Origin of the sequence: Pseudomonas fluorescens, assembly GCF_001648775.1 — a bacterium.
Taxonomy (GTDB): domain Bacteria; phylum Pseudomonadota; class Gammaproteobacteria; order Pseudomonadales; family Pseudomonadaceae; genus Aquipseudomonas; species Aquipseudomonas fluorescens_M.
In genome coordinates this window covers 1-56,739 of the sequence record NZ_LVEJ01000003.1, presented here as the reverse complement: position 1 = coordinate 56,739, position 56,739 = coordinate 1, and the positions used below count along the sequence as shown (strand labels likewise).

The window sequence follows — 56,739 nt, the reverse complement described above, 5'->3', positions numbered from 1 at the left end:
GCAGAAAGTTGCGGAAACGTTCGTTCTTCAGACGCTCCACAGAGACCATCAGAATCTTCAACTCACCTGAGCGAGCGCGGGCCATCACGTCATTGGCATCGTCGCGGCTCTGTGCCGAATCGATGCTGCCGGCGGAAATACCGTGGCGTTGCAGGAACGCCAACTGATCCTGCATCAGTGCCAGCAAGGGTGAGACCACCAGCGTCAGGTTCGGCAGCATCACCGCCGGCAGTTGGTAGCAAAGTGATTTGCCGGAGCCGGTGGGGAAAATGGCCGCGGCCGAGCGCCCGGCCAGCACGGCGCTGATAGCCGCCTCCTGACCGAGTCGAAACTGTGGATAACCAAAAACCTGTTCCAGGGTGTTGTGCATTCGCTGTCACTCCTTTGACCGCTGACATGCCAACAGCCTAGCGGGCGATGGCAGCGAGTCGAGAAAAGGTCGGGGGCAAATCGATACGGGATGATACAGCCCCGAACACGCAGCCACAGACTGAAACAGACGACACGATTTGTTTATCGCGGTGTTTTGCACCATCGCGCTAACGTGCCTGCTCCACCCGCATCACGCCAGGACGGCTGATGCACGCACAACCTCACAAAGGAATGAACATGTCGAACACACTGAAGCTGCCCCTCGCCCTCATCATCGCGAACCTGTTGCTGGGCGGATGCATGCCGCTTCCCGGTGAGATACCGGATCTGGCCAGCTATCTGACGACGGTGCCAGCAGCAGTGGCCTGATCATCAGGGCAGCAACACCGCCACGCGCAACTGCTCATTGAGTATCTGCTCATGCACACTTTGGCTTTTGTTCGCCCAGAGTGCATGGGCAGGACTGATGTCGCCGGTAAACGCTGCCGCCAATTGGCGCAAGTCCGCGACACTGCGTACCCGCGGGCAGAACACCTGCTCGTCGCAGCCCTGGCTGGCATTGCGATAGGTGCTCAACAGTTGGCCCCACAAGCCGTCGCGCACCTGCCTGATCGATTTGAGCTGCACCTGCGGCACGCCCAGCCGTTGCTTGAGCGCGGACTCATCCAGTGCCTCACTGGCGAGCAACGCTTTGCCAAACATCAGCACTTCGGCGCGAGAAGCGGTATCCACGTTTGCCTGACTGCTGAGGGCGTCCGGCCAACCGGTTCGATCCAGTTGATTAAACAACAGCGAATTGCCCAACTCGGCTGCCATTGCCAAACGGCAACCACTGGCCCACAGCAATACAATCGAGGCCATTCGTAGCCACTGCATACCTAATTCCCTTTAAGTGCGTATCAGACATTTGGAAACGTCCGACAAATTCTGGCGCGCACCTTACAGCGGTTTCTAACGAAGCGCCTGAGAAACCCGTAGGAAATTTCTGGTCTAAGGGTTTCACCTTGAAAAACCCATGAAAACGCGTAGGGCAAATGCCCGAGGCCCGGAAAAACCCCTACAAAACCCGTCCATTTTTCCTGTCTTGTTCCGCTGCTCGGCGCGCTTCTATAGTGATTGGCGCGGTGGACAAATCGTATTCGCCGCCGAGCGCCTTCGAAGGACACGCCTCACCATGATCACCCGCTATCGCCCACTCAAAACTTGCTACAGCGAAAACTCTGTTCTGCTCATCGACACCCACTCCAGTCATGACGAACTGCTCAATGCTGCCGACCAGCGATTGCGCGCCGCCAGCGACCTGTTGGAAACACTTTACTGTTTGTGTTTCAAACAATCCGACGTGAAAGATATCCCCAACATCGTCAATGCTCTTTATTTGCTTGTTCAAGATGGCTGCGACCTGCTCGAAGTTGCAAAACAGAAACCCCAACAATAACAAACAGCACAAACCCGGAAACAACAGAACGCTTTATTTATATTCAACTTCAACCTTAACGTGTTTGCTCTTACATTTAGCCAAGGGCAACACCATGACAGTTCTAACTATCTTTTTTTGCGGCACCGGCTCTAACAAATTCGATGTTACCCATGAAAACTTCTGGAACGGCGAATTGATTTCCACGTTGGCAGCAAACCACTCCGGTCGCGAATTTGCCGAGTGGATCGTGGTCGACGGCCCAGGCTCCGGTAACCTGCAGGCCGACGACCTGTTCACCAAGACCAAAGAATACGGCCTTACTGGTACGTTGTTCGGCAAGGGTTGGGAAGAAAACGTGCAGCACGCGGTCAATGTCATCAAGGGCAAATGCGACTGGCAGCGCGAGCAACTCACCGAAGCCGAATACAACCGCCTCAAAGCCGCCGGCATTCCCATTGAAGATGTAAAAGCAGAAGGTTCGTGGTTCTGGCGCAAATATAACTACGGTGATCGCAGTGTGACTCAGCAGAAGTTGCAAGAGCAGATTATCAAGACCTTCCGCAAGGACGGTGTTATTCCAACACACGTCAACCTGGTGGGCTGGAGCCGGGGCGGTATAAGTTGCCATATGCTGGCTAACGCAATGTTAGAAGTTCCAGAACTAAAAAACATCCCGGTAAATATATTCGCACTTGATCCTGTTCCAGGCATTGGTAACTTCCAGGACGAACGGGTCAAAGTCGGCGCCAATGTCAAAGAGTACGTCGCTTTCTACGCCCGCGACGAACGCTCCAAAGGCTTCAGCTGCGTGATCCCGCAAACCGCCCCCGGCACCAAAACCTGCGTCTATCCCATGGCCGGCCGCCACGCGACCATGGCGGGCAACGCCACGTCCAGCGGCGGCGTACCCAATAACAGCAACGATCTGAAAGTACTGGTCGAACCTGGGCGCATCGTCCGCCATCTGGCCGAAACCTGCCTCAAGCGCTGGGGCGTGCGCCTGAACAAAACCCTCAACCTGAGCGAGGCAGATCTCCTGCGCCTGACCGGTGCCATCGTCAGCGATGAAGCGCAGTACCAACTGATGCACAAGATGTCCTACACCTACTTCAGCGAAATGGACAAAGGCGAACGCTATGTTTCGCTGGGCAGCAAGGGGGTGCCGTTTTCGACTGTGACGGGGACGATCTATCAGCCGGCGACGGGGCTGACGACGAGTCTTCTGGATATTTCGGCGTATAAAAATCTACGTTGAAAAACGTTGAAAATTGCGAGGGAACGTCTGATGAAATCTTCGTCCCGTTCCTACGCACTCAGACTCTTTGTCGCCTATCACGACTTGAGGGCGCACACCTATAGTCGTGGCTGTCGCTAAGCAATCAGCGGCTCAGGTTTGGTCACCTGAAAACAGAGATAACTGATGCATGCCCTTGTATGCTGCCAGCACATTCTGTCGGCACGCTTTATGGCGGCTGTGTTTGGGACGCTTCGGCGTACCGGGTTATCTCTGCCGGTTTGACCAACTTGAACACAGCCCGCCTCCACCGCTTGGTCACGGTAGCAGCGGTTTTTCGATACCTTCAGAGATATCTAAAATGAAAACATGGAATCAGTTTCTTACCGAACGCTACCGCCCACTCGAATCCAATCTCACAGACACCAAGCCTCTGCTCATCGACACCGAGGCCAACCCGCAAGACATCCTCGAATGCGCCGTCCAGCGCCTGCGCGCTTCAAGCGACCTGCTACGCACCCTCTACTGCCTCAACTTCAAACAAGCCGACGTCGAAGACATCCCCCACATCACCCACGCCCTCTATCTGCTGACGCAAGATGGCTGCGACCTGCTGCAGATTGCGCAGCAGCGAATGCTCAATTGGAAGGCGCCGGCCTAAGGCTGCGTGGACAGATCGCTCTCATTCTTAAGTGAGAGCGATCAGAAACCAGTCATCCTTTTCAAACACTTCAGCATTGCCTCGAAGTAAGTCACTGGCGTACATTGACGATGATTTTTATTGAGACTTCAGTCTTCACCCGCCGAGTAATCGAGCTTCTGGACGACGACACCTATGCCGCCTTCCAAAAACAGCTAGTTGTGAACCCGTCTATCGGCGATGTAATCGAAGGGGCAGGAGGGGTTCGTAAAGCTCGAGTCGCCTCCAAGGGTCACGGCAAACGCGGCGGCGCCCGGGTGATCTACTACCACTTCGTCTCGGCGTCACAGATCGCTTTGTTGATGATTTACCCAAAAAATGAACAACACGATCTGACCCATGATGAACGGAAAGCTATGAAAGCCATGATCGGAAACTGGAGACAACCATGAGCAAGTTTTTTGATGAGCTGATGGAAAGCGTGCAGGAGATGGATGAAATTCTGCGGGGTGAACGAAAACCCTCCCGCGAATTTTATGTTGATGCATTACAGGTCAAAGAAATTCGTAAAGCCACCGGCATGACACAAGCAAAGTTCGCGGCGTTGATCGATGTCCAACTCGGAACTTTGCGTAATTGGGAGCAAGGTCGTCGGGTACCAACCGGGCCAGCTAAAGCACTACTCAAGGCCATCCATAATGATCCAGTTCATGTACTGAATGCGTTGGCTGATTGAGCAGCATTCTGCGGGAATAATGGCAGTCAAGCCTTTGCCTTAGGATCGGTTACCCACAAAAAAGCCGCCCCAAAGGGCGGCTTTTTCATTCACAACAAACCAGTCTTACAACTTCGGCCCTGCAGCCTTGATCGCGTCGCTCACTTCGAACTTCTTGAAGTTCTCGATGAACAGACCGGCCAGCGCCTTGGCAGCCTCGTCGTACGCAGCCTTGTCAGCCCAGGTGTTGCGTGGGTTGAGCAGGTTGGTTTCAACGCCCGGTACGGCCAGTGGCACGTCGAGGTTGATGGTGTCGAGGTGTTCGGTGGCTGCACCGATCAGCGCGCCGCTCTGGATCGCTGCGATCACTGCGCGGGTGGTCGGGATGTTGAAGCGTTTGCCGACGCCGTAGCCGCCGCCGGTCCAGCCGGTGTTGACCAGGTAAACCTTGGAGCCGAAGCCGCGGATGCGCTTGATCAGCAGCTCAGCGTATTCGCCAGCCGGACGCGGGAAGAACGGCGCGCCGAAGCAGGTGGAAAAGGTCGACTTGATGCCGCTGCCCGAACCCATTTCAGTCGAGCCCACCAGCGCGGTGTAGCCGGACAGGAAGTGATAGGCCGCTTGTTCTTCGTTGAGGATCGACACTGGCGGCAGTACGCCGGTCAGGTCGCAAGTCAGGAAGATCACTGCATTTGGCTCGCCGCCGAGGTTGTGCTCGGAACGCTTGGCAACGTGCTCCAGCGGGTACGCAGCGCGGCTGTTCTGGGTCAGGCTGACATCGGCGTAGTCGGCGTGCTTGGCGTCGTCGATGACAACGTTTTCCAGCACAGCGCCGTGCTTGATGGCTTTCCAGATAACCGGCTCGTTCTTCTCGGAGAGGTCGATGCACTTGGCATAGCAACCGCCTTCGATGTTGAACACCACGCCTTCGCCCCAGCCGTGTTCGTCGTCACCGATCAGGTAACGGCTTTCGTCGGCCGACAGAGTGGTTTTACCGGTGCCCGACAGACCGAAGAACAGGGTCACGTCGCCTTCTTCACCGATGTTGGCAGCGCAGTGCATTGGCAGCACGTCAGCGGCCGGCAGCAGGAAGTTCTGCACGGAGAACATGGCTTTCTTCATCTCACCGGCGTAACGCATGCCAGCGATCAGGACTTTCTTCTGTGCGAAGTTGAGGATCACGCAACCGTCGGAGTTGGTGCCGTCACGCTCAGGCACGCACTCGAAGTTGGCGACGTTGAGCACTTGCCATTCTTCACGACCGGCCGGGTTGTACTGGGCCGGGTTGATGAACAGGCAACGACCGAACAGGTTCTGCCAGGCAGTCTGAGTGGTCATTTTCACGGCCAGGTAGTGATCTTCGGCCGCGCCTACATGTACGTGGGAAACGAAGTGCTCTTGCGCGTTGTTGAACGCCTCGACGCGAGCCCACAGGGCATCGAACTTGTCGGCCGGGAACTTGCGGTTGATCGGGCCCCAGGCGATAGCGGCCTGAGTGGAAGGCTCTTCAACGATGAAACGGTCAACAGGCGAACGACCGGTGCGGTGACCAGTGCGAACAACCAGAGCGCCGGTATCGGCAAGCTCGCCCTCACCGCGGTTCAGGGCTTCTTTTACCAGATCATCAACACTCAGATCGGTGTACACGGCGTTATTGGCTTGCGTCATGAGGTTCCCCGTCGGCCAGTGGCCGAGTGTGCTCCAAACGTTTTGTAGTAGAAAGTCGTGCACTACTACCGCGAAAAAAGTGGGCCGGATTATGCCAGAAAAGCCCAAAAAGAGTAGGGCCCTCCCGTCGTAACGGCGTAATTCCGTCGTTGAGCAGTGAATTTACCTGCGCTGAACCGTTTTAGTGCCGGGTATCTGACGGCGTGTCGACGCCCGCGCCAGCGAACAATTGAGCGATATCGGCCGCATCGAACAGGTAACGCTGGTTGCAGAACTGGCAATCGATCTCGACCTGGCCACCTTGTTCGGCCACCAACGCCTGAGCATCTTCCAGACCCAGACTCACCAGCGCATTGCCCGAGCGTTCCCGCGAGCAACTGCAACGGAAGCGCAGGTTCTGCACATCGAACAAACGCACTTGCTCTTCATGGTAGAGGCGATGCAGCACGGTTTCGTTGTCCAGGCTCAATAACTCATCAGCGGTCAGGGTGCTCGCCAATGCGGTGATGTGCTGCCAACTGGCGGCGCGTTCTTCTTCGTCTTTCAGGCGATCGGCCGGCAGTTGTTGCAACAACAGACCACGAGCGCGACGGCCATCGGCGAAGAGCTTGAAGCGCGTGCCGACCTGTTGCGACATGACGAAATAGTTGGTGAAGCAATCAGACAGGGTTTCGCCGTCGAGATCGACGATGCCCTGATAACGCTGGCCCACAGTCGGGTCTACGGTCAGCGCCAGAACGCCGTTCGGCATCAGGTCGGCCAGGGTCGCGTCCGCCGCGATCTGCTCGGCGTGGTAACGCGCCAGACCACGGATGTCGCGCTCGCTGGAGCATTCGATCATCAGCAGCGGGATCGGCCCTTCGGAACGTGCCTGCAAAATCAACAAGCCGTCGAACTTCAACGTGCCGACCAGCAGCGAGGCGGCCGCCATCAGTTCGCCTAGCAATTGCGCCACGGGTTCCGGGTACGGGTGCTTGGCGAGAACCTCGGCGTAGCTGCGTTCAAGCGCAACCAGCTCGCCGCGCGTATCGCTGTCATCGAAGATGAAACGTTGGGTGAAATCGGTATCCGCTAGGTCGGTCATAATTTTGGGTATCTGAATGTGGTGACAAAATGGTTACAAGGCGTGAAAATTTACGCTTCTTGGCACTCTTTTTGGTGCCGACTGCTCTGCCATGGGAGGCATTTTATGAACAATCCGGGTTTGTTCCAATCAAGGTGGAACCTCGGCCGGCTGGTTCTGTGCAACGTAGTGCCGTTGGCGCTACTGGCTTTCTGGTTATGGCCTACGGGCAACGCGCTGTGTGTGATTTTCGACGAGTGGCTGTTCCGCTCGCTGAATGCACCGCTGGCCAGCAACCCGATATGGCTCCACACCTGGGCAATTGCAAGTCTGCGCCCGTTCGACATCGTTGTCGGGCTGATTCTGCTGGCATTGCTGATCAAGGGCGACTGGGTGTTCAAGGCGATTGATGTACGTCGCGCATTCTTCGGCTTTTTCTCGATACTGCTATTGATGGTGGTGATTCGCGCGCTGTTTTCCAAGTTCGCCGACCACATGGACTGGCAGCACAGCAGCCCGTCGATGGTGCTGGAAGGTGCAGTGCACATCAGCGATTACTTCCCGCACCTGGAAAAAACCTGGGAGCTGAAAGACCGCTCGAGCCAGAGCTTCCCGGGCGACCATGCCTCGGTGCTGCTGATCTGGGCGCTGTTCATGGGCGTGTTCAGCCGCACGGTTGGGCAGTTCGTGATCATCTGGGGGCTGGCATTGCTGTTCATGCTGCCGCGCCTGGTGGCCGGCGCGCATTGGGGTCAGGACGATTACATCGGTGGTGTATTGCTGGCGGTGTGGGCGTTGGGTTGGGGTTACTACACACCGTTTGCCTACCATGCGGCGAACTTCTGGCTGAAGGTGACGGCGCCGATCTTTGCGTTGCTGGGCAAGTTGCCGCTGGTTTCGCGGATGAGTGTGGTGCGTAGCGCCTGAAACCGAGCTGTCTTCGGCGAGGGCTGCGCCCTCGAATCGCTAGCAGGCTAGCTCCCACATTGAAATGCAATCTCCTGTGGGAGCGAGCCTGCTCGCGAAGAGGCCAGCACCAACAACGCAATTATTCGTCGTTACTGCTACCGCGAAACTTGAACAAATCCCGCCGCTGCTTCTTGCTCGGTTTGCCGTCGGTGCTCACGCCTAACGCACCCGCCTTGCGCATCGCCGCTGCGGCTTCACGCTTGGCGATACTCGCCTCGGTCTCTGCATACAACGTCTGCGCTTCGGGCGCCCCGCGTCGCACAATCGACAACGCCTCGACCTTCACCGTCCGCACTTCAAACCCGGTACGGATCTCGAACTCATCGCCAATGCGTGGCTCTTTGCCAGGCTTGCAGCGTTCGCCGCGACAATGCACCTTGCCGCTCTCGATCGCCGCTTTGGCCAAGGCGCGGGTCTTATAAAAACGCGCAGCCCACAGCCACTTGTCGAGACGGACCTTGTCGTCCTCTTCGCTTTTTTGTGCCATTTGAATTCCTCGTTCGGCCAGTAGTCGGAACTGTACTACCGTTTCTGTCGGGCGCAAGAACTCGGCCCTCCAGATAGACTGTGATCTTGGCCGGTTCATCGGCATGGAGTGATCGAGTGACTAAATTTCCGTCTTCATTAACTTCACCCAAGGCCGGTTGCCAAGGGTGTCAGCAGAGCGAATCACTGGGCTTCGATTTTTCCTTCGCCTATCAACCCATCGTCGATCTGCGCGACCAGTCGGTTTTCGCCCACGAAGCGCTGGTTCGTGGGGTGGCTGGTGAAGGCGCACTCACCGTGTTGAATCAGGTTACAGAAGATAACCGCTACCGCTTCGACCAACTCTGCCGGACCCGCGCCATCGAAGGCGCGGCCGATCTTAATATGCAGACACACTTGTCGATCAACTTCATGCCCAACGCCGTCTATCGTCCAGAGCTATGCATTCGCAGCACTCTGGAGGCGGCAAAAAAACACCGTTTCCCTCTCGACCGACTGATTTTCGAAACACTGGAAAGCGAGCATGTAGATAACTATCGCCATTTGACCAATATTCTGCGTGAATACCGCGAATTCGGCTTCAAGACCGCCATTGATGATTTCGGTGCCGGTTATTCGGGGCTCAATCTGCTGGCTGATTTCCAACCGGACCTGATCAAACTCGACATGGCGCTGATCCGCGATGTCGATCAAGACCGTGTTCGTCAGGCGATCGTCCGGGGGATTGTCACAATCTGTGCGGAGTTGGACGTTACAGTCATTGCCGAAGGCATTGAGAGCGCCGGTGAACGGGATTTCCTGGCGGACTGTGGAATATTTCTGATGCAGGGCTACTGGTTCGCCAAACCTGCATTCAAAGCGCTCGCCCGGGTTTCGCCTGAGGCATGGGCGCGTTAATCGTTGGTTTTTTCTATTGAAGACATTTGACCATTTGACCGTTGTCGGTCTGCGCGAGTGGGTGGCGCTCCCGGATTTGGGAGTCGCGGGCCTGCGGGCGAAGATCGACACCGGTGCCAGTACCTCCAGCCTGCATGCCACCGACATCGAACCGTTTGAACGCGACGGCGAGAAGTGGGTGCGCTTCACCGCGCACCTGGGCACGGTGGTGCAGCTGCGTCACCGCCGCTGCGAAGCGCCGCTGGTGACGCGCAAAACCATTAAAAGCTCCAACGGCCATGCACAGGTGCGCTACGTGATCAGCACCACCCTGGCCCTGGGTGATCGGGTCTGGTCAGTCGAGTTCACCCTCGCCTGCCGCAAGTCCATGCGTTATCGCCTGTTGCTCGGTTCCAAAGCCCTGATCGATGGCCAGTTGGTGGTCAATCCGGGCATCAAATATGTACAAGACAAGCCGGTGTTCCCGGTATCTACCTCCTCCACAGGTGTTGCATGAAGATCGCTGTGCTGTCGCGGAATCCGCGTCTGTATTCCACCCGCCGTCTGGTCGAAGCCGGAACCGAGCGCGGGCATGAAATGGTAGTGATCGACACCCTGCGCGCCTACATGAACATCGCCAGCCACAAGCCGCAGATCCACTATCGCGGCAAACCGCTGGAAGGTTTCGACGCGGTGATTCCGCGGATCGGTGCGTCGGTGACGTTTTATGGCTGCGCGGTGTTGCGCCAGTTCGAAATGATGGGGGTGTTCCCGCTCAACGAATCGGTGGCGATTGCTCGCTCGCGGGACAAGTTGCGCTCGCTGCAGTTGCTGTCGCGGCGCGGCATCGGTTTGCCGGTGACTGGTTTTGCTCACTCGCCGGATGACATTCCCGACCTGATCGACATGGTCAACGGTGCGCCATTGGTGATCAAAGTGCTGGAAGGCACCCAAGGCATCGGCGTGGTGCTGTGCGAAACCGCCACGGCGGCAGAGTCGGTGATCGAGGCGTTCATGGGCCTGAAACAGAACATCATGGTTCAGGAGTACATCAAGGAAGCCGGCGGTGCCGACATTCGTTGCTTCGTGGTCGGCGACAAGGTGATCGCGGCGATGAAGCGGCAGGCCAAGCCGGGTGAATTCCGCTCCAACCTGCATCGCGGCGGCAGCGCCAGCCTGATCAAGATCACCCCGGAAGAACGCATGACGGCGTTGCGCGCGGCGAAGGTGATGGGACTGGCGGTGGCGGGTGTGGACATCCTGCGCTCCAATCACGGGCCGCTGGTGATGGAAGTGAACTCGTCGCCGGGGCTGGAAGGGATCGAGACCACCACCGGCAAGAACGTGGCGGGAATCATCATTGAGCACCTTGAGAAGAATGGTGGGCCGAATATGACGCGCACCAAAGGCAAGGGCTAGAGCAAAGAGCAAGAGCCCCTCACCCTAACCCTCTCCCGAAGGGAGAGGGGACTGATTGGGGGATATTGAAGAAGTACACCGACGTGAACGAGTACCGCTGAATCCATAATCGACCTGATTTTGCAGGTCGATGTATGACGCCAGACACCTCGGTCAGCTCCCTCTCCCTCCGGGAGAGGGCTGGGGTGAGGGGGCTCTGATTCAGACCGCATCCCGCGGCAACATCAACCCCAACGGCAACCTGACTCGCGCTTCCAATCCCCCCCCGGACCGATTGCGCAGTTCAACATTGCCGCCGTGCATCGAAGCAATCCGCTTCACGATCGCCAGACCCAACCCCGTACCCTTCCCGCCCCGCGCACGATCGCCTCGGGTGAACGGGTTGAAAATCGCCTCCAGCTCCGAAGGATCAATCCCCGCGCCACGGTCCATCACGCTCAACACCACATACGGCGCACTGACGTCACCGGACACATACGCCGCGACTTCAACGCTACCGCCCGCATGGTTCAAAGCGTTGCCGATCAGGTTGTTCAGCAAGCGCTTCATCGACACCCGACGCAGCGGAAACGGCTGGATCGGCTCCAGACGCAAACGCACTTTCTCTTCGTTCTGGTTGTACGGCGCCGCGACTTCTCGCACCAGATCGCTGAGGTCGACCTCTTCTACCGACTCGTCACGACCGTCGCGGATAAACGCGAGGAACTGGTCGAGAATCGCGTCCATGTCTTCGATGTCGCGGACCATGTCGTCAGTCAGGTCGTTACGGTCACCCATCAATTCCAGCGACAGACGCAAACGCGTCAACGGTGTGCGCAAGTCATGGGAGACGCCGGCCAGCATCAGTTCGCGTTCACGCCCGGCCTGCTCGACATCTTCGGCCATCTGGTTGAAGGCGCGATAGACCTCGGTCATTTCGCTCGGCGTGTCGCTGATCGGCAACCGCACGCTGCGGCCCTGACCAAGCTGCCGGGCGGCATAGACCAAGCGTTTCAACGGTTGATTGAGCTGACTGACGAAAATCCACGCCGACGCCGTCGACAGCAAGCCAATGGCGAGGAACCAGCCGAGCACGTTCCAGATTTTCTGGCCGCGCAACGGGTGCGGATACAACGGTACTTTCAGCCAACCATCACCGAGGCTCGGCGCGCGCACCCACAGCGCTGGCGGCGAATGCATGCGCAAGCGCACCTCGGTGTCGGCACCCAGTTCGGCCTGCATTTGTCGCTGGTAGATTTCGCTGTACGGCCAGTGCTGTTCGCCTTCCGGCACACCGGCGCCCACCACCCGGATCAGGGTTGCGGCGTCAGCGATCTTCGCGCGGTTTTCTTCATCGGCAGCCCAGTAGGCGCGCAGCGTCAGGGCGACGCCGTGGCTGTATTGGCGATCCACCAGCACGTCCTCGTTCATCAACAGATAAACCAGGGTCAGCGCCTTGGAAAACAGCACGACGATGAGCACCAGCCAAAGGGTGCGGGAGAAAAAACTTTGGGGGAACCAGACAGGGGTCTTCATCAATAACCGCTACACACTTGCAGGAGCGAGCAATGCTCGCATATTGCGGATTGCGAGTCTGCGGGCCGGGTCATTCAACCCGGGCCCGACAGACCCGCTCCTACAAATCGCCGATCACTTGGTGGCGGCGCCATCCGGTACGAACACGTAGCCCACGCCCCAGACAGTCTGGATGTAGCGCGGCTTGGATGGATCGGGTTCGATCATCCGGCGCAGACGGGAAATCTGCACGTCGATGGAACGCTCGAGGGCATCCCACTCGCGGCCACGGGCCAGGTTCATCAGCTTGTCGCGGGTCAGTGGCTGACGCGCGTTCATCACCAATGCCTTGAGTACCGCAAACTCACCGGTGGTGAGCATGTGCACTTCGTCACCGCGCTTCAATTCGCGGGTGGCCAGCGACAGGACGTAATCACCAAAAGTGACATTTTCGTCTTCACTGCCCGGTGCGCCCGGCACCGGTGCGGCCTGGCGGCGCAGGACCGCTTTGACACGCGCCATCAGCTCGTCCGGGTTGAACGGCTTGGCCAGGTAATCGTCGGCGCCCAGTTCCAGACCCTTGATGCGGCTGATCTCATCGCCCTTGGCGGTGAGCATGATGATCGGGATCTGGTTGTTCGCGGCCCGCAGACGGCGGCACGCGGTCAGACCGTCTTCGCCAGGCAACATCAGGTCGAGGACGACCAGATTGAAGACTTCACGCGACAGCAGACGATCCATCTGCTCGGTATTCGGTACGGTACGGGCGCGATAGCCCTTGCTGACGAAAAAACGTTCCAGCAGGCTGCTTAGGCCCGGATCGTCGTCAACGATGAGAATTTTTTCGCCTTCAGCAGTTTGTGCAGTGCTGCTCATTGGATGCTCCTTTTAGCTCGGCGCGCATTATGGCGTAGCTGCCGTTATACGCACCGTGTGCATTGTTAGCAGATTTTTCCTTCACTGCCAGAAAACCGGGGTTTATGCCTACAGACTGCGACGCCCCCGAATGACAGAACGCTGGTTATAATGCGCGGCGTTTTGTGCCAGGCAACGTCTGAATCGTTACCGCAGGTGGCAGGCTTTTTTTCCTGCCGAGCGCAGTAATTGTTCGATTTCACGGGTCAATGGGCTGCCTTTTGACCCAGGCAGCGGCCATCTTCACGCCGCTCAACCAGACTCCGGGCCTTTATTTCCGTGCCTGCGAGCCTGCTTTCACAATATGTCAGGTGGTTTTATGGACAGCATCAACAGCCGCATCGCCGAGGAACTCGGTGTACGCCCACAACAGGTCGAAGCGGCCGTCGCGCTACTCGATGAAGGCTCTACCGTTCCCTTCATCGCCCGTTACCGGAAAGAAGTCACCGGCAGCCTCGATGACACCCAGTTGCGTCATCTGGAAGAGCGTCTGCGCTACCTGCGAGAACTCGACGAACGGCGCATCAGCATCCTCGCCAGCATCGAAGAGCAAGGCAAACTCACCCCTGCCCTCGAGCGCGACATCAAACTCGCCGACACCAAGACCCGCCTCGAAGACTTGTACCTGCCGTACAAGCAGAAGCGCCGCACCAAGGGCCAGATCGCCCTGGAAGCCGGCCTCGGCGACTTGGCCGACGGCCTGTTCAACGACCCGAACCTGGCGCCGGAAACCGAAGCCGCACGCTTCGTCGATGCCGAAAAAGGCGTGGCCGATGTGAAAGCCGCGCTGGAAGGCGCCAAGTACATCCTCATGGAACGCTTCGCCGAAGACGCCAGCCTTCTGGAAAAACTGCGTAACTACCTGAAACAGGAAGCCACCCTGAGTGCCCGCGTTATCGCCGGCAAGGAAGAGGAAGGCGCCAAGTTCCGCGATTACTTCGAACACGATGAGCCGCTGAAAAGCATGCCGTCGCACCGCGCGCTCGCCATTTTCCGTGGCCGCAACGAAGGCATCCTCAGCTCCGCGCTGAAAGTCGGCGACGAATTGCCAGGCACCATGCACCCGTGCGAAGGCATGATCGGCCAGCAATTCAACATCCAGAACCAGAACCGTCCGGCCGACAAATGGCTCGGCGAAGTGGTGCGCTGGACGTGGAAGGTCAAGCTCTACACGCACCTGGAAACCGACCTGCTCGGCGAGCTGCGTGACGGTGCCGAAACCGAGGCGATCAACGTGTTCGCGCACAACCTGCACGACCTGCTGCTGGCCGCCCCGGCCGGCCCGCGCGCAACCCTTGGTCTCGACCCGGGCCTGCGGACCGGCTGCAAGGTTGCCGTGGTCGACTCGACCGGCAAGATGCTCGATCACGCCACGGTTTACCCGCACGTGCCGCACAACAAGTGGGATCAGACCATCGCCATTCTGGCCGCCCTGTGCGCCAAGCACTCGGTTGACCTGATCGCCATCGGCAACGGCACCGCCAGCCGCGAGACCGACAAACTGGCGATCGAACTGATCAAAAAATATCCAGCGATGAAGATGACCAAAGTCATGGTTTCCGAAGCCGGCGCATCGGTGTACTCGGCATCGGAACTGGCGGCCAAGGAATTCCCGGATCTCGACGTGTCGATCCGTGGCGCGGTATCGATTGCCCGCCGCTTGCAGGATCCGCTGGCCGAGCTGGTGAAAATCGATCCGAAATCCATCGGTGTCGGCCAGTACCAGCACGACGTTTCGCAACTGAAACTGGCGCGCGGTCTGGACGCCGTGGTTGAAGATTGCGTAAACGCCGTCGGCGTAGATGTGAACACCGCATCCGTAGCGCTGCTGGCCCGCATCTCCGGCCTCAACGCGACGCTGGCGCAGAACATCGTCGCTCACCGCGACGAGCACGGCGCGTTCAAAACCCGTGCAGCCCTGAAGAAAGTCGCGCGTCTGGGGGAAAAAACCTTCGAACAGGCGGCCGGTTTCTTGCGCGTGATGAACGGCGACAACCCGCTGGATTCCTCGGCCGTTCACCCGGAAGCCTATCCGCTGGTGCAGCGTATTGCCGCTGAAACCGACCGTGATATCCGCTCGCTGATCGGCGATGCCAGTTTCCTCAAGCGTCTGGATCCGAAGAAATTCACCGACGAGACGTTCGGTCTGCCAACCGTCACCGACATCCTCCAGGAACTGGAAAAACCGGGCCGTGACCCGCGTCCGGAGTTCAAGACTGCCGAGTTCCAAGAAGGCGTCGAAGATCTGAAAGACCTGCAACTGGGGATGATCCTCGAAGGCGTCGTCACCAACGTGACCGCGTTCGGTGCGTTCGTCGACATCGGCGTGCATCAGGACGGTCTGGTGCACATCTCGGCGCTGTCGGAGAAGTTCATCAAAGATCCGCGTGAAGCGGTGAAAGCCGGTGACGTGGTGAAAGTGAAGGTCATGGAAGTCGACATCCCGCGCAAACGCGTTGGCCTGTCGATGCGCATGGGCGACACCCCGGGCGAGAAAATCGACGGTGCCCGTGGCTCGCGTCCTGGCTCGGCCCAGCGCCAGCCTTCGAACAATGCGCCACGCAAGGAAACCGCCACCGCCGCGCCGGTGAACAACGCGATGGCCTCGCTGTTCGCCAATGCCAAGCAGTTGAAGAAACGCTAATGGAAATTCCGGCCGGGCTCGTCGAGAGCGCGTTTTTCAAGCTGTTGGGCTGCCGCCTGCACAGCCTGGAAACCGGGGTGGCGCAAGTCGCCCTGGTGCTGGAACCGGAACTGCGCAATCGCGGCGGCAAATTGCACGGTGGCGCGCTGTTCAGTCTGGTCGACATCGCCATGGGGCTGGCCTGTTCCAGCACTCATGGTTTCGATCAGCAGAGCGCGACCATCGAGTGCAAGATCAACTATATCCGCGCCGTTTCCGACGGTGAGGTGATGTGCACGGCGCGGGTTATCCACCCGGGCCGGCGCACGCTGGTGGTCGAAGCCGACGTGATGCAGGGCGACAAACTGGTCGCAAAAGCGCAAGGCACGTTCGCTGTCCTGTAGCTACCGGTCATCATTTTGAGTTAATTTCGGCGCAACGAACCTTGTGGGAGCGAGCTTGCTCGCGAAGGCGGTGTGTCAGGCAACCGAAATGTTGGCTGATAAACCCTCTTCGCGAGCAAGCTCGCTCCCACAGGGATTGTGCAGTTCCTGACTGACCGGCAAATGGCCTGCCGCTACAAAACCAGGCGAAAACGCCAGTTTCAACTTCACCCTTGTAGACCGTCCTGCCCACCCCCATATTGGGGCGACTGACGCGTGAAGGAATCCAAATTGAGCGAACTTCTCAACCGCCGCCTGGCTCTGCTCGGCGAGCGCGCTAACCTCTCTCTGCTCGAGCAGTGCCTGCACGGTATCGAACGTGAATGCCTGCGCGTGACCAGCGAAGGTCGCCTGGCGCAAACGCCGCACCCCGAAGCCTTGGGTTCCGCGCTGACCAACGAACAGATCACCACCGACTACTCCGAGTCGCTGCTGGAATTCATCACGCCCGCCCTGCCGGATCCGGCTGATACCCTGGCGAGCCTGGACAAGATTCACCGTTTTGCCTACAGCAAACTCGGCAACGAGTACCTGTGGAGTCCATCGATGCCGTGCCCGTTGCCGGCCGAGGAAGACATCCCGATCGCCTATTACGGCACCTCCAACATCGGTCAGCTCAAGTACGTCTACCGCAAGGGCCTGGCCCTGCGTTACGGCAAGACCATGCAGTGCATCGCCGGGATTCACTACAACTTCTCGCTGCCGGAAAAGCTCTGGCCGCTGCTGCGCGAAACCGAAGGTTTTGTCGGCACGGATCGCGACTTTCAGTCGTTCTCCTACATCGCGCTGATCCGTAATTTCCGCCGCTACAGCTGGCTGCTGATGTACCTGTTCGGTGCGTCGCCAGCGCTGGACGCCGGATTCCTGCGTGGTCGTTCGCATCAGCTGGAACAACTCGATCCAGACACTTTGTACCTGCCGTACGCGACCAGCCTGCGCATGAGCGACCTCGGTTACCAGAGCAACGCCCAGGCCGGTCTGACGCCGTGCTACAACGATCTGGCGAGCTACACCGACAGCCTGCGCAAAGCCGTGGCCACACCGTACGCGCCGTACGTTGAAGTCGGCACGCACAAGGATGGTGAGTGGGTGCAGCTCAACACCAACATCCTGCAGATCGAAAACGAGTACTACTCCAACATCCGCCCGAAACGCGTGACCTATACCGGTGAGCGGCCGATTCAGGCGCTGGTCGCCCGTGGCATTCAGTACGTTGAAGTACGTTGTCTGGACATCAACCCGTTCCTGCCAATGGGCATCGACCTCACAGAGTCGCGCTTCCTCGACGCGTTCCTGCTGTTCTGCGCGCTGAACGACAGCCCGCTGCTGACCAACACGTCGTGCGGCAACGCCACGTCGAACTTCCTCAGCGTGGTCAAGGAAGGCCGCCGTCCGGGGCTGCAATTGCAGCGTGACGGTGAGTCGGTCGAGATGAAGACTTGGGCCGCCGAGCTGCTCGAGCAAATCGCTCCGCTGGCGGCGTTGCTGGATCAGAGCCATGGCGGCGACGCGCACAGCAAGGCGCTGGACGGGCAACTAGCCAAGGTCAGCGATCCGTCCCTGACACCGTCCGCGCAGGTGCTGGCGGCGATGGCTGAGCACAAGGAAAGCTTTGCGCAGTTCTCGTTGCGTCAGAGCCAGGCGCATGCGGAGTTTTTCCGTAGCGAGCCTTTGGCGGCGGATGAGCAGGCTAGGTTTGAGGAGTTGGCGCGTACTTCGCTGGCCGCGCAGGCTGAGCTGGAGCAGAACGAGGTGGGCGATTTTGATGTGTTTGTCGGGTCGTATCAGGCGAGTATTTTGGCGATCAGCAACTAAACGTCGCTTGAAGAGCCCCTCACCCTAGCCCTCTCCCAGAGGGAGAGGGGACTGACCGCGGTGTTGATGCGAAGTACACCGACCTGCAATACCGCGCCGAACTCAGGCCCTGAAAAGCACAGAGATCGGCCCCCTTTCCCCCTCGCCCCCCTGGGGGAGAGGGCTGGGGTGAGGGGGCAAAGATCTAACGTCGAACGAATAAATCAGAAACGCCCACAAACTCCCCCGCTCTTAGATTTTTCCGCTCATAAGCTCATTCGAAAAAGTTATTTATTTACTAATTCTTAGATCATTTAGTCTCCTTTCACGCCGACGCTCGGTCGCCTGATATGGAGCTTTTCAATGAAACTGAATTTCCCGCTTCGCCTGCTCGCCGTAGCCTCTCTGGCCGCCGCGAGTTTTCTGGCTCAGGCCGCCGACCTCACCGTCGCCTACCAAACCACCGTTGACCCGGCGAAAGTCGCCCAGGCCGACGGCGCTTACGAAAAAGCCACCAAAGCCGATATCGCCTGGCGCAAGTTCGACAACGGCGCCGACATCATCGCCGCCATCGCCTCCGGTGACGTGCAGATCGGCTACCTCGGCTCGAGCCCGCTGACCGCCGCGATCACCCGCAAAGTCCCGGTCGAAACCTTCCTCATCGCTACCCAGATCGGCGCCGCCGAAGCACTGGTCGCGCGCGACGGTGCCGGGATCAAGACCCCGCAAGATCTGATCGGCAAGAAAATCGCCGTGCCGTTCGTGTCCACCGGTCACTACAGCCTGCTCGCGGCGCTGAAGCACTGGAACATCGATCCGTCGAAAGTCACCGTGCTCAACCTCGCGCCGCCAGCCATCGTTGCCGCGTGGAAACGCGGTGACATCGACGCCACTTACGTTTGGGATCCGGCACTCGGCGTGGCCAAGGAAAACGGCAAAGTGCTGATCACCTCCGGCGAGCTGGCCAAGTTCGGCGCGCCGACCTTCGATGCGTGGATCGTGCGCAAGGACTTCGCCGAGAAGCACCCGGAAATCGTCACCGCGTTCGCCAAGGTCACCCTCGACGCCTACGCCGATTACCGCAAAGACCCGAAAGCCTGGCTCGCCGATCAATCCAACGTCGACAAACTGGTGAAACTCTCCGGCGCCAAGGCCAGCGATATTCCGCTGCTGCTGCAAGGCAACGTCTACCCGCTCGCGGCTGATCAGGTCGTCACCCTCGGCGCACCGACCACCAAAGCCATCACCGACACCGCTGCGTTCCTCAAGGAGCAAGGCAAGGTCGAAGCCGTTCTGCCGGACTACGCGCCGTACGTCAGCGCCAAATTCATCACCAACTGATCGGGAGTTAACCGCGATGGCCTTGCTACAGCTGGAGCGCATCAGCGCACAGTACCCGGGCAGCCCGACACCGGTGCTGGCGGATATTTCTCTGACCCTGGGGCCTCAGCAATTGCTGGTCGCGCTCGGCCCGTCCGGCAGTGGCAAGACTTCGCTGTTGAACCTGATTGCCGGCTTCGTTGAACCGAGCGCCGGGCGCATCACCCTCGACGGCGTGCCGGTCAAAGGCCCAAGCGCAGAACGTGGCGTGGTGTTCCAGGACGACGCGCTGCTGCCTTGGCAGGACGTGTTGGCCAACGTTGCGTTCGGTCTCGAACTGGCCGGCGTCGCCAAAGACAAACGCGAAAAAATCGCCCGTGAGATGCTCGCACTGGTTGATCTCTCCGGTTTCGAAAGCCGCCGAATCTGGCAGCTTTCCGGTGGGCAGAAACAGCGTGTCGGCCTCGCCCGCGCCCTCGCCGCTGACCCGCGTGTGTTGCTGATGGACGAGCCCTTCGGCGCCCTCGACGCGTTCACCCGCGAACAGATGCAGGAGTTGTTGCTGCAAGTCTGGCAGCGCACCGCCAAGCCGGTTTTCCTGATTACCCACGACATTGAAGAAGCAGTGTTCCTCGCCACTGACCTGATTCTGCTCGCGCCGAATCCGGGGCAGATCGTTGAGCGTCTGCACCTGGATTTCGGTCAGCGTTACGCCGCTGGCGAGTCCGCCCGCGCGATCAAATCCGATCCGCGTTTTATCGAAACCCGCGAACACGTGCTGAGCAAAGTGTTCTCGCAACGCAGCGCCGGGCAACGGCAGGAGCGCGCATGAGCAGTTACGACGTTTCCTCGGCTGCGGTAAAACCGGTCAGCGCTTCGGTGGCGATTGCGGTGCGCCGCAGCCTCAGCACGCGCTGGATCAGCTTGCTGACGCTGTTCGCTTTGTTGGCGATCTGGTGGGCGGTGACTGCCACTGGTTTGATCGAACCATTGTTCTTGCCGCCACCGTCTGCCGTGCTGCAAAAAGGCTGGCTGCTAGCGACCACGGGCTATATGGATTCGACGTTGTGGCAGCACTTGGGCGCGAGCCTGAGCCGCATCGGTCTGGGCCTCGGTTTCGCGATTCTGACCGCCGTGCCAGTGGGTATCGCCATTGGTGCCAACCGCATCGCCCGTGGCGTGCTCGATCCGCTGATCGAGTTCTACCGCCCTATCCCACCGCTGGCCTATTTGCCGCTGATCGTGATCTGGTGCGGCATCGGCGAGTTGTCGAAAGTGCTGCTGATTTATCTGGCGATTTTCGCGCCGATTGCCATTGCTACGGCCACCGGTGTGCGCACAGTTGATCCAGCGAAATTGCGCGCGGCGCAGTCGTTGGGCGCAACGCGTCTGCAGCTTATCCGCCATGTGATTTTGCCGAGCGCGTTGCCGGACATTTTGACAGGCGTGCGCATTGGTCTGGGCGTTGGCTGGTCGACGTTGGTCGCTGCCGAATTGATTGCCGCGACCAGCGGTTTGGGTTTCATGGTGCAGTCGGCCGCGCAATTCCTGGTCACCGATGTGGTGGTGCTGGGGATTCTGGTCATCGCCCTGATCGCCTTCGCCATGGAAATGGGCCTGCGCGCCCTGCAGCGCAAACTGGTGCCGTGGCACGGCCAGGCCCACTAAATCGCCTTGTGAAAATTCCCCTGTGGGAGCGAGCCTGCTCGCGAAAGCGTCAGATCAGTCACTGCACTGTCGCCTGACACTCCGCATTCGCGAGCAGGCTCACTCCTACAAAAGCTTGAACCCCGAATTCGAAGAGAAAGACCATGAGCAGCCTCAACATCACTGCATTAAGCTCAGCTCTCGGCGCGCAGATCAGCGGCGTCGACATCAGCCAGCCGTTGACCCTGGAACACCGCGACGCCATCGAGCAGGCGCTGCTCAAGTACCAAGTGCTGTTCTTCCGCAACCAACCCATCGAACCGTCGCAGCAGGCGCGCTTCGCCGCTTACTTCGGCGACCTGCACATTCACCCGATTTACCCGAACGTGCCGGAACAACCGGAAGTGCTGATCCTCGACACCGCCGTCACCGACGTGCGCGACAACGCGATCTGGCACACCGACGTGACCTTTCTGCCGACGCCGGCGATGGGCGCGGTGCTCAGCGCCAAGTTGTTGCCGGAATTTGGTGGCGACACATTGTGGGCCAGTGGCATTGCCGCGTATGAAGCGCTGTCGGCGCCGCTGAAAGGCTTGCTTGAAGGGCTTACGGCGACGCACGATTTCACTCGCTCGTTTCCACTGGAACGTTACGGCAATACGCCAGAAGCACTGGCGCAGTGGGAAGAAGCACGACGCAAGAATCCACCGCTGTCGCACCCGGTGATTCGTACGCATCCGGTCAGTGGGCGGCGTTCGTTGTTCGTCAATGAAGGGTTCACGTCGAAGATCAATGAACTGTCGGAAACCGAGAGCGAGGCGATTCTGAAGTTCCTGTTTGCCCACGCGACGCGGCCGGAATTCACCATTCGCTGGCGCTGGCAGCAGGACGATATTGCGTTCTGGGATAACCGCGTGACCCAGCATTACGCGGTGGATGATTATCGGCCGGCGCGGCGGGTGATGCAGCGGGCGACGGTGTTGGGGGATGTGCCGTTTTTTTGTTGAGCCGTTTTTACAGCCAAAAGCCCCTCACCCTAACCCTCTCCCGGAGGGAGAGGGGACTGACCGAGGTGTTTGTACAAGCTACATTGACCTGAAATATCGGGTTGAACTCAAGCTTTGAAAGGCATGAAGATCGGCTCCCTTTCCCCCTCGCCCCTTGGGGGAGAGGGCTGGGGTGAGGGGGTTGGATCTTGCTGATCCAACCCAATCGTCATCACTCCGCCGTCGAAGGCCTCTCCCAAAGATTGATCCCGCCCTCCTGGGCAAACCGGTCAATCTCCGCCAGTTCTTCAGCACTGAAGCTCAGATTCTTCAACGCCCCGACGTTCTCGATAATCTGCTCCGGTCGACTCGCACCAATCAACGCCGAGGTCACCCGAGAATCGCGCAGCGTCCACGCCAACGCCAGTTGCGCCAGACTCTGGCCGCGACGCTTGGCGATTTCATTCAGCGCGCGCACGTGAGCAATGTTGGCCTCGGACAAGTGCGAAGCCTGCAACGAACCACCGCCCGGACGATTGACCCGCGCATCCGCCGGCACGCCGTTGAGGTATTTGTCGGTGAGCAGACCTTGCGCCAGCGGAGTGAAAGCAATCACGCCGGTGCCGAGTTCATCGGTGGTATCGAGCAGGTCTTTTTCCACCCAACGATTAAGCAAGTTGTAGGCAGGCTGATGAATCAGCAGCGGCACTTTCCACTCTTTCAGTAGCGCCGCCATTTCACGGGTTTTCACCCCGGAATACGACGAGATACCGATGTACAACGCCTTGCCCTGTTGTACGGCAGTGGCGAGTGCGCTGGCGGTTTCTTCCAGCGGGGTGTCCGGGTCGAAGCGGTGCGAATAGAAGATATCCACATAGTCCAGACCGAGGCGTTGCAAGCTCTGGTCGAGGCTGGCCAGCACGTATTTGCGCGAGCCGCCGCCCTGACCGTAGGGGCCGGGCCACATGTCCCAACCGGCCTTGCTGGAGATGATCAGCTCGTCGCGGTATTGCTTGAAATCTTCACGCAGCAAGCGACCGAAGTTGATCTCGGCGCTGCCGTACGGCGGGCCGTAATTGTTGGCCAGGTCGAAGTGGTTGATGCCCAGATCGAACGCGGTGCGCAGCAAGGCGCGCTGGGTGTCGATCGGCGTGCTGTCGCCGAAGTTGTGCCACAGGCCCAGCGAGAGTGCCGGCAGCACCAGACCGCTGCGGCCGACGCGGCGGTAAGGGATGGAGTCATAGCGATTTTCGGCAGCGGTGTAAGTCATCGAATCCTCTCTTGTCTGTCTTGAATGGGTGTCGACTTCTTCGCGAGCAGGCTCGCTCCCACAGGTAAATGCATTCCAAATGTGGGAGCGAGCCTGCTCGCGAAGGGTGTTACACAAATCTATTGCCGGGTCGGGCCAGGCCAAGGTTCTGGCGCAACGTCCGGCCCTCGTACTCCGTTCTGAACAACCTACGCCGTTGCAGTTCCGGCACCACACCATTGGCGAAGTCCTCGAGACCGCCCGGCAGGTGCGGCACCAGCACGTTGAAACCGTCCGCAGCGCCCTGTTCGAACCATTCCTGCAAACGATCCGCGATCTGCTGCGGCGTACCGACCAGGCTGTAATGCCCTCGCCCGCCCGCAATCTTGCGACCGAGTTCGGCAAGCGTCAGGTTCTCCCGACCCGCCAACTCCGTGAGCAATTTCTGCCGGCTCTGCTGGCCGCTTTCGGTCAGTGGCAACTCGGGTAACGGCCCGTCCAGCGGGTACTTCGACAAATCGAAGTTGCCCAGCATACGCCCAAGTAAAGCCACGCCAACTTCAGGTTCGACTAATTGCTGAAACGTTTCACATTTTTCCTGCGCCTCGGCTTCGGTGCGGCCGACCACAACAAAAACACCCGGCATGATTTTCAGCGAATCGGCGCTGCGGCCGTACTTCGGCAGACGTCCTTTGAGGTCAGCGTAAAACGCCTGAGCATTGGCCAAGGACGTTTGCGCGGTGAACACCACTTCAGCGGTCTGCGCCGCCAATTCACGCCCAGTCTCGGAAGAGCCGGCCTGCACGATCACCGGTTGCCCCTGCGGCGAACGTGCAACGTTCAGCGGGCCTTTGACCCGGAAGTGCTCGCCGACGTGATCCAGCACGTGCAGTTTCGCAGGGTCGTAATACGCCCCACTGGCCTTGTCGCGCGCAAACGCATCGTCCTCCCAACTGTCCCAAAGCCCGGTGACCACCTGATGAAACTCGCGGGCGCGGCTATAGCGTTCGGCATGCCCAATATGTTCATCACGCCCGAAATTCAGCGCCTCAGCGGCGTTGTCCGAGGTCACCAGATTCCACCCCGCACGACCACCCGACAGGTGATCGAGCGAGGCGAATTTGCGCGCCACGTGATACGGCTCGTTGTAACTGGTGGTCGCCGTGGCGATCAGGCCGATGTGCTCGGTCACCGCACTCAGCGCCGAGAGCAACGTCAGCGGTTCAAAGTGATCGGAGCGCGCCATGCGACTGGCGATGTCTTGGGTCGGCGCAGCGACGCTGTCGGCGACAAACAACGCATCGAACTTCGCCGCCTCGGCAATCAGCGCCAGCCGTTTGTAATGGGCGAAATCCAGACCCGCATTCGCCGGCACATCCGCATGACGCCACGCCGCCACGTGGTGCCCGGTGGCCATGAGGAACGCACCGAGTTTCAACTGTCTGCTCATCGTTAAAAATCCTTGCGCAGTTGCACGCCGAAGTAGCGCTCGTCATCCCGTGGCACGGCGCGATAAATGTAGTTGCCGCCGCTGGCGAGCAATGGCGAATAAGACTTGTCGGTGAGGTTCTTGCCCAGCAGCGCCACGCGCCAGCCATTGCTGTAATCGGCCAGCGCGACACTGGCGTTCCACAGACCGTAGGCGCCCTGCTTGGTGTCGGCGTTCTGGCTGATGTCGTACTGCACTTCGCTCTGCCAGCTGTAGTCGGTGCCCAGTTCGATATCCAGGCCGTTATCCAGCGGGATGGTGTAGTCGGCGCGCACGTAGCTTTTCCAGTCCGGGCTGAACGGCAGCGGTTTGCCGTTGACGTTGCACGACGCCGCCGCGCCGGCCGGGCAGGCGAATTCGTCGATGCGCGCGCGGGTGTAGGCCAGTGCGCCGGACAGCTTCAATTGTTGGGTGGCCTGCAAGGCGTAATCGAGTTCGACGCCTTCGGTGCTGACGCTGCCGGCATTGATCAGGCGCGTCACCACCTGGCCTGCGACGGTGTCGAAGAAGTTCGCCTGATAGTTGTCGTAGTCGCTGTGGAACACCGCGAGGTTGGTGGTCAGGCGATTGTTCCAGCTCGTCGCTTTGATCCCCGCTTCCCAGATATTGGAGGTCTCCGGTTTCAGCGCTTCGGTGTCGCGCGGCTGCATGTTGAAGAACACGTTGTAAGCCGGACCTTTGTAGCCGCGCGAGTAGGTCAGGTAAGTGGTGACCGTATCACTCAGGTCGTACTGCACACCGAGGCGCCCGGACCAGCCGTCTTCGTCCACTGAACCGGAACTGCTGGTCGCCGGCTGAATGCCGCTGACCGTGGTCGCCGAAGTCGAAACGCGGCGGTGATCGTATTCGAGATTATCGTGGGTATAGCGCAGGCCGGCGATGCCGCGAAAGTCGGAGGTGAAGTTCAGCGTGCTCTCACCGAACACCGCATAGCTGTCGCTGGTGGTGCTGTAATTGGCGACGCCACGGTCGGTGCGCGTGGTCGTCGTCAGCGTGCGCTGATAGGTCTCGTCGTCCTTGCCGTGCATGTAGAACAGGCCGCCGACGTATTCGAGAAACTCGCCTTTCGGTGAGGCCAGACGCAGCTCTTGCGAGTATTGATCGAAGGCCAGATCGCCCTTGTCCGCCGTGCCGGGGAACGCTGCCGTCACTGTGCCGAGACGGTCGCCGTCCTGATACTGCGTATTGTCCCAGCCGCGCCATGCGGTAATCGAGGTCAGCGTGTAATCGCCCAATTGCCAGTCGAGCTGGCCGGACAGGCCTTTGTTGATGTCCTCAACGTGACTGCGCGTGTCGGTGTTGATGTCGCGGTTGTGGCTGCTCGCATTGACCGGGCTGAGCGCGTTGGCGAAGGCCGGGGTCAGCGACTTGCTGACCACGCCGTTGGGGCCGTCGTCGTGGGACTGCATGTAGTCGGCGATCAGCGTGAAAGTGACGTCGTCGTTCGGGGTGAATTCGAGTTTGCCGCGCACGCCGCGATGGTTGTAACCGTTGACCTCCTGGCCATTGTGTTGGTTGTCGACGTTACCGTCGTAGCTGCCGAACAGGGTGCTGATCGAGCCTTTCAACGTGTCCGGTATCAGACTGCCGCCAATGCCGAAACGGGTGCGACTTTCGTTGCCGCTGTAGTACGACTGATCGATGTAGCCGTGGGTCTCGGCGGTCGGCGCCTTGCTGGTGATGTTGAGCACACCGGCCGAGGCGTTCTTGCCGAACAGCGTGCCTTGCGGGCCGCGCAATACTTCGACGCGCTCCAGATCCAGCAGATCGAGCGTGGACTGCCCCGGACGCGCATACACCACGCCGTCGATCACCGTCGCCACGGTCGGCTCGACGCCCGGCGAGGTGGAAATGGTGCCGACGCCGCGCACGAACAACGAGGTGTCCTTGTTCGACGCGCCGGTGCGGAAGTTCAGCGACGGCACTTGCTGAACGATGCTCGCCACGCCGTTGCGGTTATCGCGCTCAAGCTGCTCGCCGTCGATCACCGAAACCGCGACCGGGACTTTTTGCAGCGACTCTTCGCGACGGGTCGCGGTGACAGTCACGGATTTCAGTGTCGGCTCTTGATCTGCGCTCTCGGCGGCGAAGGCGTTGGGCAATGGCAGCGCCGCCAGCCCCGTCAATAACCAGCCTGCGGCGCGAATCGATTGCGCCAGTGTGTGTGTCGCCCCAGGAATATTGTGCATGCTCTGCCCGCTCGAAATTGGCCCTGATCCGCTGCCGTTCTGCGACGACAGCGCCTGAATCGGTGTCTTGGGCATTCGCTCGAGCGAGTAGCAGACAACGCGCTTTGTTAGCGCTAACATCGCCAGTATTGGCAAGCCACCCATAGATCGTCCAATACTGAAAAATTACTTTTATATGCGATTTGGTTTTTAAGAAGGATCGACCCTTGAGCGAAGAAAAACCGCGCAAACGCCGTGGCGCCGGACGCGTGACCCTGAATGTCGTGGCACGTGAGGCCGGGGTTTCGGCGATTACCGTGTCGCGCTATTTCAATCAGCCCGAGCAGGTGTCGCCCGAACGCCGCGAACGCATCGCGGCGGTGGTGGCCGAGTTGGGTTATGTACCGAATCTGGTGGCCGGCGGGCTGGCCTCGGCGCGGGGAAAAATCGTCGGCATGGTGATTCCGAACATCTCCGGACCGATCTTCGCCAATACCATCCAAGGCTTCAGCGACACCCTCAGCCGGCATGGCTATCAGCTGTTGCTGGCATCAAGTTACTTCAGCGCCGAGCAGGAAGAAAACGCGGTGCGCGCGTTTCTCGGCTGGTCGCCGGCGGCGCTGGTGCTGACCAGTCACTTTCACAGTGCGGGCACGGAAAAGATGATCGCCGAGGCAGATATTCCGGTGATTGAAACCTGGGATTACCAGTCGGATCGCGAGCCGATGCAGATCGGTTTTTCGCATTTTGAAGTGGGCGTGAAGGCGGCAAAACATCTGCTGGGAAAAGGCTACCGACGCATTGCCTTCGTCCAGAACAGCGCTGCGGGTGACTTCAGCGCACTGGAGCGCCGCGACGGTTACGCGGCGACTTTAAAAGAATCCGGCCTGGAACCGTGGGTCTTCGCCCCCGACGCTGATCGCGCGCCGTTCGAGGCCGGCAAACAGGCGATGGACACCCTGATGAGCACCTCACCGCGCCCCGACGCGATCATCTTCGCCAACGACAACCTTGCCGCCGGCGGCCTGCTCGCCGGGCAACGCGCGGGCCTGAAAATTCCTGAAGACTGCGCCGTCCTCGGCTTCGGTGATTACCCTTTCGCCGAGATGCTCCTGCCCAGCCTGAGCACGATCAAACCGCCGGCGCTGGAGATTGGCGTGCTGGCTGCAACGCGCGTTTTGGAAAGTCTCGGTGTATTACCCAGCGACGAGGTGCAACGATTGAATCTGTTGCAGTGCCAAGTCATCGAACGCGAAAGTACCTGATGAATATGGCGGGGGCGGGATTGTCTATGCTCTAAAGAACACCGAGGTGGCCCCTTCGCGAGCAGGCTCGCTCCCACAGGGATTTCCTGTGTACATGAAATTTATGTCCAGCCGAGATCCATTGTGGGAGCGAGCCTGCTCGCGATAGCGGTCTTTCAGGCAATAAACATCCACTAGACAGAGCTCGCCATGCACACCGCCATCATCATTTTCTTCGGCCTGGTCCTGCTCGCGCTGATGCTCTACATCGGCGAGCGCATTGGCTTCAGCCGCCAGACCATGGCCTACGGCTTCGCCGCCCTGTGGCTGGCGTTGACGGTGATCAATGGCGCGGTAGGCGTGGTGCACGCGGGCCAGCCCCTGGGTTCGGAAATAGCGATTGGCAGTGCGGTGTTCGGCGTGCCGGTGGCGGCGATGGTGTTGTTCATGGTGCTGAGCGCCGAGTCGTAAAACGTCCCGGCGCTCAGCTGCCAATCAACGCACCAGATGCAAGAACTGCATGTGCCGCTCGTACTGGTCGAGGATGTCGTTGATGATCTGCTCTTTGGTGTAGCCGACCAGATCGTAGTCCTGACTGCCCTCGCTCAAGTGCACTTCGGCGCGATAGTAGCGACGATTGTTGAGCTGCTTGGAACCCATGCCCCCACGCGCGAACGACGGCGTGAAGTAGCCGCGCATCTGCACCTGATAGATGAACGGATGCGCATCACCGTGGCCAATTTCGAGGCTGACGCTGTCATTCGCCGGGTCCGGTTGCGTGACCACGTTGAGGCCTTTTTCAACGAACACCGCCGTCACTTCTTCAATCGCCGGGCGCACCGTGGTGTCCATGAAGCGGTACACCTCGTCCCGCGACGGGAAATGCACAGCCTGACTCAAGCGCTGTCGCCAGCCGCCCGTGCCGCGCCGCGAACCGGAGACCGGTGCCAGCGAATGCAGTTGCGCGATCTGTTTCTGCGACTCCAGATAGAACGCCTTGTGCAGGCCCCACATCATCAGCAGCAGAATCAGCGAGAACGGCAACGACGTCAGCACCACCGCCGACTTCAGCGCATCGATGCTGCCGGAGAACAACAGCGCACTGGTGATCAGCGCGGTCATCGCGCCCCAGAACACCCGCAGCCATTTCGGCCCGTCTTCGTCCGGGTTGCCACCCTTGGCCGACAGCGTCGAGAGCACCACGGTGCCGGAGTCGGCAGAGGTGACGAAGAACACGAAGCTGATAAACACCGTCACGGCGATGACGGTTTTGCTCCATGGATAGGTTTCCAGCAGCAAGTAAATACTCATCGACGGGTTGTCGAGGGCCGACATGCCCAGCGCACTCATGCCGTGGTTGAGCACCTGATCGATGGCGCTGTTGCCGAAGATCGACATCCACGCGAGGGTGAAACCGAGCGGAATCAGCAGCACGCCGAAGACGAATTCACGGATGGTGCGGCCACGGGAAATCCGTGCGATGAACAGACCCACGAACGGCGACCATGCAATCCACCAGGCCCAGTAGAACACCGTCCAGCCGCCGAGCCAGTCGCTCGGTTTGTCGTAGGCGTAGAGGTCGAAACTCTTCATCGGCAAGGCCCCGAGGTAGTCGCCGATGTTCTGGATCAAAGTGTTGAGCAGATGCTGGGTAGGCCCGGCGAACAACACAAACAGCAGCAGCGCACAGGCCAGCAGCATGTTGATGTCGGACATCACCCGCACGCCTTTATCGACACCCGAGACCGCAACGATGATCGCCGCGCCCATCATCAGCGTGATCAGGCCGACTTGAATCCACTGGGTGTGAGCGATGCCGAACAGGTAGTCCAGACCGGAATTGAGGTGCAACACCCCAAAGCCCATGTCGGCGCCCAGACCGAACACCGTGGCGATGATGCCGAAGCCATCCACTGCGTAACCGATCGGGCCGTTGATGCGTTTGCCGATCAGCGGATACAGCGCCGAGCGTAGCGCCAGCGGCAGGTTGTGGCGGTAAGCGAAGTAGGCCAGCGCCATGCCGACGAAGGCGAACACGCCCCAGCCATGCAGGCCCCAGTGCAGAAACAGAACCTGCATTGCCTGACGCGCCGCATCCGCCGTGCCGGCCTCGCCTTGCGGCGGCTGCAGCATGTGGGTCAGCGGTTCGGACACGCAAAAGAAGAACAGCGTGATGCTGATCCCGGCGGCGAACAGCATGCCGGCCCAGGACAGGTAACTGAATTCGGGTTCGTCGTGGTCGGCACCGAGTTTTATCTTGCCGTAGCCGGATAAGGCGGTGACCACCACGAAGACCAGATACAGGGTCATCGCGAGCATGTAGTACCAGCCGACCGTGTTGGCCGCCCAGTTTTGCGCTTCCAGCAGCCAGGCGCCAGCCTGTTCAGGCATGGCGATGACGACGAGACCAAACAGCAGTATGACCGTCGCGGCAAAGTAGAACACCGGCGGATTCATGCGTACCAGACCGCTGGCGGGGGTAGACGATGCACTCATGAAACGTGCACCTCGAGGGGTTGAAACGTGGCTGAAATGATCGGACTCAGCAAAGGCAAGCCTCCTGTTGTGAGCGGGCAGCGAACCACCGGTTTAACTTGAATGAACGTTCAAGTTAAACATGGATGGGGGGGTAAGGACTAATCGTACGGCTAGGCGGTAGTTTTCCTACGCTAGCTCAAGGATGGGTATGACGCGGGTTTGAGGGTATTCGTTCACTGGAGAATTGGCTGATTGCCATTATCTTGATTTGGTCTGAAAACCATTCGCGAGCAGGCTCGCTCCCATATTTGAAACGCATTCCAGTGTGGGAGCGAGCCTGCTCGCGAAGAGGCCAGATGCCGCAACGCAATTTCAGAGCCTACTTCTGCGTCCCGTCATCATGTTGCAAATTCGCCTGGGTCAGATTGCACCCCGCTGGCACGCTGCGCGTCAGCCAGACATTGCCGCCAATGGTCGAACCCTTGCCAATGGTGATCCGCCCGAGAATCGTCGCCCCGGCGTAAATCACCACATCATCTTCAACAATCGGATGGCGCGGATGGCCCTTCTGCAACTGCCCGTCTTCATCCGCCGGGAAGCGCTTGGCGCCCAACGTCACGGCCTGATAAATCCGCACACGCTCGCCAATGATCGCCGTCTCGCCGATCACCACACCCGTACCGTGATCGATAAAGAAGCTACGGCCGATCTGCGCACCCGGATGGATGTCAATGCCGGTCGCCGAGTGGGCGATTTCCGCGCTGATCCGCGCCAGCAACGGCAAGCCTGCGCGATACAAATGATGGGCCAGACGATGGTGAATCACCGCGAGAATCCCCGGATAGCACAGCAGCACTTCATCGACGCTGCGGGCCGCCGGGTCACCGTGATAAGCCGCCAGCACATCGGTGTCGAGCAGCGTGCGCAGGCCCGGCAGTGCCAAGGCGAAATCCTGCACGATCTGAATCGCGCGGGCCTCGACTTCGGTGTCGGCCTGCGCGCTGTGGCGGGCGACGTAACGCAGTTCCAGGCGGGTCTGCGCCAACAAGGCATTCAGCGCCACATCAAGGGTGTGGCCGACGTAGAAGTCTTCACTTTCTTCGCGCAAATCCACCGGGCCCAGGCGCATCGGGAACAGCGCGCCACACAACGCTTCAAGAATCTCCGCCATCGCTGCCCGCGACGGCAACTCGCGACCACCCTGCTCGCCGGACGCCCGGCCGTTCTGTGCCCGCCACTGATCCCGCGCGCTGCGCAGTTGACTGACGATGGTCTGCAATTGCCAATGGCTGGAACGCTCGCTCACGGTAAAGACTCCTCACGGGCGGCCGGACTGTCGGGCCGCGTCAACGGCGCCTACTTTACGGCATGCTCGCGAGGGCGAATTAAGAACCGATAGTGCTGGACTCAGTTCATTTGGCTATAAGCGATTGACGGTTGCCCCTGCAAAAGCGCGTGCCTATAGTCCTTTCATCTTTCTCCGCCAGTACGGACTCATGATTAAGAATCAGCTGGATCGCTTTAACCGTCTCGACCTGCTCGGCCATCCGACGCCGCTGGAAAAACTCGAACGCCTGTCGTCCTGGCTCGGCCGCGAGGTGTACATCAAGCGCGATGACCTGACGCCGCTGGCCATGGGCGGCAACAAGCTGCGCAAACTCGAATACCTCGCCGCCGACGCCCTCGCGCAAGGTGCCGACACACTGATCACCGCCGGTGCACTGCAATCGAACCACGTTCGGCAAACGGCTGCGCTGGCCGCCAAACTCGGTCTCGGCTGCGTGGCGTTGCTGGAAAATCCACTCGGCACCGATGACAGCAACTACACCGGCAACGGCAATCGCCTGCTGCTGGATCTGTTCGACACCAAGGTCGAGCTGGTCGACAACCTCGACAACGCTGATGAACAACTGGCCGCCCTCGCCGTGCGTTTGCGCAGCAATGGCAAGAAACCGTATCTGGTGCCAATCGGCGGCTCAAATGCGCTCGGTGCGCTGGGTTATGTGCGCGCCGGCCTGGAACTGGCCGAGCAGATCAAAGACACCGGCCTGAATTTCGCCGCCGTGGTGTTGGCCTCGGGGAGTGCCGGGACGCACAGCGGTCTGGCCTTGGCGTTGAGCGAAGTGCTGCCGCAATTGCCGGTGATCGGCGTGACGGTTTCGCGCAGTGAAGAAGATCAACGGCCGAAGGTGCAGGGCCTGGCGGAACGCACCGCGGCGCTGCTCGGCGTCGAACTGCCGGCCAGTTTCAAGGTCGAGTTGTGGGACGAATATTTTGGTCCGCGTTATGGCGAGCCGAATGCCGGCACTTTGGCAGCGGTGAAGCTTTTGGCGAGTCAGGAAGCGGTGCTGCTGGATCCGGTTTATACCGGCAAGGCGATGGCGGGATTGCTGGACGGGATCGGGCGTCAGCGTTTTGATGAGGGGCCGATCATTTTCTTGCACACCGGCGGCGCGCCGGCGTTGTTTGCCTATAGGGATTTTTTGTAAGAGCAAGATCAAAAGATCGCAGCCTGCGGCAGCTCCTGCACGGGATTACCTGTAGGAGCTGCCGCAGGCTGCATCTTTTTCCACAGACGCTGCATATTCCAATAAAGAATATCATTTTCAATATTAAGTATTTTCAAGTCTAACGCAGACATCTTATAGTCTCGCCGCAGGCGAATTTCGCGCAAGACGCATAAGCTGCTTTAGGGCACGATAACGCAGGCGCACGAATCACCCATTCGCCAACTTTCCTTTAGCGTCTTCCATAAGAAAACACAGGGGCTCGTCATGAATTTTTCCGCACTACGTCGCAATCTGCTGGTGGGTTCACTGGGCCTGGCGCTGAGCGCCGGTCTGATCAGCCAGGCAGTCGCCGGTGAGCAGCTGCAACAGATCAAGGACAAAGGCGTTATCAACGTCGGCCTGGAAGGCACTTACCCTCCATTCAGCTTCGTCGATGCCGATGGCAAACTGTCCGGTTTCGAAGTCGAGCTCTCCGAAGCAATCGCGCAAAAACTCGGCGTCAAAGCCAAGATCCAGCCGACCAAGTGGGACGGCATTCTCGCCGCGCTGGAATCCAAGCGTCTGGACGTCGTAGTCAACCAGGTGACCATCTCCGACGAGCGCAAAAAGAAGTATGACTTCTCCGAGCCGTACACCGTTTCCGGGATTCAGGCACTGGTGCTGAAGAGCAAAGAAGCGTCGCTGAACATCAAGACCGCCAATGACCTGTCCGGCAAGAAAGTCGGTGTCGGCCTGGGCACCAACTACGAACAATGGGTTCGCGCCAACGTGCCGGGCGCTGACGTGCGCACCTACGATGATGATCCGACCAAGTTCGCCGACCTCAACAACGGCCGCACCGACGCCATCCTGATCGACCGTCTGGCTGCACTGGAATACGCCAAGAAAGCCCCGAAAACCGTCGCTGCCGGTGAAGCTTTCTCGCGTCAGGAAGCCGGTGTTGCCCTGCGTAAAGGCGAGCCTGAATTGCTCGCTGCAGTGAACAAGGCGCTCGACGAACTGCGTGCCGACGGCACCCTGGCGAAGCTGTCCACGAAGTACTTCAACGCTGACGTCACGAAATAATGGAAGAAGCTTTCCAACTCGCACTGGACTCCGCGCCCTTTCTGCTCAAGGGCGCGTATTACACGGTAGTCCTCAGCCTCGGCGGGATGTTCTTCGGCCTGCTGCTGGGCTTTGGCCTGGCGTTGATGCGCCTGTCGCGCTTCAAATCGGTGAGCTGGCTGGCGCGCATCTACGTGTCGTTCTTTCGCGGCACGCCGCTGCTGGTGCAACTGTTCGTGATCTATTACGGCTTGCCGCAATTGGGTCTCGAACTGGATCCGCTGCCGGCGGCGCTGATCGGCTTCTCGCTGAACATGGCCGCCTACGCCTGTGAAATTCTGCGCGCCGCGATCGGTTCGATCGAGCGCGGTCAGTGGGAAGCCGCTGCGAGCATCGGCATGACCCGCGCGCAAACCTTGCGCCGGGCCATCCTGCCGCAAGCGATGCGCACGGCGTTGCCGCCGCTGGGCAACAGCTTCATTTCACTGGTCAAGGACACGGCACTGGCCGCCACCATTCAGGTGCCGGAGCTGTTCCGTCAGGCGCAGTTGATTACCGCCCGGACTTTCGAAGTCTTCACCATGTATCTTGCCGCCGCGCTGATCTACTGGATTCTGGCCACGGTGCTCTCGCACTTCCAGAACAAGTTGGAAGAGCGGGTCAATCGGCACGACCAGGAGTCCTGAGCCCATGATTGTCGTGGAAAAACTGACCAAGCAATTCAAGGGTCAGGTCGTGCTCAACGGCATCGACCTTGAGGTCAAGGAAGGCGAAGTCGTCGCGATCATCGGCCCCAGCGGATCGGGGAAAACGACGTTCCTGCGCTGCCTGAATTTCCTTGAACAACCCACCAGCGGCCGGATCAAGGTCGGCGATATCGAGATCGATACCAGCCGCCCGCTGAATCAGCAGCAGAGCCTGGTGCGCAACCTGCGCCAGCACGTCGGCTTCGTGTTTCAAAACTTCAACCTGTTCCCCCATCGCACTGCATTGGAGAACGTCATCGAAGGCCCGATCGTGGTCAAGAAGATGCCGCGCGAAGCAGCGGTGGCCCTGGGTAAAAAGCTGTTGGCCAAGGTCGGCCTCGCTGGCAAAGAGGACGCCTACCCGCGTCGTCTCTCCGGTGGTCAGCAACAGCGCGTGGCGATTGCCCGAGCGCTGGCAATGGAACCGGAAGTGATTCTGTTCGACGAGCCGACCTCGGCCCTCGATCCGGAACTGGTCGGCGAAGTATTGGCGACCATCCGCGGTCTGGCCGAAGAAAATCGCACCATGGTGATTGTCACTCACGAAATGGCTTTCGCCCGTGACGTCGCCAACCGTGTGGTGTTTTTCGACAAGGGCGTCATCGTGGAGCAAGGCGAGGCGAAAGCGCTGTTTGCCAATCCGAAAGAACAACGCACTCAGCAATTTCTCAGTAAATTCCTTAATCACGCCTGAAACTTCCAGCGCTAATCGCAAACTTCCACGGATGGAAGTTGCACCCTCACTTCAATACTCATTCTGCACCCCCTGCATCGTCCAGCGTAATACAACTCGCTGTTCTGCAATCGTTATGGTGCGTCTTTAATATGCCGTCCCCCGTCCGCCAGGGTTTGAATATACCCGCTTCCAAATCGGCAAAAAAACGCGAGTTCTGTGGCCAAATTCATCATAGAGCCTAGGCATAAGGCCTCAACGATGTAGGAGTCTTCTGATTAACTTGTAATTCACGGATTAACTAACGCCGTCTATTGACACCCCTTCCCGCACACTCTTATCTAGTCGCCAACCGGCACCACTTAGTTAAATCAATGCGCATCAAACTTGAACAAAACTCACAGTTTTATTGCCCGTTAATTGACGTTTTTTATTCTTTCGGAAACGGACTTCGCTGCAAGACTTCAAGGAGAGAAACCGATGACCCGCACTTCGCAGAACACCGATCTGGCCGCCCCGATGCTGGCGCCAGGGCAACAAACCGGCATCAATCTGGCAGCCGCCGCACACCTGTTGGTCAACGTACCGCCTTACCCCGAGATGGATTGCGGCGACCTGATCGAACTGTTCTGGAACAAATGCTATGTCGCCTCGCGGGTGCTGTCCGCTGAAGATGTCGGCGCCACGGTCAGCCTGCGGGTTCCGGAGAGTTTCATCGCCAGCGGCACCGCACGCATTCACTATCGGCTGATGCAAGTCGGCCAAGGGGCGGCGACGTCGGCGGCGACTCGCGTAGAGGTCAAACTCGACTGCCCCGGCGGCCAGCCTGCCGCCCTGTGCGGGGACGAGAATCAACAATTGGCACCCGTGACGATCCCCGACAGCATTCGCCGCCAGGGCGTGAATCCGAATCAGATCAAACGCGGCGTACCGTTGACCATCGAGCCGTATACGAGCATGGCCGAAGACGACGCCATTACCTTGCGTTGGGGTGACGTGCGCATGGATCTGGCACCGATCACGGCCGCGGACGTCGGGCTGCCGATTCAGGTCTGGGTGCCACCGGCGATCATCGTTGAAGCTGGAGAAGATCTGCGCCTCGACGTGACCTATTGCGTCATCGACCGGGTCGGAAACAACTCACGCTGGGCGCCGCCGCGGACGTTAAAAATCGGCTGCGTCAACCCTTATCTGAAAGTGCCGCTGCGACCCGAACTGAAAGCCGCCGAATCCCGCAAACAATGATTCAGTTCCCTGTGGCGAGGGAGCTTGCTCCCGCTCGGCTGCGCAGCAGTCGCAAAACCTGACACGACCATTGAACTGATAAATCTCGGTGTGCAGGTTTCGGGAGCGCTTCGCACCCCGGCGGGAGCAAGCTGCCTCGCCACAGGATCACTCCAGCCATAAAAATTCGTTAACCAACCCGACCACACACCCTTCTATGCATATTCCTAAAAGTTAGTTTATTTAATATTTATACACGCTTAGGGTATATGAACCGGACCACCGGACATTCTTTCGTTCGCCGCGCTTTTGCGGCGTTTTTCATGAGATGTGAGGTAGGTAGTATGGTCCGGAACACAATCACCCCAGTGCAGATCGCCAGGGCATTGCGTGCAGCCAAGGAGCGGCACTGATGTCCAGTCTGGCAGACGCAAACGTCCAGTCGGATCTGGACATCGCCCCACTGTTGTTGCCCGCGCAAGTCTTGCGCAACGACGCCCAAGCCATCAAGGCCGCCCATGAGCTGGCGCAAGTCGCCCGCGTGCAGGCCGCCAAACGCGATCGTCAGCGCAAATTGCCGTGGTCGGAAATCGAACAGTTCACCCGCAGCGGCTTAGGCAGCATTGCCATACCGCGCGAATACGGTGGCCCGCAGGTTTCGTTCGTCACATTGGCCGAGGTTTTCGCCATTATTTCGGCGGCCGACCCGGCGCTGGGACAAATCCCGCAGAACCAGTTCGGCATCATCAATTTGGTGCTCGGCAGCGCGACCGAGGAGCAGAAAAAGCAGCTGTTCCAGAGTGTTCTGGAAGGCTGGCGCATCGGCAATGCCGGCCCGGAACGCGGCACCAAAAACACCCTGGAACTGAAAGCACGGATCACCGCCGACGGCGACGATTACGTGATCAACGGCCAGAAGTTCTACTCCACCGGAGCGCTGTTTGCGCACTGGGTCGCGGTGAAAGCGCTTAACGATGACGGCAAGCAAGTACTGGCCTTCGTCCGTCGCGGCACGCCGGGGCTGCGCATCGTTGATGACTGGTCAGGCTTCGGTCAGCGCACCACCGCCAGCGGCACGATTTTGCTCAATAACGTGCGCGTCGAATCGAGCCTGGTCGTCGACAACTGGAAGATCAACGAAATCCCGAATACCCAAGGCGCGGTGTCGCAACTGATCCAGGCGGCCATCGACGCCGGCATCGCCCGTGGCGCCATCGACGATGCCATTGAGTTCGTCAAAACCCGAGCACGGCCGTGGATCGACGCCAAGGTTGATCGCGCCAGTGATGACCTTTATGTGATCGCCGACATCGGCAAACTGAAAATCGAACTGCACGCCGCCGAAGCGCTGCTGCGCAAGGCCGGGCGAGTGCTTGATCAAGTCCACGCCGCGCCGCTCACTGCCGAGTCTGCCGCACGCGCCTCCATCGCCGTGGCTGAAGCGAAAGTGCTCACCACCGAGATTTCTCTACTCGCCAGCGAAAAGCTCTTCGAACTGGCCGGTAGCCGCGCGACCCTCGCCGAATTCAATCTCGACCGCCATTGGCGTAATGCCCGAGTGCATACGTTGCACGACCCGGTGCGCTGGAAATATCACGCGGTCGGCGCCTATCGCCTCAACGGCACTTTACCGGCTCGCCACTCCTGGATTTGACCACCAGACATCTGGAGAAAAAAGCATGACTCTTTCCCATCACGTCGCGGTCATTACCAGCGATGAGCAAGCCCTGATCGTCGCCAGCGACCTGGCCGAAGATTTCAAACGCGACAGCGCCCTGCGCGACCGAGAACGTCGCCTGCCACTGCCGGAACTCGACGTGTTTTCTCGCTCGGGCCTGTGGGGCATCAGCGTGCCGAAGGAATACGGCGGCGCTGGCGTGTCCAACGTGACCCTGGCCAAAGTCATCGCCCTGATCGCTCAGGCTGACGGCTCGCTCGGACAGATTCCGCAGAACCATTTTTATGCACTGGAAGTGCTGCGGGTAAACGGCAGCCACGCGCAAAAACAACGGCTGTACGCCGAAGTGCTCGCCGGTCAACGCTTCGGCAATGCGCTGGCGGAACTGGGCACCAAAACCGCCCACGACCGCGTCACCAGCCTCAAGCGCGATGGCGACGGTTATCGCATCAACGGCCGCAAGTTCTACGCGACCGGCGCGATATACGCCCAGCGTATTCCCACCTCGGTGGTCGATGAAAACGGCGTGCAGCAACTGGCCTTCGTCCCGCGCGACGCCAAAGGCTTGACCGTGATCGACGACTGGAGCGGCTTCGGTCAGCGCACCACGGGCAGCGGTTCAGTGGTGTTCGAAGACGTCTATGTCGCCGCCGAAGACGTGATCCCCTTCCAGAGTGCATTTGAACGTCCGACTACCGTAGGCCCACTGGCGCAGATCCTTCACGCCGCCATCGACACCGGCATCGCCCGCGCCGCTTACGAAGACGCGCTGCACTTTGTGCGCAGCAAGACGCGCCCGTGGATCGATTCCGGCAACGACAAAGCCACCGAAGATCCACTGACACTGAAAAGCTTCGGCCACTTGAGCATTCGCCTGCACGCCACCGAAGCCTTGCTTGAGCGTGCCGGCGAATTCCTCGACGCAGCACAGGCGCAAACCAACGCCGAGACCGTCGCTGCCGCCTCGATTGCCGTCGCCGAAGCACGGGCGATCAGCACCGAAATTTCCCTGGCCGCCGGCAGCACGCTGTTCGAACTGGCGGGCAGCCAGGCGACCCTGATCGAGCACGGCCTCGACCGCCACTGGCGCAACGCCCGCGTGCATACGCTGCACGATCCGGTGCGCTGGAAGTATCACGCCGTCGGCAATTACTACCTCAACGATGAAAACCCGCCGCTGCGAGGGACCATCTGATGAGCGCCGCGAAAAAGAAGATTCTGCTCAACGCGTTCAACATGAATTGCATCGGCCATATCAACCATGGCCTGTGGACGCATCCGCGCGATACCTCGACGCGCTACAACACCATTGAGTACTGGACCGAACTGGCGCAATTGCTGGAGCGCGGACTGTTCGACGGCCTGTTCATCGCCGACATCGTTGGTGTGTACGACGTCTACCAGAACTCGGTCGATGTGCCGCTGAAGGAGTCAATTCAGTTACCGGTCAACGACCCGCTGCTGCTGGTTTCAGCCATGGCCGCCGTGACCAAAAACCTCGGCTTCGGCCTCACCGCCAACCTCACCTATGAGCCGCCCTATCTGTTCGCCCGACGCATGTCGACGCTCGATCATCTGAGTCGCGGACGCGTTGGCTGGAACATCGTCACCGGTTATCTGGACAGCGCCGCGAAAGCCATGGGCCTTAGCGAGCAGGTCGAGCACGACCGCCGCTACGATCAGGCCGACGAATACCTGGAAGTGCTCTACAAACTCTGGGAAGGCAGTTGGGAAAACGGCGCGGTGCTTAACGACCGCGAACAGCGCATCTACGCCAACCCGGAAAAAGTGCACAAGGTCGAGCACAAGGGCGAGTTCTATCAGGTCGAGGGATATCACCTCTGCGAACCGTCGCCGCAGCGTACGCCGGTGTTGTTTCAGGCCGGCAGCTCCGATCGCGGTTTGCTCTTCGCCGGGCGTCATGCCGAATGCGTGTTCATCAGCGGCCAGAAAAAACCGTCGACCAAGGTTCAGGTGGACAAGGTCCGCGCCAGCGCCGTCGAGGCGGGACGCAACCCCGATGACATCAAGGTGTTCATGGGCCTCAACGTCATCGTCGGCGCGACTGAAGAAGCCGCGTGGGCCAAGCACGCCGAATATCTCAGTTACGCCAGCGCCGAAGCTGGCGTCGCGCATTTTTCCGCCTCGACCGGCATCGACTTTTCCCAATACGAAATCGACGAACCGATCCAGTACGTGAAGAGCAACGCCATTCAGTCGGCGACGAAAAACCTGCAAAACAACGACTGGACCCGGCGCAAATTGCTCGACCAGCACGCCCTCGGCGGCCGCTATATCACCGTGGTCGGCTCGCCGGAGCAAGTGGCCGATGAGCTGGAATCGTGGATCGCCGAGACCGGTCTGGACGGCTTCAACCTGACGCGCATTGTGACCCCGGAAAGCTATGTCGATTTCATTGAGCTGGTGATTCCCGAGTTGCAGCGACGCGGCTCGTACAAGACCGCGTATGACACCGGCAGCTTGCGCGAGAAGTTGTTTCACGGCGAGGCGCAGCTTCCGGAGCAACACACCGGCTCTTCATACCGGCATTAAAAGCTTCGCGAGCAGGCTCGCTCCCACATTTGGAATGCATTCCCCTGTGGGAGCGAGCCTGCTCGCGAAGAGGCCCGACCAGACACCACAAACTTATGCACTGACTGGAAAACTCATCATGATCAAAAAACACCTGTCCCACCCAGTCAAAGCACTGGCCCTGGCCTTCGGCCTGTTCAGCTCGGCCGTTTTCGCCGCCGAAACACCGTTGAAAATCGGCACCACCGCGGCCTTCGCCATTCCGCTGGAAGCCGCCGTCGAAGAGGCCTCCAAACAAGGCCTGAATGTCGAGTTGGTGGAGTTCACCGACTGGATCGCACCGAACGTCAGCCTCGCCGCCGGCGACATCGACGTGAACTACTTCCAGCACATCCCGTTCCTCGAAAACGCCAAAGCCGCGTCAGGTTTTGATCTGGTGCCGTTCGCACCGGGGATCATCAACAACGTCGGCCTTTACTCGAAAAAGTACAAAAGCTTCGATGAGCTACCCGAGGGCGCCAGCGTCGCTATTGCCAACGACCCGATCAACAGCGGTCGTGGCCTGCAGTTGCTGGCCAAGGCCGGTTTGATCACCCTGAAACCGGGCGTTGGTTACAAAGCCACCGAAGACGACATCGTTGCCAACCCGAAGAAAATCAAAATCCTCCAGGTCGAAGCCGTGCAGTTGGTACGCGCCTACGACGACGCGGATCTGGTTCAGGGTTACCCGGCCTACATTCGTCTGGCGAAGACTTTCGATGCCGGCTCGGCGCTGCTGTTCGACGGCCTCGACCACAAGGAATACGTGATCCAGTTCGTCATTCAGCCGAAGAGCAAAACCGATCCGCGCCTGATCAAGTTCGTCGACATTTATCAGCACTCGCCGGTGGTTCGCGCTGCGCTGGATAAAGCCCACGGCAAGCTCTATCAAGCCGGTTGGGAAAGCTGAGCATGACGGCCGCGATCCAACGGCGACTGGAAACTCCAGAGCCACACACTGCTGAAAAAACCGAGCTGCACCCCGAGTTGAATCGCGCCCACGTACGTTTTATCGGCCTGGGCAAAACCTACAACGGCCGGCAAGGCCCGGTCGCCGCGTTGCAGGGCATCGATCTGGCGATTTCGCGCGGTGAAGTGTTCGGCATCATCGGCCGCAGCGGCGCCGGCAAGTCGTCGCTGATTCGCACCATCAATCGTCTGGAACAACCGACCTCGGGGCGGGTGTTGATCGATCAGGTCGACATCGGCGAATTCGATGAAGACCGTCTCGTAGCGCTGCGTCGGCGCATTGGCATGATCTTCCAGCACTTCAATCTGATGTCGGCCAAGACCGTGTGGCAGAACGTCGAATTGCCGCTGAAAGTGGCGGGTGTGCCGAAAGAGCAGCGCGAGAACAAGGTTCGCGAACTGCTCGAACTGGTCGGCCTGCAAGAAAAGCACAAGGCCTATCCGGCGCAGCTTTCCGGTGGGCAGAAACAGCGCGTCGGCATCGCCCGCGCGTTGGTGCATGACCCGGATATTTTGCTCTGCGACGAGGCCACTTCGGCGCTCGACCCGGAAACCACGCAATCGATCCTCGGCCTGTTACGCGAGATCAACCAACGCCTGGGTCTGACCATCGTGCTGATCACCCACGAGATGGCGGTGATTCGCGAAATCTGCGACCGCGTCGTAGTGCTGGAGCATGGCCGGGTGGTCGAACAAGGTCCGGTCTGGGAAGTGTTCGGTAATCCGCAGCACGAGGTCAGCCAGACCTTGCTCGCGCCGCTGCAACACGCGTTGCCGGAAGAACTGCAGAGTCGTTTGCAAGCCCAAGCGCCGTCCTCCGACGCCGCTGTGGTGCTGCGCTTGCAGTTCACCGGCAGTGCCAGTGATGAGCCGGACCTGGCCGCACTGTTTTCGGCGCTCGGCGGGCGGGTGAAATTGCTCCAGGGCGGCGTGGAGCGAATTCAGGGTCATGCGTTGGGGCAACTGTTATTGGCCGTCAGCGGTTCGTCGTTGAGTGCAGAGCAATTGCGTGAGCGCGCCGCGCAATGGGCGCAACGAGTGGAGGTATTGGGTCATGTGGTTTGATCGCTTGCTGCAGGGCTTTATCGACACGTTTCTGATGGTCGGCGTGTCGTCGCTGATCGCGTTGCTGGTGGGGATTCCGATGGCGGTGATTCTGGTCACCAGCGACAAGGGCGGGATCTACCAAGCGCCGGTGTTGAACCGTGCCTTGGGCGCGTTCGTGAACCTGTTCCGCTCGATCCCGTTCCTGATTCTGATGGTCGCGCTGATTCCGTTTACCCGGCTGATTGTCGGCACCACTTACGGTGTCTGGGCAGCCGTGGTGCCACTGACGATTGCGGCGACACCGTTCTTTGCGCGGATTGCCGAAGTGAGCCTGCGTGAGGTCGATCATGGTCTGATCGAGGCCGCGCAGGCCATGGGTTGCCGGCGCTGGCACATCGTCTGGCATGTGTTGTTGCCGGAGGCGCTGCCGGGGATCGTCGGCGGTTTCACCATCACCCTGGTGACGATGATCAACTCATCGGCCATGGCCGGTGCGATTGGCGCCGGCGGGTTGGGGGATATCGCTTACCGCTACGGCTATCAACGCTTCGACAGCCAGATCATGCTGACCGTGATTGTGTTGCTGGTGGCGCTGGTGGCGGTGATTCAGTTGGGCGGGGATCGCTTGGCGCGTGGACTAAACAAGCGCTGAAGAAGATCAAACGCTCGCCGTCTGCGGCAACTCCCGCCTTGAGTGGAGTTGCCGCAGGCAATGCCGAATAGCCGTAAAGCTCAACGATCAAACAGGTTCGCCAGTCACTCAGCGTTGGCGATTCGCGCCCGATGCAAGCGCTGCAAATCATCCGCCGCACAAATGATGCTGTCCGCGTTTCTCGCCGCCATTTGCGCCCTCACTGCGGGGCTTGCATTGAACAGGATCAGCGCCGTTTCGATGTCATGAATACCGGCAACGCCGGAGTGCTCGCGGACACCGGCAATGAAGTTGGTATAAGTCATGCCAAAGGCTTTCAGGTAATCCAGCGTAAGCCCGCCTTGCATGATCACCTCCGATACCCCGCGCCAAGACGAGTCATACACGGGTAAAGAACGTTTCAGCGAACGTTGAGCCTTGTCATTCAGATAAAAGAAATCCCGCGTGCTTGGCCCGACACTTTTGAAGCGACTGATCCGCGCCGTGTGCAAAAACTCATGGCCTAAAAGAATGCTGAGTCTGTCTTTCTCCAGGTGGGTCAAGTTGATAAAAACCCGCCCATGGAAATCATCCAGGTTGACCCAGCCCTGGTGCGACTTGTTATTGGATTGCACGCCAATGATCTTGCTTTCGCCCCATGTGCCTTGATATTCAGCGGCCAGGGCCTGGCCTCGGGTCAACGCATCGATAAACCGCGATTTGACCGCTGCATGCGCGCTGCCGAAGTAACTCGCCAGCAGCGTATCGATGTCACTGTAGTTCGCCCGGAGAGCCGCTTGCGCATCCGCATAGATGCGTTCCACGGCCTGTAATTCCGCACGCACGAGGGCGGCCTGGTCCGCCGGAAACTGCTTCAAGCCACGGGCAATCACGACTTCGCCGGCGGCCATTGTGGTTTCGAACCGGTCGTTCAGCCCCTCATCCACAGCGATGGGTGGATGATTCTCGGCATTGTGGCTGTCATGTCCGGCTTCTGCTTGACGGTCCATAGCGACCAGCGGGCGCTGTGATGGCGGGATTGCGGCGTCGGGCGCACTCATCGTGAGCCCGTTGCCGATATCGGCAAGGGCCATCAAGGGCGCGGGTTTCCAGGTCAACGTTGCGGGGTCGAGCATCAGCACCGGGCCTGGCGCCAATTCTGTCGCCAGGTGCGCCCGGCAGGTCGCCGTCCCGGCAATCTTGCGCACCAGCACGACGCCACCCTGCTCGAGATTGACGAAGTAACGCCCTTTGTAGGTCCGGTAGCCCTCGCTGTCCACCGCTGCCGATGCGGGCAACCCGTTAAGCAGGTAACGCTCCATCGACAGCACATCGGAGCTGGACGGTTTGAGCGGATCGAGTCGATGGCTGCCGCTGATGAGGTGATTGGAGTGCACAGCCGCCGTAGCGATGAGCGCTGACTCGTCCGCCACAAGGTGTGGAACCTTGGCCGGCGGCCCGCCCTCGGCGGCGGTTGCAGCAGGGCGTAAACGCGGCGGTTGGGCTTGTGCAACCGTGCGCCCGGGCGTCGAGTGGGTACCGGGTTTGCGAACAGTGACCATGAACAATTCCTTTGATGGTTGAGTGCCCGTGGAAAAAAACCGGGCAGACGTCGCGACAGTGGTCTATCGCGCAGGCGTCATTTCACTCGAATAGCCATCACTGGGTGCGGTACACGGATATGGCACGCATGCGTTGTTTTTGTGCTGGCTCAACGCAGCCCGTGCGGCCGAAAGCTTTCCTCGTTCAAGGGCGAAAGCGCTTATAGTCAGGCCATCTTCCTTCGCCGACACAGCCCGACCATGAAGCAGACCCCCACCGATCTCGAACAGATCACCGCCACCACCCTCGGCCACTACAACGCAGTGGCCGAGGATTTTCGTCAAGGCACTCGCGATCACGATGTCAGCCAGAACATCGAGGCGTTGCTGCGGCATATTCAGGGTGCAGCGCCCTTCACGATTCTGGATTTCGGCTGCGGCCCGGGCCGCGATTTACAGACGTTTACGCGCCTGGGCCACGTCGCGGTCGGGCTCGATGGCTCGCAGGAATTTGCGCGGATGGCGCGTGAGGACAGTGGCTGTGAGGTGTTACAGCAGGACTTTCTGAAGCTCGATCTGCCGGCCGAACGCTTCGACGGGATCTTTGCCAATGCGGTGTTGTTTCATGTGCCGTTGCAGGAATTGCCACGGGTACTCGGGCAGTTATATGGCACGTTGAAGCCGGGTGGGGTGTTGTTCAGTTCCAATCCGCGTGGGGATAACCGCGAGGGCTGGAACGGACCGCGGTATGGCTCGTATCACGATCTTGAGGCTTGGCAGGGGTTGTTGACGGCGGCAGGGTTTGTCGAGCTGGAGCATTACTACCGCCCGGCGGGGTTGCCGCGCGAACAGCAGCCTTGGTTGGCGAGTGTCTGGCGTAAGGGTTGAGTCAGAAAAAGCCCTCATCGGAACGCCGCCCGCCCAGCCCTCTCCCGGAGGGAGAAGGAGCCGATTGGGGATATTTGAGAAGTACGCCGACCGGATCCAACTTCGCCGAATCCATAATCGACCTGGTCCTTCAGGTCGATGGATAGCGTCAGACACCTCGGTCAGTCCCCTCTCCCCGTGGGAGAGGGTTAGGGTGAGGGCCGTTGTTGACTTGATCCTTTTTCGGTTCGCGAATCTTGTACCAGGCCACATACAGCGCCGGCAGGAACAGCAACGTCAGCAACGTCGCCACCACGATCCCGCCAATCATCGCGTACGCCATCGGCCCCCAGAACACCTCGCGGGCAATCGGGATCATGCCCATGCTCGCCGCCGCAGCGGTCAGCAGGATCGGCCGGCGCCGGTGTTCGGTCGCCTCGACCACCGCATCCCACGGCGCATAGCCCTTCTTCTCGAACTCATCGATCTGCGTCACCAGAATCACCGAGTTACGGATGATGATGCCGATCAGCGCCAGGATCCCCAGAATTGCCACGAAGCCCATCGGCGTACCGGTCGGCACCAGCGCCAGCACCACGCCGATCAGTCCCAGTGGCGCGACACTCGCGACGAGGAACATTTTCTGCACGCTGTGCAACTGGATCATCAGGAAGGTTGCCATCAAAAACAGCATCAACGGCAAGACCTTGGCAATCGGCCCCTGGGCCTTGCCGCTTTCCTCGACCGTACCGCCGGTGGCGACTTTGTAGCCGACCGGCAGCTTGGCGGCGAACGCATCGATCGACGGCTTGAGGATTTTCACCAGATCGGTCGGCTGGATCTCGTCGCGCACCGAAGCCTTGATGGTGATGGTCGGCAAACGGTCGCGACGCCACACCAGCGGCTGCTCCAGTTCATAACGCACGGTGGCGAACGCCAATAGCGGAATCGAGGTGCCGCTCGGCGTGACGATCTGCAGGTTTTGCAGGGTCTCCGGCGTCCCGCGTTCGGAATCCACCGCGCGGCCGACCACGTTGATCAGGTAGATGTCGTCATCGACCTGAGTCAACGGTGAGCCGCTGACGATGCTGTTCATCAGGTTCGCCACGTCTTCGGACGACAGCCCGAGCTGCCGCGCCTTGTCCTGAGCGATGTCGATGCGCAGGACCTTGCCCGGCTCGTTCCAGTCATAAATGATCTCGCCGATGTGCGAGTTCTTGTCCAGTTCGGTGGCCAGATCAATCGCATGGCGGCGCACCTGATCGATGTCCTTGCCGCTGACCCGGTACTGAATCGGACGCCCCACCGGCGGGCCCATTTCCAGCGCCTGCACGTAACTGCCGATGCCGACGAACTCTTTGTGCAAACGCTCACGCAAGCGCTGGCTCAGCGCTTCGCGGGCTTCGAAGTCCTTGCTGACGATCACCAGTTGCGCGTAGTACGGGTTCTGCAATTGTTGGTCGAGCGGCAGGTAGAAACGGATCGCGCCCTGACCGATGTAAGTGCTCCAGCGCACGATGTCGGGATCGCCCTTGAGCGTCGCCTCAAGCTTGTCGACAGCCTTGCGGGTTTCGTCGATCGAGGCGTTTTGCGGAAGGTTCAGGTCGACGAGAATTTCCGGACGATCCGAGGCTGGGAAGAACTGGTTCTGCACGAAACGCATGCAGAAAATCGACAGTGCAAACAGCAGCACGGTGATGCCGATCGCCCACCAACGGTTGCGCATGCTCCACAGCAAACCGCCGTTGAATGCGCGGCCAATGCGCCCTGGTTCTGCGGCATGGGGTTTCACGTTGGCGCTAAGGATGTGCACGCCGATCACTGGCGCGAAGAACACCGCGACGATCCACGAGACGATCATCGCCACCGCGATCACCGCAAACAGCGTGTAGGTGTACTCACCAGCGGAGCTGGCGTTGAGGCCGATCGGCACGAAACCGGCGACGGTCACCAGCGTACCGGTGAGCATCGGGAACGCCGTCGAGGTGTAGGCGAACGTCGCCGCCTGCTCCTTGGTCTCGCCCATTTCCAGGCGCGTGACCATCATCTCCACGGTGATCATCGCGTCATCCACCAGCAGGCCGAGGGCGATGATCAGCGCGCCGAGGGAAATCCGCTGCATGGTGATGCCGCTGTACTCCATGAACACAAAGACCATCGCCAGCACCAGCGGAATCGAGCAGGCCACCACCAGACCGGCGCGCACGCCGAGGCTGATAAAGCTCACCACCAGCACGATGATCACCGCTTCGAACAGCGCGCTGGTGAAGCCGCCAACGGCTTCTTCTACCACCACGGCCTGATCGGATACGGTGTGCACGCCGACACCGACCGGCAAGTCTGCCGTCAGTTGGTCGATACGTGCATGCAAGGCCTTGCCGAATTCCTGAACGTTGCCGCCCTTCTGCATGGCAATGGCCAGGCCAATGGCCGGCTTGCCGTCGAAGCGAAATTCCGGGGTGGCCGGGTCGACGTAACCACGGCTGATATCGGCGATGTCAGCCAAGCGATAGAAGCGGTCATTGAGCTTGAGGTTGACCTCGGCCAGATCTTTCTCCGAGGCGAACTGCCCCGAAGTCCGCACGGAAATGCGCTCGGGTCCGGCCTCGATAACGCCCGCCGGGGTCACGGCGTTCTGCGATTGCAGACTGTCCACCACCTGGCGCTGATCAATGCCCAGCGCGGCGAGTTTGCGCGTGGAGAAGTTCAGGTAAATCACTTCATCCTGCTGGCCGACCATTTCGATCTTGCCCAGCCCCGGCACATTGCGAATCTCGGCGCGGGCCTGTTCGACGTAATCGCGCAGCTGCCGCATGGTCAACCCGTCGGCGGTGAAGGCATACACCGAACCGAACACATCGCCGAACTCGTCGTTGAATCCCGGCCCCTGAATCCCTTGGGGAAACTGCCCGCGAATGTCGTTGATCTTCTTGCGCACCTGGTACCAGATTTCCGGAATGTCCTTGGCACTGGTGGTGTCGCGCAGGTACACGTACACCGTCGATTCGCCGGGGCGCGTGTAACTTTTCACGTAGTCGAGGGAGTCGAGTTCTTCGAGTTTTTTCTCGATGCGGTCGGTGACCTGCTTGAGGGTTTCCTCCTGCGTTGCGCCCGGCCATTTGGTCTGGATCACCATGGTCTTGATGGTGAACGACGGGTCTTCTTCGCGCCCCAGATTGAAGTACGAGAACACCCCCATGAGCAATCCGACGAACATCAGATACCAGACGAAAGACTGATGCTTGAGGGCCCATTCGGAGAGGTTGAAAGAGCCTTTCATTGACTGTCCTCGTCAAGTTTTACCGATTGTCCGGGTTTGAGACTGTTGACGCCGGCGCTGACCACGCGCTCGCCGTTCTTCACCCCGCCCGCCAGCACCACGCTGCTGTCGGTGCGGCTGATCACCGTGACGTCACGAGGGCTGACGGTTTTGTTTTGTGTGTCGATGACCCAGATGCGTGATTTGCCGTCGACCTCCTGCAGTGCCGTGGCGGGCAGTTCAATGCGCGGCTTGATCGCCGAACTCAAGGTCACGCTGATTGCCGTGCCGAGGCGGAAGCCGTCCGGCGTGTCGGCCAGCGTCAGGCGTGCCCGACGGGTGCGCGTGGCGCTTTGCGCCTGAGGTTCAATCTCGCGGATGACTGCCGTGGTGTTGATGCTCGGGTCGAGTTGCGCGGCCACCGAGAACACCACGTCGCTGGGGATCTGATCGACCAGCGTGTCCGGCAGATCGATCACTGCTTCCTTGATGTCCGGTTGCGCCAGGGTCACCACTTGCTGGCCGGCGGTGACGACTTGCCCGGCCTCGGCGTTCCATGCGGTGACCACGGCGCGGTGGTCGGAGCGCAGCTCGGTGTAGCCGAGCTGGTCCTTGCTCTGGTTGACCGCCGCGCGCGCCTGATCGAGCGAGGCTTGCGTGGTTTTCAGATCGGTCGTGGCGATGTCCAGTTGGGCCTGCGCACCGACGCCGCGATCGAATAGCGCCTGCTGACGTCGCGCATTGGCTTGCGCGTTGATCAGTTGCGCCTGCACCTTGGCCAGATCGCCCTGGGCCGAGCGCAACTGGTTCTGCTGATCGGATGGGTCGAGGGTGGCGAGCAGCGTGCCCTTCTCCACTTCGGCACCGACATCGACGTTACGGCTGGCGATGCGGCCGCCGACGCGGAAACCGGTGTTGCTCTCGTAGCGCGCCTGAATGCTCCCGGCAAAGCGCCCGAGACTTTCTTCACTCAAGGCTTCGACCTTGACCGACAGCACCGGCCGTACCGGCTCCGGCGGCGGCTCTTTCTTCGAGCACGCGGCCAGCATCACAACAACGGGTAACAGCCACAGACGCTTCATGGCTGTGCTCCCGGTTGCAGATCTTTGTAGGTGTTTTCAGCGATCTCGACTTTCATCCCCGGGTGCAGCAATTGCCCGCCGGCAACGATGACTTTCTCGCCACCCTTGAGGCCTTCGCTGATGATCACTTTGCCAGTCAGGTAACGGCCAACCGTGACCGTGTGCAGTTGCGCTTCGCCGTTGTCGTCGACCATCCACACCGCCGGGTCGCTGATATTTTTGGTCAGCGCCGACCACGGCAACTCAACCGCCGATTTGCCCGAGCCTTTGGCTGTGGCACTGACCACCGAACCGAGCTGCATGCCCGGCGGCAGTTTGTCGAGGGTGACTTTGACTTGCACGGTGCCGGACTGTGCCGACACCGCCGGGGTCACTTCGCGCACGGTGCCGGTGGTTTTGATCTCGGGGTTGTCGAGCAGACTGACGGTGATCTTGTTATCGGTAGGCCGTTCGGCGAGCAGTGATTCATAAACGTTGAACACCGCATCGCGGTCGCCATCGCGGGCCAGACTGAAGATCGGCGCGGTGGCCTGCACCACTTGACCGACTTCAGCCTGACGCTCAGTGATGACGCCCGGCGCGTCAGCGATCAGTGAGGTGTAACTGAGCTGATCCTTGGCGTTGGCCAGTTGCGCCTGCGCCGCGCTCAAGGCGCTCTGGCTGCTGCGCAATGCGGCTTGGGCGGAATCGTATTCGCTCTGGCTGGTATAGTCCTTGGGCAGCAGTTTTTGCTGGCGCACAAACGCCGCAGCGCTCTGTTTCACCCGCGCCTGTTCGGCGACCACTTGGGCTTGAGCGGAGTCGACGTTGGTCTGCAAATCCTTCGGGTCGAGCTTGGCCAGTACCTGTTTGGCCGTGACCCGATCGCCAACGTCGACCATGCGCTGGATGATCTTGCCGCCAACGCGAAACGACAATTCAGTCTGCACGCGCGCCTGAACATCGCCGGTCAACGTCACCGAAGCCGCGTAGTCCGTGGGTTTCACTTCCTGTACGAAGACCCGCGGCAAGTATTCCTGCGCGGGCTTCTTGTCGCCGCAAGCGGTCAGCAAGGCCATGGCACTCAGGGCCACCACCACTTTCAATCCGGGACCCGCCATGCAGACTCCTTGGCATTTTTCGAGACTATCGGGACGATACGACTTCAGAGCTTAGAACAGGGTTCCCCGCTTGCACGCTGGTCTTATGAAGAAAAGCTTGGCGTGTCGGTAACGGGTATCCTCTGATCCATCAGCCGCACCTGAAAAAAGGCCTGACATGCTCAACACTTTGGCGGTGGCCAATTACCGCTCGATCAACAAATTGGTAATCCCGCTCGGCCGCCTGAACCTGATCACCGGCCCCAACGGCAGCGGCAAGTCCAATCTTTACCGGGCCTTGCGCCTGCTGGCGGAAACCGCGCAAGGCGGCGTGGTCAATGCGCTGGCCCGTGAGGGTGGGCTGGATTCGACCTTCTGGGCCGGGCCGGAAACCATCAGCCGGCGCATGCGTAACGGCGAAGTGGCGATTGAGCCGACGGTACGCCAAGGCGTGAGACGATTGCGCCTGGGATTTGCCGGCGAAGATTTCAGTTATTCGATTGCCTTGGGGTTGCCCGAGCCGAGTCGCTCGTTTTTTTCCCTCGACCCGGAGATCAAACGTGAATGCATCTGGGCCGGGCCGCTGTATCGCCCTGCCAGTCTGCTGGTAGATCGCAACGGACCGATGATCCGGGCCCGCGAAGGCCGCAACTGGGATGTGCTGGCGCAGCACACGCCGAACTTCGACAGCCTGTTCGATCAGGTCGGCAGCCTGCGCAGCTCACCGGAAGTGTTCCAGATGCGCGAGTTCATCCGCCGCTGGCGCTTTTACGATCACTTTCGCAGCGATGCCGACGCGCCGGTGCGCCAACCGCAATTGGGTACGCGTACGCCGGTGCTGCATCACGATGGGCGGGATCTGGCGGCGGCGTTGCAGACCATCATTGAAATCGGCGACCCCGAGGCTTTGCAGTCCGCAATCAGCGATGCGTTCCCCGGGGCACGCTTGCGCATCGAGCCGCTGACGGGTGGACGCTTTGCCATCGAGTTTTTTCAAGAAGGCTTGTTGCGGCCGTTGTCGGCGGCGGAATTGTCGGACGGGACGTTGCGTTATCTGCTGCTGGTCGCGGCGCTGCTGACGCCGAGACCACCGTCGCTGATGGTGCTGAACGAGCCGGAAACCAGTTTGCACCCGGATCTTTTGCCGGCGTTGGCGCGGTTGATTATCCGTGCCTCGGAGCAGTGTCAGGTGTGGGTGGTGTCGCATGCGCGGCGGTTGATTTCGGCGTTGCAGGAAGACCCGGAGTGCAACTGCATCGTGTTGGAGAAGACGTTGGGGCAGACCGGGATTGTCGGGCAGCGGGTGCTGGATGAGCCGGCGTGGAACTGGCCGGATTGAGCGTTCCAGGCAAAAGCCCCTCACCCTAACCCTCTCCCGGAGGGAGAGGGGACTGACCGAGTTGTTCTTTCGAACTATGCCGACATGAAAGTCTCGAGTTGAACTCAGGTTTTGAAAAGCCCAGAGATCGGCTCCCTCTCCCTCCGGGAGAGGGCTGGGGTGAGGGGCAAGCCTCACCACCGACCTAGCAGACAATCACCCCTGCCACTTGCCCCCTTCAACAATCACGCTCTCAGGCTTGGTGTCATCGCTTAGTTCTTTACGCACATATTGGTCATACAGCTTGAGCAGATACTTCTCCTCACCCAGCTTTGTCAGCTCGGTATTCACCCAATCACGCAACTCGATATTGCCCTTCTTCACCGCCGGCGCAATCGGCGCTTCAGCACCCAGTTTGTCATCCAGCACGCGATAGCCCGGGTTCTGCTTGGCCCAACTGAACAGCACCAGATTGTCCTGTGCATAAGCGTCGCCACGACCATTGGCCAGGGCTTGCAGCGACTCGGAGTTTTTCTCGAACTTCAGCAGTTTCCAGTCCGGGTGATTCTTGGTCAGCCAGATATCGGCGGTGGTGCCGGTGGTGACAATGGTCGTACGAGTCGCCAGGTCATCAAGGTTCTTCACCGAGCTGCTTTGCGGCACTAAGGCCTGAACAGCGACCTTGAGGTTCGGGTTGGTGAATTCCACCGCTTCCTTGCGTTCCGGGGTCACGGTCATGTTGGCGAGGATCAGGTCGACCTTGTCGCTTTGCAGGAATGGAATACGGCTCGCCGGCTCGACGGCAACGAACTCGACCTTGTTTTCATCGCCAAGCAGATCCTTGGCGAAACGGCGGCCAATGTCGGTATCGAAACCGACGTAACGCCCGGCCTCATCGACAAAGCCGAATGGCGGCTTATCGGTGAAGACACCGACGATCAATTTGTCGCGAGCCTTGATCTTGTCCAGATAACCGGCTGGCGCGGTGCTTTCGCTGGCGACTTTCGGCTTTGGCGGTTCTTCGGTTTTGCTGCAGCCAGCGAGCAAGGCGAGGCTGAGCAAGGGCAATAAAAAAGTGGCCGTTTTCATAACAGTTCCAGTTCCTTTGTCGGATTCGTTTTTGGCAGTGTTGCAACGAAGGAGAACTTCTCCAGAAACTGCTGCGCGCGTGCGGTTTGCGGGTTCGTAAAGAAAATCTCGGGCGGGTTCTGTTCAAGGATGCGCCCGGCATCCATGAACACAATGCGATCGGCCACCGCGCGGGCGAAGGCCATTTCATGGGTGACGATCAACAGGGTCATGCCCTCACGGGCCAGGCCCTGAATGACCTGCAACACTTCCTTGACCATTTCCGGGTCGAGGGCGGCGGTGACTTCATCGAAGAGCATCACGCGTGGGTTCATGCACAGCGAACGGACGATGGCGATGCGTTGTTGCTGGCCGCCAGAGAGCTGACGCGGGAAGGCGTCGCGCTTGTCCGCCAGGCCCACGCGTTCGAGCAAGGCTTCGGCTTGTTGCTGCGCTTCGCGGCGTTGACGCTTCTGCACCTTGAGCGGGCCGAGCAGCAAGTTATCGAGCACGCTCATGTGCGGGAACAGGTGATAACTCTGGAAGACCATACCGATCTGCTGACGGATCTCGCGCCAGTCGGTGGACTTGTCGAGCAGCTCGCGGCCGACAAATTTCAGACTGCCGCCGTGGGCTTCTTCCAGGCCATTGAGGCAACGCAGCAAGGTGCTTTTGCCGCAACCGCTGGGGCCGAGGATGACGATCACTTCCCCACTCTGCACCTGCAGATCAATGCCGTTGAGCACCTGTTGTTCGCCATAGAATTTGTTGAAACCGTGAAACTCGATCAATGCGCTCATGCTTGCGTCCAGCGCCGCTCCAGCACGCGCGAGGCGGCCGACAGCGGGTAGCAGATGAAAAAGAAAAACAGAAACAGCGCGCCGTAGATCAACACCGATTCGTAAGTGCGCTCGATGATCTGCTGGCCGACCTTGATCACGTCGACCACACCGATCAGCACCGCCAGCGAACTGGTCTTGATGATCCGCGTGTAGACGTTGATGGTCGGCGGCGTCATGCGTTTCAGCGCTTGCGGCAAAAGCACGTAGCCGTAGAGCTGCGCGGCGTTCAGGCCAATCGAAAGTCCAGCTTCACGCTGGCCGCGCGGCAACGAATGCAGCGCACCGCGCGCGACTTCGCCGACCTCACTCGCGCCCCACAACGACAGCACCAGCACCGCGCACCAGAAACTCGGAATGCTCAAACCAAAGAAAATCGGCAAGCCGAAAAACAACAGATACAACCAGACCAGCACCGGAATCGCCCGGAACAGCTCCAGATACACCCGCAAAATCGCGTTCAACCACGTCACGTTGAGCGTGCGCAACACGCCGTAGAGCACACCACCGAGGGTGCTGATGGCGATGCTCAGAAACGAGATCGACAGGGTTTGCCCGGCGCCCTTGGCCAATTGCGGCAACGACACCCAGAGCAACTCAAGACCCGAACTGGCCATGCTGGAGCCTCCTTTCCAGACGGCTGAGCAGCAGCGACAGCGGCAAGAACAACAGCACGCAGATCAGCGTCAGCACGGCGAGCATTTCGTAGGTTTTGTAATAGAGCGCGATGTAGCTCTTGGTGGTGTAGAGAATTTCCGGCACCGCCACCGCCGAGACCACGGTGGTTTCCTTGAGAAGGAAAATGAAATTGGCGAACAGCGACGGCAGGCTGAGGATCCCCGCTTGCGGCAGGATCACGTAGCGCAATAGTTGGCCGTGAGAGAGGCCGATGGAGCGCCCCGACTCTAGCTGCGCCTGCGGCACGGCATCGACGCCCGCGCGCAGCACTTCAGTGAGGTAGGCGCCGCCGAGAAAGGTCATGGTAATGATCGCGGCAGTGAAACCGGACACCTGAATCCCTACTGCCGGCAAGGCGAAGTAGACGAAAAACAACTGGATCAGCAGCGGTGTGTTACGCGCCAGCTCAACATACAGGCCCACCAGTTTTTGCAGGTAAGGCGTGCGGAACACCAGAATGGTCGCGTTGAGCAACGCCACCAGCAACGAGGTGCCGATGGCGATAAATCCCACCTGCAGCGTCACGCCCACGGCTTTGAGAAAAGCCGGCAGCGTGCTGAGGATAAATGCGTAATCAAAAGTCATGAAACGTCCTGAACGCCGCTCGGTAAGCGACGGTGGTGCAGTCCATGGACAGCGGGTGGCTGTCCGGCAGGAGATGACTTTATAGGTATAAAAACAAGAATTTAAATACCGTTAAAGCATATTGATATCACCCAAAAAACTATCTTGCGAGTTTGCCGGGAAGGAATAAGAAGGCTATTTTCCTTTGCGCTGTAGGACGGATCTTTTTTTCATGAAAGGCCTCCAAGGATGAACAGCTTTTGGCCAGACTCCCCCGGCCAAACCCATAACAAGGAAGAGAACATGGACGTAAAAGTGCCGCAGCGACTGGATCCGCAGGAGATTGTGAAATTGTTGGTGGCGTTAAGGCGGGCGTTGAAGGCCCAGGTGGCCTGAGGTCAAAATCAACAGCCCCTCACCCCAGCCCTCTCCCGGAGGGAGAGGGGGCCGACCGAGGTGTCTTTCGTCATACATCGACCTGAAAGACTGAGTCGATTATGGATTCGGCAGAGATCTTTCACGTCGGCATGCTTCTACAGCATCCCCCAATCAGTCCCCTTTCCCTCTGGGAGAGGGGCCGACCGAGGTGTCTTTCGTCATACATCGACCTGAAAGACTGAGTCGATTATGGATTCGGCA

53 protein-coding genes (1 of these 53 only partly in view) are annotated in these 56,739 nt (G+C 59.6%); 32 read left to right on the top strand and 21 right to left on the bottom strand.

All coding sequences use genetic code 11. The annotated features are described in order from the left end of the window. A protein-coding gene (locus tag A8O26_RS04700; protein WP_064116988.1) for a RecQ family ATP-dependent DNA helicase crosses the window boundary here: on the bottom strand, nt 1-370 show its 5' end (the start). 1,559 nt of this gene lie to the left of the window's left edge; 370 of the gene's 1,929 nt are visible here — the first part of the coding sequence; the start codon lies at nt 368-370; its stop codon lies off the left edge, out of view. Between the two features lie 239 nt (nt 371-609). On the opposite strand from A8O26_RS04700, the gene A8O26_RS30425 reads away from it, so the two are divergent. Beyond that, nucleotides 610-741 (top strand): hypothetical protein, encoded by a 132-nt coding sequence (locus A8O26_RS30425; protein WP_301336271.1) that lies wholly within the window; start codon nt 610-612, stop codon nt 739-741. A 3-nt stretch (nt 742-744) separates the two neighbouring features. On the opposite strand, the gene A8O26_RS04695 is transcribed toward A8O26_RS30425, so the two are convergent. Next, a complete protein-coding gene (locus A8O26_RS04695; RefSeq protein WP_064116987.1) occupies nt 745-1,248 on the bottom strand; it encodes a hypothetical protein in 504 nt (167 codons plus the stop codon). 298 nt (nt 1,249-1,546) lie between these two features. On the opposite strand from A8O26_RS04695, the gene A8O26_RS04690 reads away from it, so the two are divergent. From A8O26_RS04690 to nadS, 5 genes are all read left to right on the top strand, one after another. Then, nucleotides 1,547-1,810 carry a hypothetical protein gene (locus tag A8O26_RS04690; protein ID WP_064116986.1) on the top strand — a complete coding sequence of 88 codons (264 nt, stop codon included), beginning with the start codon at nt 1,547-1,549 and terminating at the stop codon, nt 1,808-1,810. Nucleotides 1,811-1,904: 94 nt separating this feature from the next. After that, nucleotides 1,905-3,047, top strand: coding sequence for a hypothetical protein (locus A8O26_RS04685; RefSeq protein WP_064116985.1), 1,143 nt, complete (start codon nt 1,905-1,907; stop codon nt 3,045-3,047). Nucleotides 3,048-3,387: 340 nt separating this feature from the next. Next, nucleotides 3,388-3,687, top strand: coding sequence for a hypothetical protein (locus A8O26_RS04680; protein WP_064116984.1), 300 nt, complete (start codon nt 3,388-3,390; stop codon nt 3,685-3,687). A gap of 110 nt (nt 3,688-3,797) precedes the next feature. Next, nucleotides 3,798-4,118: a type II toxin-antitoxin system RelE/ParE family toxin gene (locus A8O26_RS04675; protein ID WP_064116983.1), complete on the top strand. Its 321-nt coding sequence runs from the start codon at nt 3,798-3,800 to the stop codon at nt 4,116-4,118. Further along, the gene (nadS, locus tag A8O26_RS04670) at nt 4,115-4,402 is read left to right on the top strand and encodes a NadS family protein (protein WP_038359833.1); all 288 of its coding nucleotides are present in this window, start codon (nt 4,115-4,117) and stop codon (nt 4,400-4,402) included. Before A8O26_RS04675 ends, nadS begins: the two co-directional genes overlap by 4 nt. Nucleotides 4,403-4,507: 105 nt before the next feature. On the opposite strand, the gene A8O26_RS04665 is transcribed toward nadS, so the two are convergent. Together A8O26_RS04665 and hslO are read right to left on the bottom strand one after the other, a co-directional pair. After that, the gene (locus A8O26_RS04665; RefSeq protein WP_007917942.1) at nt 4,508-6,049 is read right to left on the bottom strand and encodes a phosphoenolpyruvate carboxykinase; all 1,542 of its coding nucleotides are present in this window, start codon (nt 6,047-6,049) and stop codon (nt 4,508-4,510) included. A gap of 181 nt (nt 6,050-6,230) precedes the next feature. Further along, nucleotides 6,231-7,133, bottom strand: coding sequence for an Hsp33 family molecular chaperone HslO (gene hslO, locus A8O26_RS04660; protein WP_064116982.1), 903 nt, complete (start codon nt 7,131-7,133; stop codon nt 6,231-6,233). Between the two features lie 105 nt (nt 7,134-7,238). Here hslO and A8O26_RS04655 point away from each other — a divergent pair, with 105 nt between their 5' ends. Further along, nucleotides 7,239-8,039, top strand: a complete 801-nt coding sequence (locus A8O26_RS04655) for a phosphatase PAP2 family protein (protein ID WP_064116981.1) — start codon at nt 7,239-7,241, stop codon at nt 8,037-8,039. 121 nt (nt 8,040-8,160) lie between these two features. On the opposite strand, the gene A8O26_RS04650 is transcribed toward A8O26_RS04655, so the two are convergent. Continuing rightward, nucleotides 8,161-8,568, bottom strand: a complete 408-nt coding sequence (locus A8O26_RS04650; RefSeq protein WP_007917939.1) for an RNA-binding S4 domain-containing protein — start codon at nt 8,566-8,568, stop codon at nt 8,161-8,163. Between the two features lie 116 nt (nt 8,569-8,684). On the opposite strand from A8O26_RS04650, the gene A8O26_RS04645 reads away from it, so the two are divergent. Genes A8O26_RS04645 through rimK form a run of 3 tightly spaced genes read left to right on the top strand, consistent with a single transcriptional unit; the run spans nt 8,685 to nt 10,862 of the window. Then, nucleotides 8,685-9,464, top strand: a complete 780-nt coding sequence (locus A8O26_RS04645) for an EAL domain-containing protein (RefSeq protein WP_064116980.1) — start codon at nt 8,685-8,687, stop codon at nt 9,462-9,464. 34 nt (nt 9,465-9,498) lie between these two features. Next, nucleotides 9,499-9,960, top strand: coding sequence for an ATP-dependent zinc protease family protein (locus tag A8O26_RS04640; RefSeq protein WP_172828123.1), 462 nt, complete (start codon nt 9,499-9,501; stop codon nt 9,958-9,960). Beyond that, complete coding sequence (rimK, locus tag A8O26_RS04635; RefSeq protein WP_007949201.1) at nt 9,957-10,862, top strand: 30S ribosomal protein S6--L-glutamate ligase; 906 nt, start codon at nt 9,957-9,959, stop codon at nt 10,860-10,862. The genes A8O26_RS04640 and rimK overlap by 4 nt, the downstream gene beginning before the upstream one ends. A 201-nt stretch (nt 10,863-11,063) precedes the next feature. Here the strand turns inward: rimK and A8O26_RS04630 are convergent, their stop codons facing one another. Together A8O26_RS04630 and ompR are read right to left on the bottom strand one after the other, a co-directional pair. After that, complete coding sequence (locus A8O26_RS04630; RefSeq protein ID WP_064116978.1) at nt 11,064-12,377, bottom strand: ATP-binding protein; 1,314 nt, start codon at nt 12,375-12,377, stop codon at nt 11,064-11,066. 114 nt (nt 12,378-12,491) lie between these two features. After that, nucleotides 12,492-13,232 (bottom strand): osmolarity response regulator transcription factor OmpR, encoded by a 741-nt coding sequence (ompR, locus tag A8O26_RS04625; RefSeq protein WP_008080479.1) that lies wholly within the window; start codon nt 13,230-13,232, stop codon nt 12,492-12,494. 358 nt (nt 13,233-13,590) lie between these two features. On the opposite strand from ompR, the gene A8O26_RS04620 reads away from it, so the two are divergent. The 7 genes from A8O26_RS04620 (at nt 13,591) to tauD (ending at nt 22,105) form a co-directional block, all read left to right on the top strand. Beyond that, on the top strand, nt 13,591-15,915 hold the full coding sequence (locus tag A8O26_RS04620) for a Tex family protein (RefSeq protein WP_064116977.1): 2,325 nt from the start codon (nt 13,591-13,593) through the stop codon (nt 15,913-15,915). Beyond that, entirely contained in the window at nt 15,915-16,298 is a 384-nt protein-coding gene (locus A8O26_RS04615) for a PaaI family thioesterase (protein WP_053116527.1), read from the top strand. Before A8O26_RS04620 ends, A8O26_RS04615 begins: the two co-directional genes overlap by 1 nt. Nucleotides 16,299-16,568: 270 nt before the next feature. Next, nucleotides 16,569-18,152: a glutamate--cysteine ligase gene (gshA, locus tag A8O26_RS04610; protein WP_064116976.1), complete on the top strand. Its 1,584-nt coding sequence runs from the start codon at nt 16,569-16,571 to the stop codon at nt 18,150-18,152. Nucleotides 18,153-18,494: 342 nt separating this feature from the next. Next, a complete protein-coding gene (gene tauA / locus A8O26_RS04605; RefSeq protein ID WP_064116975.1) occupies nt 18,495-19,472 on the top strand; it encodes a taurine ABC transporter substrate-binding protein in 978 nt (325 codons plus the stop codon). 16 nt (nt 19,473-19,488) lie between these two features. Further along, nucleotides 19,489-20,283, top strand: coding sequence for a taurine ABC transporter ATP-binding subunit (gene tauB, locus A8O26_RS04600; protein ID WP_007917917.1), 795 nt, complete (start codon nt 19,489-19,491; stop codon nt 20,281-20,283). Next, the gene (gene tauC / locus A8O26_RS04595; protein WP_064116974.1) at nt 20,280-21,119 is read left to right on the top strand and encodes a taurine ABC transporter permease TauC; all 840 of its coding nucleotides are present in this window, start codon (nt 20,280-20,282) and stop codon (nt 21,117-21,119) included. Before tauB ends, tauC begins: the two co-directional genes overlap by 4 nt. Nucleotides 21,120-21,262: 143 nt before the next feature. Further along, nucleotides 21,263-22,105, top strand: a complete 843-nt coding sequence (gene tauD / locus A8O26_RS04590) for a taurine dioxygenase (protein WP_064116973.1) — start codon at nt 21,263-21,265, stop codon at nt 22,103-22,105. A gap of 211 nt (nt 22,106-22,316) precedes the next feature. Here the strand turns inward: tauD and mgrA are convergent, their stop codons facing one another. The 3 genes from mgrA to A8O26_RS04575 form a co-directional block, all read right to left on the bottom strand. After that, nucleotides 22,317-23,354, bottom strand: a complete 1,038-nt coding sequence (gene mgrA, locus A8O26_RS04585) for an L-glyceraldehyde 3-phosphate reductase (protein WP_064116972.1) — start codon at nt 23,352-23,354, stop codon at nt 22,317-22,319. Nucleotides 23,355-23,463: 109 nt separating this feature from the next. Next, complete coding sequence (locus tag A8O26_RS04580; RefSeq protein WP_064116971.1) at nt 23,464-24,783, bottom strand: LLM class flavin-dependent oxidoreductase; 1,320 nt, start codon at nt 24,781-24,783, stop codon at nt 23,464-23,466. Nucleotides 24,784-24,785: 2 nt separating this feature from the next. Continuing rightward, on the bottom strand, nt 24,786-27,011 hold the full coding sequence (locus tag A8O26_RS04575; protein WP_064117306.1) for a TonB-dependent receptor: 2,226 nt from the start codon (nt 27,009-27,011) through the stop codon (nt 24,786-24,788). Between the two features lie 206 nt (nt 27,012-27,217). Here A8O26_RS04575 and A8O26_RS04570 point away from each other — a divergent pair, with 206 nt between their 5' ends. Both A8O26_RS04570 and A8O26_RS04565 read left to right on the top strand, forming a co-directional pair. Then, nucleotides 27,218-28,255 carry a LacI family DNA-binding transcriptional regulator gene (locus A8O26_RS04570; RefSeq protein WP_064116970.1) on the top strand — a complete coding sequence of 346 codons (1,038 nt, stop codon included), beginning with the start codon at nt 27,218-27,220 and terminating at the stop codon, nt 28,253-28,255. A gap of 189 nt (nt 28,256-28,444) precedes the next feature. After that, nucleotides 28,445-28,705, top strand: a complete 261-nt coding sequence (locus A8O26_RS04565) for a hypothetical protein (protein WP_064116969.1) — start codon at nt 28,445-28,447, stop codon at nt 28,703-28,705. 24 nt (nt 28,706-28,729) lie between these two features. On the opposite strand, the gene betT is transcribed toward A8O26_RS04565, so the two are convergent. Next, complete coding sequence (gene betT, locus A8O26_RS04560) at nt 28,730-30,691, bottom strand: choline transporter BetT (RefSeq protein WP_172828122.1); 1,962 nt, start codon at nt 30,689-30,691, stop codon at nt 28,730-28,732. 400 nt (nt 30,692-31,091) lie between these two features. Then, entirely contained in the window at nt 31,092-32,018 is a 927-nt protein-coding gene (epsC, locus tag A8O26_RS04555; protein WP_016983653.1) for a serine O-acetyltransferase EpsC, read from the bottom strand. 190 nt (nt 32,019-32,208) lie between these two features. Between epsC and A8O26_RS04550 the strand changes: the two genes are divergently transcribed. After that, nucleotides 32,209-33,201 carry a D-cysteine desulfhydrase gene (locus A8O26_RS04550; protein ID WP_064116967.1) on the top strand — a complete coding sequence of 331 codons (993 nt, stop codon included), beginning with the start codon at nt 32,209-32,211 and terminating at the stop codon, nt 33,199-33,201. 8 nt (nt 33,202-33,209) lie between these two features. Here A8O26_RS04550 and A8O26_RS29745 read toward each other — a convergent pair whose 3' ends face one another. Beyond that, entirely contained in the window at nt 33,210-33,353 is a 144-nt protein-coding gene (locus A8O26_RS29745; RefSeq protein WP_155740641.1) for a hypothetical protein, read from the bottom strand. A gap of 133 nt (nt 33,354-33,486) precedes the next feature. Between A8O26_RS29745 and tcyJ the strand changes: the two genes are divergently transcribed. The 10 genes from tcyJ (at nt 33,487) to A8O26_RS04500 (ending at nt 43,826) form a co-directional block, all read left to right on the top strand. After that, entirely contained in the window at nt 33,487-34,287 is an 801-nt protein-coding gene (gene tcyJ, locus A8O26_RS04545; RefSeq protein ID WP_064116966.1) for a cystine ABC transporter substrate-binding protein, read from the top strand. Continuing rightward, on the top strand, nt 34,287-34,952 hold the full coding sequence (gene tcyL / locus A8O26_RS04540) for a cystine ABC transporter permease (protein WP_007918741.1): 666 nt from the start codon (nt 34,287-34,289) through the stop codon (nt 34,950-34,952). Before tcyJ ends, tcyL begins: the two co-directional genes overlap by 1 nt. A gap of 4 nt (nt 34,953-34,956) precedes the next feature. Next, nucleotides 34,957-35,706, top strand: a complete 750-nt coding sequence (gene tcyN / locus A8O26_RS04535) for an L-cystine ABC transporter ATP-binding protein TcyN (RefSeq protein ID WP_064116965.1) — start codon at nt 34,957-34,959, stop codon at nt 35,704-35,706. A 459-nt stretch (nt 35,707-36,165) separates the two neighbouring features. Continuing rightward, nucleotides 36,166-36,930, top strand: coding sequence for a hypothetical protein (locus A8O26_RS04530; RefSeq protein WP_064116964.1), 765 nt, complete (start codon nt 36,166-36,168; stop codon nt 36,928-36,930). Between the two features lie 391 nt (nt 36,931-37,321). Beyond that, nucleotides 37,322-38,563 (top strand): SfnB family sulfur acquisition oxidoreductase, encoded by a 1,242-nt coding sequence (locus tag A8O26_RS04525; RefSeq protein WP_064116963.1) that lies wholly within the window; start codon nt 37,322-37,324, stop codon nt 38,561-38,563. Between the two features lie 25 nt (nt 38,564-38,588). Beyond that, entirely contained in the window at nt 38,589-39,782 is a 1,194-nt protein-coding gene (locus A8O26_RS04520) for an SfnB family sulfur acquisition oxidoreductase (protein ID WP_064116962.1), read from the top strand. Next, nucleotides 39,782-41,140, top strand: a complete 1,359-nt coding sequence (locus tag A8O26_RS04515) for an LLM class flavin-dependent oxidoreductase (RefSeq protein WP_064116961.1) — start codon at nt 39,782-39,784, stop codon at nt 41,138-41,140. Before A8O26_RS04520 ends, A8O26_RS04515 begins: the two co-directional genes overlap by 1 nt. Before the next feature lie 118 nt (nt 41,141-41,258). Beyond that, nucleotides 41,259-42,068 (top strand): MetQ/NlpA family ABC transporter substrate-binding protein, encoded by an 810-nt coding sequence (locus A8O26_RS04510; protein ID WP_064116960.1) that lies wholly within the window; start codon nt 41,259-41,261, stop codon nt 42,066-42,068. Between the two features lie 2 nt (nt 42,069-42,070). Further along, nucleotides 42,071-43,192 carry a methionine ABC transporter ATP-binding protein gene (locus tag A8O26_RS04505; protein WP_064116959.1) on the top strand — a complete coding sequence of 374 codons (1,122 nt, stop codon included), beginning with the start codon at nt 42,071-42,073 and terminating at the stop codon, nt 43,190-43,192. Next, entirely contained in the window at nt 43,182-43,826 is a 645-nt protein-coding gene (locus A8O26_RS04500; RefSeq protein ID WP_064116958.1) for a methionine ABC transporter permease, read from the top strand. The genes A8O26_RS04505 and A8O26_RS04500 overlap by 11 nt, the downstream gene beginning before the upstream one ends. 104 nt (nt 43,827-43,930) lie before the next feature. Here A8O26_RS04500 and A8O26_RS04495 read toward each other — a convergent pair whose 3' ends face one another. Next, entirely contained in the window at nt 43,931-45,367 is a 1,437-nt protein-coding gene (locus A8O26_RS04495; protein WP_064116957.1) for a hypothetical protein, read from the bottom strand. Nucleotides 45,368-45,607: 240 nt separating this feature from the next. On the opposite strand from A8O26_RS04495, the gene A8O26_RS04490 reads away from it, so the two are divergent. Next, the gene (locus A8O26_RS04490; RefSeq protein WP_064117305.1) at nt 45,608-46,234 is read left to right on the top strand and encodes a class I SAM-dependent methyltransferase; all 627 of its coding nucleotides are present in this window, start codon (nt 45,608-45,610) and stop codon (nt 46,232-46,234) included. A gap of 148 nt (nt 46,235-46,382) precedes the next feature. Here the strand turns inward: A8O26_RS04490 and A8O26_RS04485 are convergent, their stop codons facing one another. Genes A8O26_RS04485 through A8O26_RS04475 form a run of 3 tightly spaced genes read right to left on the bottom strand, consistent with a single transcriptional unit; the run spans nt 46,383 to nt 51,654 of the window. Then, nucleotides 46,383-49,493, bottom strand: a complete 3,111-nt coding sequence (locus A8O26_RS04485; protein WP_064116956.1) for an efflux RND transporter permease subunit — start codon at nt 49,491-49,493, stop codon at nt 46,383-46,385. Further along, nucleotides 49,490-50,554: an efflux RND transporter periplasmic adaptor subunit gene (locus A8O26_RS04480; protein ID WP_064116955.1), complete on the bottom strand. Its 1,065-nt coding sequence runs from the start codon at nt 50,552-50,554 to the stop codon at nt 49,490-49,492. Before A8O26_RS04480 ends, A8O26_RS04485 begins: the two co-directional genes overlap by 4 nt. Next, nucleotides 50,551-51,654 (bottom strand): efflux RND transporter periplasmic adaptor subunit, encoded by a 1,104-nt coding sequence (locus tag A8O26_RS04475; RefSeq protein WP_064116954.1) that lies wholly within the window; start codon nt 51,652-51,654, stop codon nt 50,551-50,553. Before A8O26_RS04475 ends, A8O26_RS04480 begins: the two co-directional genes overlap by 4 nt. 157 nt (nt 51,655-51,811) lie before the next feature. Between A8O26_RS04475 and A8O26_RS04470 the strand changes: the two genes are divergently transcribed. Continuing rightward, nucleotides 51,812-52,972 (top strand): AAA family ATPase, encoded by a 1,161-nt coding sequence (locus A8O26_RS04470; protein ID WP_064116953.1) that lies wholly within the window; start codon nt 51,812-51,814, stop codon nt 52,970-52,972. A gap of 195 nt (nt 52,973-53,167) precedes the next feature. Here the strand turns inward: A8O26_RS04470 and A8O26_RS04465 are convergent, their stop codons facing one another. From A8O26_RS04465 to A8O26_RS04450, 4 genes are read right to left on the bottom strand one after another with little or no spacing between them, the layout of a single operon-like run. After that, entirely contained in the window at nt 53,168-54,040 is an 873-nt protein-coding gene (locus tag A8O26_RS04465) for a transporter substrate-binding domain-containing protein (protein ID WP_064116952.1), read from the bottom strand. Further along, nucleotides 54,037-54,819: an amino acid ABC transporter ATP-binding protein gene (locus A8O26_RS04460; RefSeq protein ID WP_064116951.1), complete on the bottom strand. Its 783-nt coding sequence runs from the start codon at nt 54,817-54,819 to the stop codon at nt 54,037-54,039. Before A8O26_RS04460 ends, A8O26_RS04465 begins: the two co-directional genes overlap by 4 nt. Then, entirely contained in the window at nt 54,816-55,475 is a 660-nt protein-coding gene (locus A8O26_RS04455; protein WP_064116950.1) for an amino acid ABC transporter permease, read from the bottom strand. Before A8O26_RS04455 ends, A8O26_RS04460 begins: the two co-directional genes overlap by 4 nt. After that, on the bottom strand, nt 55,456-56,121 hold the full coding sequence (locus A8O26_RS04450; protein WP_008083580.1) for an amino acid ABC transporter permease: 666 nt from the start codon (nt 56,119-56,121) through the stop codon (nt 55,456-55,458). The genes A8O26_RS04455 and A8O26_RS04450 overlap by 20 nt, the downstream gene beginning before the upstream one ends. Between the last annotated feature and the right edge of the window lie 618 nt (nt 56,122-56,739).

What these genes read in the sequence shown, in the direction of transcription:
- A8O26_RS30425 (WP_301336271.1), top strand. Translation starts at nt 610, where the DNA reads ATGTCGAACACACTGAAGCTGCCCCTCGCCCTCATCATCGCGAACCTG.
- A8O26_RS04695 (WP_064116987.1), bottom strand. Translation starts at nt 1,248, where the DNA reads ATGCAGTGGCTACGAATGGCCTCGATTGTATTGCTGTGGGCCAGTGGT.
- A8O26_RS04690 (WP_064116986.1), top strand. Translation starts at nt 1,547, where the DNA reads ATGATCACCCGCTATCGCCCACTCAAAACTTGCTACAGCGAAAACTCT.
- A8O26_RS04685 (WP_064116985.1), top strand. Translation starts at nt 1,905, where the DNA reads ATGACAGTTCTAACTATCTTTTTTTGCGGCACCGGCTCTAACAAATTC.
- A8O26_RS04680 (WP_064116984.1), top strand. Translation starts at nt 3,388, where the DNA reads ATGAAAACATGGAATCAGTTTCTTACCGAACGCTACCGCCCACTCGAA.
- A8O26_RS04675 (WP_064116983.1), top strand. Translation starts at nt 3,798, where the DNA reads ATGATTTTTATTGAGACTTCAGTCTTCACCCGCCGAGTAATCGAGCTT.
- nadS (WP_038359833.1), top strand. Translation starts at nt 4,115, where the DNA reads ATGAGCAAGTTTTTTGATGAGCTGATGGAAAGCGTGCAGGAGATGGAT.
- A8O26_RS04665 (WP_007917942.1), bottom strand. Translation starts at nt 6,049, where the DNA reads ATGACGCAAGCCAATAACGCCGTGTACACCGATCTGAGTGTTGATGAT.
- hslO (WP_064116982.1), bottom strand. Translation starts at nt 7,133, where the DNA reads ATGACCGACCTAGCGGATACCGATTTCACCCAACGTTTCATCTTCGAT.
- A8O26_RS04655 (WP_064116981.1), top strand. Translation starts at nt 7,239, where the DNA reads ATGAACAATCCGGGTTTGTTCCAATCAAGGTGGAACCTCGGCCGGCTG.
- A8O26_RS04650 (WP_007917939.1), bottom strand. Translation starts at nt 8,568, where the DNA reads ATGGCACAAAAAAGCGAAGAGGACGACAAGGTCCGTCTCGACAAGTGG.
- rimK (WP_007949201.1), top strand. Translation starts at nt 9,957, where the DNA reads ATGAAGATCGCTGTGCTGTCGCGGAATCCGCGTCTGTATTCCACCCGC.
- A8O26_RS04630 (WP_064116978.1), bottom strand. Translation starts at nt 12,377, where the DNA reads ATGAAGACCCCTGTCTGGTTCCCCCAAAGTTTTTTCTCCCGCACCCTT.
- ompR (WP_008080479.1), bottom strand. Translation starts at nt 13,232, where the DNA reads ATGAGCAGCACTGCACAAACTGCTGAAGGCGAAAAAATTCTCATCGTT.
- A8O26_RS04620 (WP_064116977.1), top strand. Translation starts at nt 13,591, where the DNA reads ATGGACAGCATCAACAGCCGCATCGCCGAGGAACTCGGTGTACGCCCA.
- A8O26_RS04615 (WP_053116527.1), top strand. Translation starts at nt 15,915, where the DNA reads ATGGAAATTCCGGCCGGGCTCGTCGAGAGCGCGTTTTTCAAGCTGTTG.
- tauA (WP_064116975.1), top strand. Translation starts at nt 18,495, where the DNA reads ATGAAACTGAATTTCCCGCTTCGCCTGCTCGCCGTAGCCTCTCTGGCC.
- tauB (WP_007917917.1), top strand. Translation starts at nt 19,489, where the DNA reads ATGGCCTTGCTACAGCTGGAGCGCATCAGCGCACAGTACCCGGGCAGC.
- tauC (WP_064116974.1), top strand. Translation starts at nt 20,280, where the DNA reads ATGAGCAGTTACGACGTTTCCTCGGCTGCGGTAAAACCGGTCAGCGCT.
- tauD (WP_064116973.1), top strand. Translation starts at nt 21,263, where the DNA reads ATGAGCAGCCTCAACATCACTGCATTAAGCTCAGCTCTCGGCGCGCAG.
- mgrA (WP_064116972.1), bottom strand. Translation starts at nt 23,354, where the DNA reads ATGACTTACACCGCTGCCGAAAATCGCTATGACTCCATCCCTTACCGC.
- A8O26_RS04580 (WP_064116971.1), bottom strand. Translation starts at nt 24,783, where the DNA reads ATGAGCAGACAGTTGAAACTCGGTGCGTTCCTCATGGCCACCGGGCAC.
- A8O26_RS04575 (WP_064117306.1), bottom strand. Translation starts at nt 27,011, where the DNA reads ATGCACAATATTCCTGGGGCGACACACACACTGGCGCAATCGATTCGC.
- A8O26_RS04565 (WP_064116969.1), top strand. Translation starts at nt 28,445, where the DNA reads ATGCACACCGCCATCATCATTTTCTTCGGCCTGGTCCTGCTCGCGCTG.
- betT (WP_172828122.1), bottom strand. Translation starts at nt 30,691, where the DNA reads ATGAATCCGCCGGTGTTCTACTTTGCCGCGACGGTCATACTGCTGTTT.
- A8O26_RS04550 (WP_064116967.1), top strand. Translation starts at nt 32,209, where the DNA reads ATGATTAAGAATCAGCTGGATCGCTTTAACCGTCTCGACCTGCTCGGC.
- A8O26_RS29745 (WP_155740641.1), bottom strand. Translation starts at nt 33,353, where the DNA reads ATGTCTGCGTTAGACTTGAAAATACTTAATATTGAAAATGATATTCTT.
- tcyJ (WP_064116966.1), top strand. Translation starts at nt 33,487, where the DNA reads ATGAATTTTTCCGCACTACGTCGCAATCTGCTGGTGGGTTCACTGGGC.
- tcyL (WP_007918741.1), top strand. Translation starts at nt 34,287, where the DNA reads ATGGAAGAAGCTTTCCAACTCGCACTGGACTCCGCGCCCTTTCTGCTC.
- tcyN (WP_064116965.1), top strand. Translation starts at nt 34,957, where the DNA reads ATGATTGTCGTGGAAAAACTGACCAAGCAATTCAAGGGTCAGGTCGTG.
- A8O26_RS04530 (WP_064116964.1), top strand. Translation starts at nt 36,166, where the DNA reads ATGACCCGCACTTCGCAGAACACCGATCTGGCCGCCCCGATGCTGGCG.
- A8O26_RS04525 (WP_064116963.1), top strand. Translation starts at nt 37,322, where the DNA reads ATGTCCAGTCTGGCAGACGCAAACGTCCAGTCGGATCTGGACATCGCC.
- A8O26_RS04520 (WP_064116962.1), top strand. Translation starts at nt 38,589, where the DNA reads ATGACTCTTTCCCATCACGTCGCGGTCATTACCAGCGATGAGCAAGCC.
- A8O26_RS04515 (WP_064116961.1), top strand. Translation starts at nt 39,782, where the DNA reads ATGAGCGCCGCGAAAAAGAAGATTCTGCTCAACGCGTTCAACATGAAT.
- A8O26_RS04510 (WP_064116960.1), top strand. Translation starts at nt 41,259, where the DNA reads ATGATCAAAAAACACCTGTCCCACCCAGTCAAAGCACTGGCCCTGGCC.
- A8O26_RS04505 (WP_064116959.1), top strand. Translation starts at nt 42,071, where the DNA reads ATGACGGCCGCGATCCAACGGCGACTGGAAACTCCAGAGCCACACACT.
- A8O26_RS04500 (WP_064116958.1), top strand. Translation starts at nt 43,182, where the DNA reads ATGTGGTTTGATCGCTTGCTGCAGGGCTTTATCGACACGTTTCTGATG.
- A8O26_RS04495 (WP_064116957.1), bottom strand. Translation starts at nt 45,367, where the DNA reads ATGGTCACTGTTCGCAAACCCGGTACCCACTCGACGCCCGGGCGCACG.
- A8O26_RS04490 (WP_064117305.1), top strand. Translation starts at nt 45,608, where the DNA reads ATGAAGCAGACCCCCACCGATCTCGAACAGATCACCGCCACCACCCTC.
- A8O26_RS04485 (WP_064116956.1), bottom strand. Translation starts at nt 49,493, where the DNA reads ATGAAAGGCTCTTTCAACCTCTCCGAATGGGCCCTCAAGCATCAGTCT.
- A8O26_RS04480 (WP_064116955.1), bottom strand. Translation starts at nt 50,554, where the DNA reads ATGAAGCGTCTGTGGCTGTTACCCGTTGTTGTGATGCTGGCCGCGTGC.
- A8O26_RS04475 (WP_064116954.1), bottom strand. Translation starts at nt 51,654, where the DNA reads ATGGCGGGTCCCGGATTGAAAGTGGTGGTGGCCCTGAGTGCCATGGCC.
- A8O26_RS04470 (WP_064116953.1), top strand. Translation starts at nt 51,812, where the DNA reads ATGCTCAACACTTTGGCGGTGGCCAATTACCGCTCGATCAACAAATTG.
- A8O26_RS04465 (WP_064116952.1), bottom strand. Translation starts at nt 54,040, where the DNA reads ATGAAAACGGCCACTTTTTTATTGCCCTTGCTCAGCCTCGCCTTGCTC.
- A8O26_RS04460 (WP_064116951.1), bottom strand. Translation starts at nt 54,819, where the DNA reads ATGAGCGCATTGATCGAGTTTCACGGTTTCAACAAATTCTATGGCGAA.
- A8O26_RS04455 (WP_064116950.1), bottom strand. Translation starts at nt 55,475, where the DNA reads ATGGCCAGTTCGGGTCTTGAGTTGCTCTGGGTGTCGTTGCCGCAATTG.
- A8O26_RS04450 (WP_008083580.1), bottom strand. Translation starts at nt 56,121, where the DNA reads ATGACTTTTGATTACGCATTTATCCTCAGCACGCTGCCGGCTTTTCTC.